Consider the following 54,073-nt stretch of genomic DNA (forward strand, 5'->3'; position numbering starts at 1 on the left):
ACTTCTGGTCAAAGTGCCTCTGGTCAAAGCGTCTCTGGTCAAAGCGCCTCTGGTCAATCTGCTCAATCTGCTCAATCTGGTCAAAGTCCTTCCGGTCAAACGGGCAACAGCGTGTTCGGCGGCTTTGAAGCCAGCTCGATGAGCAACAGCCCGTCACTGAACAACAGCACGTTCAACAACAAGTCGAATGCCGCCATGTACCATGGGAAGTCGAACGACAACGGCGCGTCTGTGACGAACACCATGTCCGGCTCCGGAGGCAGCAACAACACCCCTAAGCACGACCAAAACCAAGGCGGCCGCACGCAAAACGCCATGCCGCCCGAACCCAATGCCGCTCCGGGCGGGCTGTCGATGCACAGCAACCAGCACGGCGCGATGAGCATGGGCGGCGGCCAGAACCACAGCCAGAGCGTCGCCGGGCACAGCCCGATGTACAGCAACCAAGGCACCGAAAGCGAACCATCATAAAATTTTCCAAAAAGACCGGCAACTTCTCCCATGCCGGTCTTTTTTTCTTGTACAATAAGAAGAAAACACATCGGGAGCGTGAACCTCTTGACCACGACCAAAACTCTTCCCTCCGCCAAACACTTCACCTTGCAGCAGCTCGCAGACGGCGTCTACGCAGCATATGTCAAAGAACACATGGGCGCGTTCTCCAACGGCGGCTTCGTCGACCTCGGCGAGTCGGTGCTCGTCATCGACGCCTTCCTCACTCCGCAGGCGGCTCAGGAACTGCGCGACATCGCCGAAGCGATCACCGGCCACCCGGTTCGCCACATGGTCAACACCCACTGGCACGGCGACCACGTGCGCGGCAACCAAGTCTATGCTGACGTAGCGATCATCGCCACCGATACCACCAAAAACCTGATCGCCGAGCACCTGCCGCCCCGCATCGAAGCGATCCGTGCCCAGGCGCCTGCGCAGCTGAAAGCGCTGCAAGAGCAATTCGACAACGCAACGGACGAAGCGCAAAAGGCGGCGTTTGCCGTCGAGCTCGCCCAGTTCCACGAGATCGATTCCACGTTTCATACTTTGCAGATCACCGTCCCGAACGTCACCTTCGAAAACAAGATGACCCTGCACGGCACCCGCCGCAGCGCGGAGCTGATCACCTTGGGCGGCGGCCACTCTCCGAGCGACATCTTTGTCTACCTGCCGCAGGATAAGATCATCTTCATGGGCGACCTGCTGTTCGTGAACAACCAACTCGCCTGCTGGAACGCCAACGAGCGCGAATGGGTGCAGATCCTCGAGCAGATCGAAGCGTTTGACGCCGTTCAGTTCGTCCCCGGCCACGGCCCGCTCGGCACCTTGGAAGACGTGCGCGCCAACAAGCAATACCTGCTCGACCTGCTGCAGCTCGTCGAAGCGCACATCGCAGACGGCGGCACCGAAGCTGGCCTTGCCGATCTGAAAGTGCCCGCCGCGTATGAAGCGTGGGAGTTCGGTTCGATATTCCCGGGCAACGTGCAAAAGCTGTACGCCCAGTTGAAAAACAGCTAAGCGCTCTCCACGCAAAAAGAGGTCAACCGGATTCCCTCCGCTTGACCTCTTTTTTAATGCAGCCGCCGGGTCAGCGCCGCCTGATACTGTTCGTACATCGCACGCTGGCGATCCGCGTCCTTGATCGTCGACAAGTACGCCTCGCGCAGATCCATCCGCTCATCGGGCGTCATAAACGCTTCAAAATCGGCGATGATCAGCGCCACCACCTGCTGGCGTTCCGTGGCGGACCACTTGAGAAATTCCTCATACGGCAAGGTCCGCATGTCATTGCGAAACTGCGCCAGCATCTCCGGCGGCATGTTCTCGTATTTGATTCCCAACGCAATTCCCCCTTTTTCTTTACTTTACCATAAAGGGGGCGGTGTTCAACTCTGCAGATGCCGGACAAACAGCACCATGTTCCCGCCGTCCGGCTTGATCTCTTCAATGACGTACGTATCTTCGGTGAACGAGATCTCGTCGCCGATCCCGATCGCGGTCGGCACCTGATCGTCCGCACCGTTCCAGATCAAGGCGCCCGTCTCTTTGTTGTACACGTTGACCATTTCTTTCACCTCACAGAGATACTGTGCGACAAAGTGGCAGCGCTTATCCAAGCGTCCGGGGCATGAAGGGACAGCCTGCGTCATACCATGAAAGGACGTGAAGAAGGGACAGACGGTCCAAGCGGAGGTGTGCCTGTGGTTCAGCCGTTTCCGGTGCGGGAATCGAGCATTTTAAGCCTGTCAGAGCTGTTGTCGCGGCTGCTGGGCCTCTTGTTTTTGGCGCGTTTTGTGGCGAAGCTGGGGCTGCACGAAAGCGCGGAGTTTCGCATGCTGCTGCCCTTGATCGGCATCGCAGCCACGCTCGGCTCGATCGGGTTGCCGCAAGCGCTGACCCGGCTGTTTGCTTCGGCCGTGCTCGACGCCGGCCGCCCGGTGCCGCACTCGCTCTTGCGAGCGGCGCTCTGGGGCACGCTGTGCGCGGCCGGTTTTGCCTTGCTCACCATGCTGCTCCTGTCCCTGCTGGCCGTGCAGGACGGAATCTTCAAAAGCGAGTTCGCCCGACTCCTCGAAGCGGCGGTGCCACTCCTGCTCTTGATGTGTGCGACCGGCAGCCTGCGCGGGATGCTGCTCGGGCTCGGCAGCACCTATGCGCCCGCTTGCGCCCAAGTCGTTGAAGTCGGTGTCCGGCTGGGGGCGCTGCTCCTGCTGCTGCCCGATGCAGCGGCAGCTCATCTGCCGGCCGCCGAGGTCGGGATCTTGACGCTGACGGCCGGAGAAGGACTGGCCGGGCTGTTTTTAGGCGCGGTGTTGTGGCGGGAAGTCGCCAAGCGGGGCGTGGTGCGGGATCGGGCTTCCGGCGCCCTGTTCAGCGTGCTGCGCATGTCGCTGGCGCCGACCGGGCAGTCGCTGCTCGCAACGCTTGGCTATGCGCTGGAGCTGCCGTTGGCCCACGAGCTGCTGTCGCGGACACACGGCGCAGCGGCGGCGTCACAGCTGATCGCCGAATACGCGAGTATCGCCCTGCCGCTTCTCTGCGCGCCGATGGTGCTGACCGACGGGATCGCCACCGCTCACCTGCCCCTCGCCTCGGCCGAGCGGGCAGCGAGCGGCGGACAGGCGTTTGCTGTGCACCTGCGGCGCGTGCTCGGCGCGGTGATGATGGTCGCGCTGCCGGCGACAGGCATGGCGCTGGTGCTGGCCCCGACGCTGGCCGGCTGGTTCCATGCCCCCGAGGCGGCGCTGATGCTCCTGTTGCTGGCCCCGGCCGCTTTGCCCTTGTACCTGCAAGCCCCGCTGTCGGCGCTGCTGCAGGCGCAGGGCCGGAGCCGGGCGCTGCTCTACGCCGGGCTGCTCGGCGATCTGGTGCGGCTGGGGATGATCCTCGCTGCCTTCGGACTGTGGCAGGCCGGACGCGCCGGCTTTGCGCTGGCGTTTGCAGCGTCTGCGCTCGTCCAGACCGGGTCGCTGCTCTGGATGCTCCGCCGCTATTCGACACTCGTCATGCCGTGGCGCACCTTGTACCGCTCCGTCCAAGCCGCGCTGGCTGCCGTCGCCCTGCTTTTGGTCGCCTTGCATGCCCCGCTGCCCTACTCCTACTCCTTCTCCGCCCAGCCCATCGCTTGGGGTGCCGGCGCGCTGCTGCTCGCCGGGTGGATCTTGCTATACGCCGAAGAGATCACGCCGCAGACTCTGTCCCGTCTTCCGCTGCTCGGAATCCTTTTCGATACCAGACGTAAAACACGCGGGTGAGCAGCAGCAGGGTCAGTGTGATCCCGAAGCGCAGAAAGAAGTTCGTATAGACCAGTTTCACCAGCTCCGTGTACCGGTCGAGCGCATAGATAAACAAGACGATCAGCAGTGTCCACAGCGCATGATAACCGACCCGCACCGGCCAGCCGCGCCGCTCCGGAACAAACAGGGCGTACAGTACGAACACGCCCGGATAAAAGATGTAGTGCAACGTAAAACTCGTTTTTGTCGCATACTGGAACTCCCGATACGGAAACTGCACCAGATCGAACTGCACATTCAACAGGTCGATCGTCCAGGTCAGCAATTGCGCGAACAGAAACACGATGTGCGCATCCGGAACTTTCGTGCGCGGCACCAACAGATACAGCACCAGCGGAATGCTCAGCCAAGCGAAGATCCAGATCCAGATTTCCAGCCGCATACGGCTCACCTGCCTGCCAAAGATGTGCGAAACCAGAGAAAGTACAGCCGGCTGATGTAAAACGTGACCCAGACGGTGAGAAACGTCCAGTACCACTCCCATCCGTGATATTCGATCAGGTCGGTGTACACTTCCAGCACTTTTTCAAACGCGGTGATCCCCACGGTCGCGCCCGCATACCAGAAAAACCGCTTGAGCCGCGAGCCCTGCTCCGGAAAATGCAGATTGAACAGCACGACGAGCGCAGGATACACAAAATACTCAAAGTCTATGCTCGACCGCGTCACCTTCGGCAGCGAACGCACCGGGTACTCGATCAACTTCCATTTCACCACCACCAGACCGAACAGCCACGTGATGGCCTGTGGAAACAAAAAAAGCAGCACCGCCTCGCGAAGTTTGCGCTTGGGGATCCCAACCAGCAAGGCGAAGACGGTGCCGACTAAAGAGCCGTACAAAATGAAGTGTTCCAACAAGGCATCCTCTCTTCTTGTGCGGATGAAATCACCTTGTCTATGTTGCCCTTTTTTTACCGCAAATCATTCAGGCACGCCGCGGCCGTGAGCAACGCTCAATAAAAAAAACACGGGAGGCAGGACCTCCCGTGTCTGATTGGCAGAAATGATGCCCCTACTTGACCAGATCGCTCTGCAGGTAGGCAACGATCAGTTTGACCGAGTTTTCGAAAGAGGATTTGTGCGTGCGCTCCATCGAGTGCGACGCGTCGATGCCCGGGCCGATCAGACCGTGCTTCACGTCGACGCCTGCGCTCATCGCCGCCGAGGCGTCGGAGCCGTAGAACGGATAGATGTCGACCGCATAGTTCAAGCCGTTCGCTTTCGCAAGCTCCACAAGGTGCTTGCGCATGCCGTAGTGGTACGGGCCGGAGGAGTCTTTGGCGCAGATCGAGACGCAGTATTCATCGGTGGTCTGGCCGTCGCCGATCGCGCCCATGTCGATCGCCAGGAATTCAACCGTCTGCGGCGGGATGTTCGAGTTCGCGCCGTAGCCGATCTCCTCGTTGTTGGAGATCAGGAAGTGCGTGGTATACGGCAGTTGCTCGCCGCTTTCCAACACCGATTTCAACGCGCCGAACATGCAGGCGACCGACGCTTTGTCATCGAGGTGGCGGGTTTTGATGAAACCGGTCTCCGTCACTTCGCAGCGCGGGTTGAAGGAGACGAAATCGCCGACTTCGATGCCCAGCTCGCGCACGTCGTCCGCGGTTTTCACGACCGCGTCGAGGCGGACTTCCATCGTGTCGGCGTTGCGCTCATGCGTGCGAGTGTCCTTGTGGACGTGGACGGACGCATGGGTCGATTGGATCGTGCCGGTGATCAGCTTGCCGTCTGCCGTTTCGACGGTGCAGTATTCGCCTTCGATCGCGTTAAACGCAAAACCGCCGATCAGGGTCAGCTTGAGGCGTCCGTTGCCTTTGATCTCTTTGACCATCGCGCCCAGCGTGTCGACGTGAGCCGTCAGAACGCGGTGCACGTCGTTGTTTTTGCCCGGAACAGACAGGATCAGGCCGCCCTTGTTGTTGCGCTTGTTTTCCACACCGAGGCGCGCGCACTCCGCTTCAATGAATTGAATCACTTGCTCCGTATTGCCGGAGGGGCTCGGGATGTTGACCAAGCTGACCAAGAAATCCACTACGTATTGCAAATCAATTTTCATGAACTGTGGAACCCCCTTTACGTATCTGAATCTAGTATACAGAAATTAGCAAGGGCGCGCTATGAGCGCCGGGAAAAATGGGAAGCCTAGCCATGTGAACCTGTTGCGCGCAGGTACCGCTACGCGATGAAGGGTTGTTGGGAACATGTGGTTTCAATATGCCGTCTTGGGCCTGCTCTTGCTGCTCTTTCTTGCGCTGCGAGCTTATCAAGTGCCCAAAGCCATCACGCTCTGGCTGCTGTTTAGCGCGTGCGCGGAGGCGTTCTGTCTGTTTCTCGTGCAAGGCGGCTGGTACAGCTATCCGATTCGCCCGCTGCCGGAGATCTTTCGAGATAACGTTTTGTTCAACTGGGTGCAGTACCCGCTCGTCGTGCTGATCATGCTGCGCTTCGTGCGCCCGACCTGGTTTCAGAATCTGATGCTTGGGATGACGGCGGCGATGTACGCCTTGTTGCTCGAAATGCTTGCCAAAGATCATTTTGGATTGATCAAATACGAGACGTGGTCACCGCTGGCCTCCTATTTTACCTGGTGGGGCTCGCTGCTTTTCTCGCTGCTCGTGTACCGGTCGCTCAACCGCGTTCGATTTGCGCGCGGTGCCGAGCTGGGCGCGTTTGCCTTCCTGCGGCCGGGTTGGTTCCTGTTTCACCTGTCGATGCTCAGCGTCTTTTTTTACTTTTTGGCTCAGTAAAAAGCCTCTTTTCCGCCGAAGGAAAAGAGGCTTTTGCGCGAGCTGTCTCTCAACGAGCGCTGGTGTCGATCCATTCGATCTTCCACGGCGCGTTTTGACTTTCTTTGACCACGCCGACGAACAGCGCATTGATGCCGTCCGGCTGTTCGGTCTGCGTTTTGTATTTCACGTCGAGCGTCACTTGATACTGCTGCTCCCCGACCGGTTTGCGGCCCAGTCGGGAGCCTTTGTACGACTCGGCCGGCACCCAGACGTCGGGCGCTTTCACCGCCTGCACGTCGATCACTTTGGCGAACGTCAGGTTCTGCGGGCTCAGTCCGCCGCGGCTCCACTCCTTAGCGATCAGCGTCTGCCCGGTCTCGTAGGTCCAGAACGTGCTCTGGTACGCTTTCGAATACAGGTTGTACGCGGTCGCATAGTTGCCGTTTTGGATCGCTTCGTAGTATTTCAAGATCACCTGCTGCGGCGTCCAGTCTTTCATCTCGGCATCCGGGCCATCTGTGTAGGAGACCTGTCCCTCCTGCTGCAACCACTCATCCCAGGAAACGCCGGCCAAGTCGGCAAAATCGCGCCGTTGCAGCGATGCGGCCATCTCTCCGCCTTTTTCCAGCCAGGCGCCGACAACTTCGCCGTCTTTCTCCAGCACGATCGCTTCGGTGTTCATCTTCAGCCCGTCATCCCACATCTCTTTGAGCAGGATGGTGTGGGCGACGACCGTCTCGCCGAGGTAACGGGTCAGGTCGAGACCGATGTCTTTGGAGAACAGGTTGTGTTTTGCCCAGTACAGGCCTTGCGGATAGACACCCGGCGCGTCTTGGAACGAGTCTGGCAGCGTCACCGTCTGCTGGTGCACCGCTTCGCCGGACGGGGTCCAGCTGTATTTGCTGAGCAGTTGGGTGATCTTCGGGCTGAGTGCATCGGCCATGTTGGACATCTTCAGCTCATCTTTTTTCAGTCCGCCACTCTCAAAAATGGAGGACTGATTCCCGTCTTCGCGCTCGGTGCTCATCTCCTTGTTGACAGGCGCTCCGCTTCCGCTGCTCTGCATGCTCGCGTCCCGACTCGGCTTGCTGATATAGCCCGGCACCTGCACGGCGACGAACAGCACGCAGGCGGCTGCGACGCCGGCGGTGGCATAGCGGGAGAAGCGGCGCCACCTGTGGGCGTTGACCGCTCGGGCGATCTCCGCTTGCGGCGGGAGCAGCGAGCGGCTCGGCATCGGGATCTCTTCGAGGTCGAGCGTCATGCCGATCCCCTGCACCAGATTCTGTTCCTTCTGGCAGGCCGAACAGGACAACACGTGTTCGATCATCTCCGGCGTGAGGTCTGCGCTCCAGATCGCCTCTTGGACTTCTTGGCATTGGATCATCGTTCTTCACCTCCAGTCGTTTCGATTTACAAATGTCCTCGGAGCCGGTCCCGCAAGCGGAACAGCCTGGTTTTGACAGTTGCTTCTTTCATTTCCAGCAAGGATGCGACTTCTTTTAACGGCAAGTCCTGCACGAAACGCAGGATGAAGATCTGGCGGTCGACGCCGGTCAGCTCGCCGAGCATCTTCTGAATCAGCATTTTCATGTTGACCTGGCTCTCGAATCCCTCGCTGGTCGAAGCGGTTTCGGACAGCTCGACCATCGTGACGTTTTTCTTCTTCCGCACGGCGTCACGCTGCGTATTGAGGATGATCCGGTACACCCAGCTCTGGATCGCACAATCGCCCCGGTAGGTGTGGAGATTACGGCAGACTTTCATCAGCGAGTCCTGCGCCAAATCCTCGGCGTCATGCTGATGTCCGGTCAGGTGATAGCAAACCCGGTAGACAAACGGTTCCAATTCCTTCAAAAATTCGGTCATCGCGCCTGCGTCCTGCAGCGCGCGCTGAATCTGCAATTCCAAAACAAGGCCACCTCCCCAAGCAGGGCATTTCTATTCAATAAGACGCAGGCAGAGCGAAAAAGGATTCATACAAATAAAAACCACCCGCCATCAGGCAGGTGGTGAAGGAACTGCAGGCTGCTGCTCCCGGCTGCGGATGTCCGGCTGGTCATCGGTGCCGGGGAGGTCGAGTGGAGGCGGCGGGACGTCATGGTCTGAGTCGGGGAGGTCCTCTTGATCAACGTCTGCGGGACGCTTGCTTTTGTCGCCGTCGATCTTGAACTGATCGCCCAGCTCTTCGTCCCAGGACAAGGTCAGCGTGTAGTCGTGCGCAAGGCCCTCTTTCTTGTAGTCTTGGCGCACTTGTACTTGGTTGGCGATCATGACCCGCAGACCGTCGAAGCTGAAGCTGTGCTGTTCTTCGATCTGGTCGGCAAGGCGTCTCAGCAGGTCTGCCGCGCCTTGTGCTGTCATGATGTCACGACGCTTGATTTTGATTTCCGTGCCACTCATCGTACATCCCTCCGCAAGTGTGTCATGGTGATCTTTACTTCGCCAGACGCTCCGCCACTTTGATCAGCGAGCGGGTCGAGAAGCCGGTCGCTTCTTCGACGATGTAGCCGTTCGTCTTCTTCGCTTTCGAAACGTTGGCCATGTCGATGTGCACAAACGGCACCCCGTCTGCAAACGCCGCCAGGAACACGCCGCCGGCGATCGATGCCGCATTGCGGTAGGAGTAGTTGATATAGTCGGCGATCGAGCTTTCGATCAGCTTCTGGTACTCCGGATAGTTCGGCAGCGGGAACAGGCGCTCGCCCGCTTCTGCGCCGGCCTGCTTCACTTCTTCTACCCAAGCATCGTCGTTGCCATACAGGGAAGCTGCTTCGTTGCCGAGCACGACGGTCACCGCACCGGTCAGCGTCGCCGTATCGACGATCTTCGTCGCGCCCAGATGCTTGACGTAGGCGATGCCGTCGGCCAGTACCAGGCGGCCTTCGCAGTCGGTGTCGATCATCTCAACCGTCTTGCCGTTAAACGCCACCGCCACATCGCCCGGCTTGAACGCGCTGCCGGACACCATGTTCTCCGCCAGCACGAGGATGCCGATCGCGTTCAGCTTCAGCCCGCGCTGTGCGATCGCGCGCATCGCGCCGAGCACGCACGCCGCGCCGCCCATGTCGGTCTTCATGTCGCCCATGCCGTTCTCCGGCTTGAGGATGTAGCCGCCGGTGTCAAAGGTCACGCCTTTGCCGACCAGACCGAGCACTTCCTGCGACTCCGGTGCGCCGCTATAGCGCAGCACGACGAGGCGCGGCGGGATCTCCGAGCCTTTGCCGACCGACCAGAGCAGGTTCATGCCGAGCTCCTGCAGCTTCACTTCGTCCAGCACTTCGACTTCGAGACCTGCCGCGGTGCCCAGTTCGACCGACTTGTCGGCGAAGATCACCGGGTCGAGCAGGTTGGCCGGCATGTTGGTCAGGTCGCGCGCCAGGTTGACCGCCTCTGCGTCGATCCTTGCTGCTTCCACCTCCGCCTGCACATCGCCCGGCGTGACGATCGCAAGCGTTGTGAAGCGCTTGTCTGCTTCCGGCTCCGATTTGTGGTTGTGATACGCATAGCGGCCCATCAGGAAGCCTTCGGTGACCGCTGCCGCATATTCGGCAGGCGTCGCTGCCGCCACATGGTCGCCGAGCACGCTGCGGGATGCCGTGCCGGCTGCCTTGCGCACAACTTCTGCGTTCAAGTCATCCTTCTTGCCAAGTCCGACCAGATAGAGGTGTTTCGCCGCGATGCGGCCGTTCGAGCGGACGTGCACGACCGAATTGGCTTTGCCTGTCGCTTCCTCTTCTGCAAACAAGGCGGTCAGCTCGCCGCCCAGCGCTTGATCAAGCGCAGTCATGCCTTCCGAGATCTCCTTTCGTTCGTGGTAAAACAGAACCAAAGAATCGGCGCTGACCGTCGACAGCTTGGAATACTGGTCTTCTTTATGTACAAAAACGTTCACTTTTACGTCCCCCTTGCCCATTTTCCTAACCTTGGAGTATGCTCAATCTAAGTATAACAAAAAGAGAGCCAAAAGGCTCCCAGAGAGTGTTTATATTGTAATTCTAGTCATACACTTAGAGTGGAGGTGACAGCAGTGAACAAGCAGGAAGAGCAACAGCAGGAACAGGAACAGAAACGGGAGCAGAACGTAAAACACGGTGAAAAAAATGAAGCATGGCGCGCATTTGGACTGGTCTCAGCCATCGGGCTCGACTTGGCCATCTGCACGATCGGCGGCACGGTGCTCGGCAATTGGCTGGACGGATGGCTCGGCACATCGCCCTGGCTGCTTTTGCTTGGCATTATGCTTGGTCTCACCGCCGGAATCTACGGGATCACGAAGCTGATCGCCGTGTTTCAACCCGAACAGAAAGAGTGAATCACGTCTCGGCGGACGGGTTGCTTTTCAGCACTTCATCGATCTTGGAAAGTTCCTCACTGAAGGATTGCAAGCGGCCGAACGTTTCTGCTTCCAGGTCCGCGTCGCCTCGTTTTTTGGCTTCGGCGTACTGTTCAAGCGTCATGTACAAGTGTCCCATGATGATCTCCCGTGTCAATCGCAGATCAAAATCAGCCGGCAGTTTGCGCTCATGAAACGGTCCTTCATCCATGATGAGGCCGTTTAAGTACAAGGTACGGTATAGATCCCCGCGGTTCGTTTCGTACTTCTCTCCACGCAACTTAAACTCACTGATCAATGCGTCGACCGCTTTGACCATTCGACCATCCCCCTTTTTCACCCGCAGATATTCGATCAGCACGTGCAGCGTCTTCCCGTTTTCATACATGTAGAAGATCACTTCGTCATCTCGAAGATACAGGTGAAAGATCAGGGTCTTGCCTTTCCCTTTCTCCTCCAGTTGGATACCGGTGCGAGTTACGCGTGCTTTCCAAAGATCGACCTGTGCACGGGTCGTTTCGCCCGAAATGTTTCGGTAGATCACAATCTGGTTTTCCATGTTTGCGTCCCCCTCCTCGGTGCTCGGAGGCTTTTTTAGAGAGAAAAAGGTTTGACATATCCTATGTCCAAGAGTCGATTTTAGAACTTCAATCTGAGAAAAATGGGCACAAAAAAAGACCCCTTATCGGGGTCTGTCGAAGTCTTAGGATCCTCGCCTCACAGCAGTTGGACAAGTGACGCCGCCACATAGCCATACATGCCGTCCGGGGTGCGAACGTAGTACCAGTCGCCGGCCGTCTCTTCGATGACCAGCACTTCGCCGGCGTAGACCTGGCCGATCACTTCGTTCTCCGTGCCCGGCTTCTGGCGCAGGTTGACGTATTCGCCGGTGACCTGCCCTTTTTGCTTGCCGCTGTCGGACGGGTTACCCACGTTCGATTGCTGCTGCCCTTGGCCTTGCCCGTTGCCGGACGACGCTGCCGTGCCGGTGCTGCTGTCGGCCGTCTTGGCAGGCGATTCTGCGCTTTTGGTGGCGCCGATCTTTTCGTGGACGAACTGGCGCGTTGCGGCGATGTCCGGCCACAATACCTGTTCGCCGTACATGTTGTATTCCTCCGACAAAAACTCCACCGGCGGCAGCTGCTCGGTCTGCATGCCGGACGTGTCCGCCTGCAGGCCCAAGGCGATCAGCTTGTAAAGGTCGCCCGCTGCGATATTGCTCTGCGTGTACGGCGTGATCTCTTTTAAGATCTTCGGCAGTTTCAGCGCCATGCCTGGCGAGCTCATCTTCTGCCCGACGATCTTCACCATCTCGCGCTGGCGTTCCGTGCGGTCGAAGTCTGCTCTCGCCGTGCCGCGGTACCGCACGTACATCAGCGCCTGCTCGCCGCTTAGGTGCTGCTTGCCCGCTTCGAGCAGGATGTCATGGATGCCGTCATCCGCATGCACCATCCGTTCGGCGACGTTGACATCCACCCCGCCGATGGCGTCGATGATCTTGGCGAACCCTTGGAAGTCGGTGGCAACGTAATAATGAATCGGAATGTCTAAAAATTCCTGCACCGTCGAGATCAACAGCTCCGGTCCGCCGTTGGCGAACGCCGCGTTGATCTTGGCCTGCCCGACCCCTTCGATGTCGAGGTAGGTGTCGCGCATGATCGAGAACAGGGATGCTTTTTTCGTGACCGGGTTGACGCTGAGCAACAGGATGGTATCGGAGCGCGGCCGCTCTCCTTTGACGCGGCTGTCGACCCCGAGGAAGAGGATGTTCACTTGTTCCTTGCCTTCCCAAGTCGCGGTGGTCAGCGGACTGTCTCCGGTGGAGAACTTGGTCGTGCTCACCGCATCTAAAAATGAAAACATCGAGTATACGTAATACCCGGCAAATAACAAGAGTACCGTCAGCACGAATCCGACGAGCCGAAGCCATTTTTTCTTCACGCATTCATCTCCTCCACTCAATTCTATTCCACGTTTCGCGCTCTTTTCCTGTGTTCTTGACGATTTCTTTCCCTTTTTACCTATTCCGTGGTACTCTTTTGGTACAAGTATCCATCTGGAGGAGGTTCTATTCATGTCGGACTGCATCTTCTGCAAGATCATCGCCGGGGAGATCCCGTCGAAGAAAATCTACGAGGACGAACATGTCTACGCATTCCATGACATCAACCCGATCGCGCCGGTACACGCGCTGGTCATCCCGAAGAAACACATCCAGAGCATCCTGCACGTCGGCCAGGACGACGCCGAGTCTGTACATAAGATCCACCTCGCGATCCAAGAGGTCGCGAAGATCCTCGGCGTCGCCGAGTCGGGCTTCCGCGTGATCACCAACACCGGCGAGCACGGCCAGCAGACCGTCTTCCACATTCACTACCATGTGATCGGCGGACGCCAGCTGAAATGGGACATGTAGTCCCTGCTTCACGCATTGCGCAAAGACCTGCATTCGGCATCTTGTCGAACGCAGGTCTTTTCAGTTTTTCATTTTCACCAACTCTAAAATTTAAATTAAAATAATTGTTTCGATTGATAATCTCTTGATTCGATGATAGAATTGAAATTGTAATTAAGACATAAAAAGGGGTGTTGACGTATGAAGAAGTTGATTCTCGCAGTAGCACTGGCTGCCGGTACGCTGTCCGTTGCCATTCCGGCACAAGCCGCAACGGTGATCACGCCGGAGTGGAATGAAGACTGGGTGGTTGCTGAGCTGTGGTTCGATACCTACCCGCCGCAATTCTACTACAATGTGGACACCGGTTATTCCGGTCAGCTGCAACGCGTCTACCCGCAACCGGGCGGCGGCTACGTCGGCGTCTACTACGGTTCTTGGCTGTAAGACCAAAAGTCCCCTTGCGAGCGATTCGCAAAGGGACTTTTTTCATTTCCGGCGCAGTTTGCCTGCGACTTTGCCGATCAGGTTCTTGTACTGCTGAATCTCATCTTGCTGCAGGACAAACATCTTCCAGAACGGATAGCCCGTCGCCCGGCAGAAGTAGATGATCGCGATCAGGAAGATGATCGCAAAACCGCTCGTCTTGGCCAGCGCCATCCCGGCCGCGCCCATGTGGAAGACGCCGAAGAACAAAAGCGAGAGGATGACGTTCGAAAGGATCGAGACTGCCTCCAGCCGGATCAGCACTTTCGGCTGCCCGAGCTGGTTGGTGAAGAAATTGGTCAAGACCTGCGCCAGTCCCAACAAGGCGACGCCCGGCAGCAAGATGTAATACGGCGCGAGCGACGGCTCGAATTTTTCACCAAAGGCGTAGCGTATCACGTACGGCATCACCAAGTAAAACAGAATCAGCGAGAAAAACAGGATCACGGCGGTATGCCGGAACGTGCGTGCGGTCAGCAGTGAGGAGTCTTTTTCCTCCAAAGAGGAGACACGGGTCACCACGACCTGCAACAAGGACATGGACACGAACAAGAGCATGTCGGCCACCGTGACGGCCACGGAATAGATGCCCGCCGACTCGACACCGATCAGATAGAGCACGAAGAAGTAGTCGATCCGGTAGTTGAGCTGCGTCAACAGCCGACTGCCGGCCAATTGGTTGCCATACCTGAAGATTTCCTTGCTCAGTCCTTTTACCGGCTTGGGCACGAGGCTGACTTTTCCTTTTTTGACGGCGACGATCGCCGAGATGGAAGCGGTCACGATATAGGAGGCCAACCAAGCAAAAAAAGACCAGACCACTTTCTCGTTCTGTTCGTCGGGCAACGTCAGCGCCAGAAAAAACAACGGAATCGCCAGCAGCGATTGCAGCGTGTTCAGGCGGTTTAACCACTCCAGCTCGTTGAGCCCGAGGATCAGCCGCGTTACAAAGACGTGGAACAAAGCAAACGGACCGGCAAGACCTGCAATCCACCAGGTCATCTGCTCAGACGGCACGAGATTCATCAGGTCGTCCCAGAATAACGGTGTTACTGCGAGCGCTGCCACAAAGAGCGCCAGAACGAACAGAAAGCAGTAAAATAGCGCCGTCGTAAACACATCGGAAGGCGGTTGTCTACGCTTGTTAATGCCGTACGGGATATACTCCGAATACGACCCGACGACCGGTGAGTAGACGGCGAGGTTGTTCGTCACCGAGGATAAAAATCCCCGCCCTTGCGGCCCGATATAGTTGGCGGTCATCACGGCGGTGACAAAGACCAGCCCCGCCCCTAAAAATTTGTAAAACATGGCCCAGAGGACCCGCATGTATTGTGACATAGAAACCCCTTCTTTTTCCAAATCGTTCCCAGTATGCAGATACCATTTTATCACAGACTGTCCCGCTCTCCTACGCCCGTTTGTTTACAATCGCATGTCTGTCCCCTTTTTCGCATAGGTATCAAGGAAGGACATGGGACGAGGAGTGAGGGGCAGTGGGATTTTTGAGTACGGTCATCCTCGACTTTTTTGTAGCGCTCGGGATCGTGCTCGGCGGCTCGGTGTTCGGGGCGATGGGCGCGTTTCTCACGCATCGGCCGCCGATGACCGAGATGGTGGACATGGCGGAAAAATTGAAAATCTGGGCGCTCGTCGCCGCACTCGGCGGCACGATGGACGCTTTGAAAGTACTGGAGACCGGCGTGCTCGGCGGGCAGTTTGGCGCCCCCGTCAAGCAGCTGTGCTATATCGTCGCGGCGTTTCTCGGCTGCAATGTCGGCTATTTTCTCATCAAGTGGATGGTCGGTGAAATCAAATGAGAACCCGCCAGTTTCTCGCCACCTTCGGGGTTGGCGCCCTGTTCGGCTCGGCGGTGCTGCTCACGCTCAGCGGGCATGACCTCGATCTGCTGTACCTGCGCTTGACCGAGCGCCAGACGCAGATCGCCCAGCTCAAGGAAGACAATGAGAAACTGCAGGCCAAGCTCAGCACGATCGAAAAGTCGAACGTGCGCAAGATCCAGAAGATCAGCGTCATCGTCGTCGCCTCGCCCGACGAGTTCATCAAGCTCGCCGTGCAAAAAGAAGTCAAAAAACGCTTGAAACGGCTGGTCGGCAGCAACATCAAGCTGTTCGAAGAGAACCCCGACATTTTTATCGAATTCCTGAACGAACGCCAATTCCGCATCACCGACCACGTCGTGTCGATCACAGTCAAACATGTCGTGATCGGCGAAACGACGACGATCTTCATCGAAGCGTCCAAAGAGGCCGGGACGTCGCTGACCCATACGCCGTCTTTGACGCCGGAGCCATGAAAAGACCCGCCAGCTAGTGGCGGGTCGTTTTGGCTTGCTCTTGCATGCGGATCATCTGGATCTTCAGGCGGTGCAGTTCGGTCGCGTCAAACTGGCAGACGAACGTCGTGACGCGGGTGAGATGCTCGACCATCTCGTCTTTGCCGGACAGCTTGGGCGGCATCTTGTCGGTCAGCCCGAGAATGCCGAGTTCGGCGATCGACTCGATCAGCGTGCGGTCCTGCGCCCAGTCGAGATGGAAATAGGTCGTGTGCTCTCCCTCGCCATACGCGTAATCGACGCGGCCGACGAGATAGAAGTTCTCTTCAAAGGCGATCAGGCCGGTGACGAGGCCGTAGGTGAGCTGTTTGTCTTTGTTGTCCGGCTCCAAGGTGATCTGGAGACCGCCTTGAGGCACGAGCAGCGGCCAGGTCAGCTGGTTCGGAATATGAAAGAGCCCGGTCGCGACGGGCGCGGGGAACTGTTTGAGCTGTTCGGCCGCTTCGACGCCGGTGACGAGAGCTAAGTGTGGTTTGGGCTGCATGGTGTTCCTCCTTACAGGTCAGGCTATTCCGGTTTGATCTTCAGAGGCAGGATGTTGATGCGCGAGCCGTCTTTGGCGCTCTTCGCGTAGAATTCGACGACGAGGACTTTGCCCCGGTACTCGTCGACCAGCGGGACCTGCGCCTGTACCGGGCTCCAGGCCGGGGCGCCTTGGGTGGCCCGCAGCACGCTTTCCGGTTCGAGCAGGGTGCCGTTTTCATCTTTGACGCGAAAATAGGCCACGCCTTCAAACGCGCGCATGTCGGCCGAGACGTATAAGGTGCGGCTCGTGTCCGACCAGTCGATGTTCTTCAAGCGGAACGCGCCGTTTTCCAAACCGCGGCTGCGGATGTCGAGCGAGCCGCTGCCATCGTAGGCGTTGATCGCGATCACATCGCCTGCCGGTGCCGGCGTTTGCGGCGTGCCCGGATCGGACGGCTGCGGTGTGGGCGTCGGGGTTGGGTCTGGCGTTTGTTCCGGCTGCGGAGTCGGTGTTGGGTCGGGTGTCTGCTTGGCCGGCTCTTCGTTCACCGGCTGCGAGACCGGCTCCGATTGCTTGGAAAAATAATAGCCGCCGGTAAACGCGACCGCACCGACGATCACGACCGCGCTGAGCCAGCCCAGCCACGTCTTCTTGTTGTCACGGTTCCCCATCTGCGTCTCCTCCTCTGACTGTCTTCCCTAAATCATCGCAGAGTTCGGCATGAACTGTCAAATGACTCGATGAAAAAACCTCCGCCCGGTAAGCGGAGGTTTCGGTGAATCGCAGCGGTCAGCGGTCGTCATGCAGGTCTTCGCCGCTTTCCAGATACGTCTTCTTTTGCAGCTTGCTCAATTTTGCGTACGCCCAGTTTGCTTGCACCGTCATTCGGTTCAACTCAGCGGCGAACGCTTGCGGGTCGTCTTCCGTTTCGCCGTAGAGATATGCTTCCATGTAGCTGTAGACGTTTTCAAAACGGGCCATGACTTCCATGTAGCCCAAGTGGAACTCTTCGTATTCGTCCGGATAGCGGATGAATTTCACTTCCCGGGTCAGCGCCAAGGTATCTTCGACACTTTGGAACAGCTCTTCCGAATCAGGCTGGGTCTTCATCAGTTTTTCTGTGTTGTCATAACGCAACTTAAACTTGAGCTGGTGTGCGCTCAAAGCGTCCCAGTACGCTTTTTGTTCTTCAGTTAGGCCGGGCTCTGCGTTTTGGATCCGGGTCTGTTCATGCTGGACAAAAACAAACGCAAGAAACAGCCCCAAGACGAGCACGCCAAGCACGCTGCTAAGCCAAATCATCCATTTTCTCATCTGTCATTCCCCCCATTCGATGCTAACATTGCGAAGATTTGCACGGAAGACGGAAAATGGAGGAAATGTGTATAATGGAAAGATCGACAGGAGTTTGCAAAAGGAGACACAGAAAACGATGGCGAAACTGTACCGGGATATGAGCGCGGAGGAGCTGGCGGCGGAGATGAAGCGCCTGCAGGACGAAGGGCACCGCGCCTTGGCGGAGCACCGCTACGAGGAACTGGACGTGCTGGAGCGTAAATATTATTTGGCGCTTTCGTATACGATGGACAAAGATCTGATCAAGATCGGCAAGACCTACACGATCATCGACTCGAACGACCGCTTCGAAGTGACGCGGACGGACGGCGTGATGGCATGGGGCTATCTGAACGGGGTGCGGCTGGAAGAAGCGTACCCGTTTGCGATGCTGGTCGATCCGGAGCAAGGGGGCGGACAGTGAGCCGCAAGCACCGCCACCGCGAGAACAAAGTCAAGAAGATGCACACGATCATCGGCGGCTATGAGAAGGTGCTGGAGGAGTTGGGCGCGATCCCGCAGGTGCGCTCGGTGATCACCGGCGTCATCTCGCCGCACAAGTCGGAGACCGAAGAGCTGACGTTTCAATATTTCACCGATACGGGGCTCAAGCTGCTGGCGAAAACGACCGAAGCGATCCAAGAGATTTTCATCGTCTGCGAAGACAGTGACAAACAGCGGGTGCTGGAAGAGCTGCGCGCCCGCGGCCATCTGAAGGAGAAGGTGAAAAAGATGAAAAAAGGCAAAAGCAAACCGAAAAACAGCGGTCAATCTGCCGCCCAGCGCGACCCGCTGGACAACTACCGCGTCGGCAAAGGCGACCTGCCGAAAGAAAAAGGCACCACGCTCAAAGACATGCTCAATCCGGAGATGCTGAAGAAGTTGCAAGCCAAGTCCTCCGAGATGAAAGAGCAGGAGCGCGCCCAAGACGAACAGCGCCGCCAAGCGGAGATCTCCCGCCGCGAAAAAGAGCAGAAAGCGCTCGAAAACAACTTCGAATACCTGCTCAAGAACTCCAAGCAGAACTGGAAAGACTTCAAATAGAAACGATAGCGGCGCACCCCTGCACTCCTAACAAAAAGCCCTTGCCTGTATGTATACAGGACAAGGGCTTTTTATCGAGCTTTCGTTTCCCGCGTGTCACAGCGACACCTTCTGAATCGATGGCCGGCACGGTCTGACAGGCGGCCAAGTATTCCTTCCGCCGTCCGGTGCCAACGCGAGGTGCAGGACAGGTCAGTTGGTGCTACTTCTTCCCTCCGGCCTGTTTCACAGCAGCTGGAACGACAGTCGGGCCGTTTGCGGCGCGTTTGACGGGCAGGACGGGGCGCAGATAGCGGTCGTAGAAGCCTTGGCGGGCCAGAAATGTATGCAAGGGGTCCTCGACGAACATGCGCCAGAGGACGCGGCGGCCGCCCGGCTCTGGAAAGATCACGTAGCGGCGCAACGGCTCTCCACTCAGGTCGGCCAGCCACAGGGATGTGACCGCTTCCAAGTCGCGCACCCGCTTGTACAGCAGATCCGCCCCGCACTTCAAGCAGGACGAAGCTTGCCACGGCACGTCTTCAAAACTGCCTTCCGACGTCGCGATCTCCTCAAAAGCTGCTCCGTTCGCTTCACAGTGCGGGCAGGTCACCCGCTCCCCGTAACACTCCTCAAATACCATCTCAACACGCCTCCCTCTCTATCCTGACGATGCTCGGCTCAGAAAAAGACAAAACCGCCCTGAGCCTTGGATATAATCCAAAGGTGCCCAGGCGGTCGGCTATGTTTGTTCCTCTCGCACTCCCTCGTGGTACACTCCACGTTTCCGCCAGTTATGCGAGACGGTTCTCAGTTGTAAGGCTGTCAGCAATCCAATTCGATGCGAGCTTTCTTGTTGAGCTTTCTTGTTGAGCTTTCTTGTTGCTCTCTTTTTCAGCTCTCTGTATCGAGTATTTTCCTCGATCTCTCTCTCTTGATTCTAAATCATTTTCCGATTCCTGACAAGCCACACTGCTGCCGAGAGCGAATGCCCGCATTTCCGGCGCTTCCCCAAGCGCCGTCCCCCCCGGGTACCGGCACCCGCTCTCCCGTGGCAGCTCGTAATTCGCTGCTTCACTGCTTTAAATAAGTGCATCCCCCAAGAACATTATACGACATAATTTTCGGTCTTTCAACATAAATAGACAGAAATTTAATAATAATCGAACAAAAATCGGTTAGCGCACAAACATCGTCGACAGGTAGAACAGCACGCTGTACAAAAACGCGCTGCCAAGCCAAATCCACACGCTGTCCTTGTTCGACCGCGCATACGCCCGGTACGGCAGCAACGCGCCCCACAAGCCGCCGACATAGACGCTGAGCACAAACAGCACTTTCGCGCCGCCGCCGACATCGCCTGCCTGCGCCAGCCCGTACAGGTACAGGCCGAGGTAGGTCGCAAACAGCCAGGTCACGAGGAACCCGACGATCCAATAGATCAGCATCGCGCCGATGCTGTCCACCGCCTGCTGGTATTTCGCCTTGCGCTTGATCACATAAAACAGCCACACCACCGCAAGCAGCGGCAGAAGCAGCGTGATGATCAGTTTCGTCATTTCGCGTCTTCCCCTTCCGATTGTGCCGGTTCCAGCACTTCTCCTGCAAAACGCTCTGCGTATTGCAAAAATACTTCGCGCGTCACCGGTCCGAGATTGGCCTTGTACATCCCAAGCGAAATCTCAAATCCGTCACGCTTGTCCATGTCGGCAAACCGCGCCTGCATCGGCCCGACCGCTTCGACCGCAAAGGTCGCGTAGTACAGATCTGACATCTTATGTAAGCCTCCCTTCGCAAAGGACAAGGCAACCTGAGCAGACAGGTTGCCTTGTTTAGCGTACTATTTTTTCCGCACCATTTCAAACGTATCGGTGACGCGCACATAGTCGGCCCCGGCGAGACGTCCGATCGGCTGGAGTTTTGCGGTGTCGATCTTGCCGTCAAAATGAATCTCATCGTCGACGTGCACCTGCACGACCTGTCCGATCACCAGCGACCCGGCGCCTTTGCCTTCGCCGATGTGTACGATCTCGGTCAGTTTGCATTCGAAATTGACCAGCGACTCCTTGACGCGCGGCGCTTTGACGACCGTGCTCGGCGCAGGCGTCAGGCCCGACTCGGCGAACTCGGAGACGCCGTGCGGGAATTCGGCAGCCGTCGCGTTCATCTGGTTGGCGAACGATTCGGAGACGATGTTGACGACAAATTCCTTGGTGTGCTCAATGTTGACCAAGGTGTCCTTCTTCTCACCGTCGGTGCCGCGGCGCATGACGGAAAAGCAGATCGTCAGCGGATTCGCCGCCACCGCGGTGAAGAAGGAGAACGGCGCGAGGTTGGTGTTCCCTGCTTCATCGACCGTGGAGACAAAAGCGATTGGACGCGGCAGGATCGCCCCGTTCAGGTATTTGTAAGCAGCTTCCCAAGAGAGTGTTGCCGGATCGAGTTGCATAGAAGGTTCCTCTCTTTCTTTACGCTTTCGGTGGCAGCCAGGAGTACATGTAGTTCTCGTCTTCCACCTTATGCGCAGCTTTGGCGATATGGAGCGGCTTGAACGTGTCGACCATCACGGCCAGCTCGTTGGTTTCCTTTTTGCCGATCGACGCTTCGATCGTGCCCGGATGCGGGCCGTGCGGGATGCCCATCGGATGCAGGGTGACCGAGCCTTCTTCGATGCCTTTGCGGCTCATAAAGTTGCCGTCGACGTAGTACAAGACTTCGTCCGACTCGATGTTCGAGTGGTAGTACGGCGCCGGAATCGCCAGCGGATGGTAATCGTACAGGCGCGGCACGAACGAGCAGATGACAAACCCTTCGGCCTGGAAGGTCTGATGCACCGGCGGCGGCTGGTGCAGACGCCCGGTGATCGGCTCGAAGTCCCCGATGTTGAATGCGTACGGGAACAGGTAGCCGTCCCAGCCCGCCACGTCGAGCGGATGGAAGTCGAAAATGTACGAGTGCAGCATGTCACGCGATTTGACGCGGACTTCGAACTCGCCTTTTTCATCGTGGGTGATCAGCTCAGACGGCGGACGGATGTCGCGCTCGTAGAACGGCGCATGCTCTTCGAGCTGCCCGTGCTCATTGCGGTAGCGGCGCGGCACTTTGATCATCGACGCCGACTCGATCACGAAAAAGCGGCTCGGGGTGTTCATCACCACGCGGTAGGTCGTGCCGACCGGGATGACGAGGTAGTCCCCTTTGCCGTAGGTCAGGTTGCCGAAGATCGTCTCCAGCACGCCTTCGCCTTCGTGGACGAACAAGACTTCGTCACAGTCGGAGTTGCGATAGTAGTAATCCATCGCTGCGGTCGGCTTGGAGATCGCCAGCGACACGTCGCTGTTGAACATCAGCACTTGGCGGGAATCGATCGGGTCGCCGGAGAGCTCAGCGCGGTGCGCCAGGAAGTGGCGATGCTTCAGCGCGCCCTGCTCTTCTTTTTCGATCACGATGTCACGAATCTTCTCGACCCGCGTCACTTGCGTCGGCGGATTGATGTGATACGTCAGCGAATAGATGTCGGAAAAGCCTTTCGTCGACATCAGCTGTTCGCGGTACAAGGAGCCGTCAGCCTGGCGGAACTGCGTGTGGCGTTTCGCCGGCACTTGGCCCAGTTTATGATAAAACGGCACAGCTTCTGCCTCCTCTCTGGATTCAAGTTCGTCTATTTTACCCGGTTCTTCAAGACCCCGAGCCGTTCGATTTCCAGTTCCACCACGTCACCGGGCACAAGCCAGCGGTGTACCTCGGTGCCGAGCTCGAGAATGCAGCCGGTGCCGACCGTGCCCGAGCCGATCACATCGCCTGGATAGAGCGTCACACCGTCCGAAGCACGGGCGATCAGCTCCGCGAAGGAGAAGTAGATCGTGCCGAAATTGCCGCGCGACAACTCCTGTCCATTCACTTTCGCCGTCATCGTCAGCTGCCAGCGGTCGCCGTCGCGCACGTCCTCCAGCTCGTCGAGCGTCAGCAGGTACGGGCCCATCGACGTGGCAAAGTCCTTGCCTTTCGCCGGGCCCAGGCCCACCTTCACCTCTTCGCGCTGCACGTCGCGGGCCGACCAGTCGTTGAGCACGGCAAACCCAGCGATGTGCGCCGCCGCCTCTTCCGGCTTGATGTCGCGCCCCGTCTTGCCGATCACGCAGGCGATCTCCAGCTCATAGTCGAGCCATTCGGTATACGCCGGGCACTCGACGTCCGCATCGGGGCCGACAAACGCGTTGTGGTTGGAGAAATAAAACACCGGAAAGTCGTACCACTCCGGCACCATGTCGAGCCCGCGGCGGCCCCGTGCCGTCTTCACATGCTCTTCAAACGCATAGAAGTCGCGGAACGAGCGCGGACGGGGCAGCGGCGCCAGCAGATGCGCTTCCGAGAGCGGCAGGGCAAAAGGAAGTTCGGCTGCCGGCGTTTCTGCGGTCGCTTCGGCGATGGCGCGCGCCCGGTCCAGCCCGCTGCCTTCCGCTTCCAATATCCCGGCCATCGTGACAGGAAGAGGACGTTGCATCGCACAACGTCCTTGCTCCTGCGCCCAAGACTCGGCGAGCGCGAGGTCGAGCACATGATCGTGCTGCAGATACCCCGCCCGTTCGCCCAATTCTTTGTGCAGATACGATACGAGTTTCATTACAGGGTGCCGCGACGCTCTTGTTCGCGCTCGATCGCTTCGAACAGCGCCTTGAAGTTGCCTTTGCCGAAGCTCTTCGCGCCTTTGCGCTGGATGATCTCAAAGAAGAAGGTCGGGCGGTCCATGATCGGCTTGGTGAAGATCTGGAGCAGGTAGCCGTCTTCGTCACGGTCGACGAGCAGGTTCAGCTTCTTGATCTCTTCGATCTCCTCGTCGATCTCGCCGACGCGGCTCTTCAGGTCTTCGTAGTAGGTGTCCGGAACGTTGAGGAACTCGACGCCGTTCTCGCGCAGTTTCGCAACCGTTTCGATGATGTCATGGGTGAGCAGCGCCATGTGCTGTGCGCCCGGACCGTTGTAGAAGTCGAGGTACTCTTCGATCTGCGATTTCTTCTTGCCTTGCGCCGGCTCGTTGATCGGGAACTTGATGCGGCCAGTGCCGTTTTGCATCACTTTCGACATCAGCGCCGTGTATTCGGTGGAGATGTCGTTGTCGTCGAAGGAGATCAGTTGGGTGAAGCCCAACACCTGCGCATAGTAGTCCATCCATTCGTTCATCTTGCCTTCTTCCACGTTGCCGACGATGTGGTCGCAGGCGACGAGGCCGGTGTCGTTGACCGGCATCTTGCCGGTGTAGGCTTGGAAGCCCGGCAGGAAGATGCCTTTGTAGTTGTCGCGCTCGACAAATGTATGCAGGGTCTCGCCATAAGTATAGATCGCCGCCAGTTTGACGGTGCCGTTTTCATCGGAGATTTCTTTCGGTTCGAACGCAGATTTCGCGCCGCGCTTGATCGCCTCTTGGTACGCGGCCGCTGCATCGTCGACGCGCATCGCGATGTCTTTGACGCCGTCGCCGTGCACTTTCACGTGCTCTGCGATCTCGTTGTCCTGCACCAGGGTGCCGGTGAGGACGATGTTGATGTCGCCCGACTGCATCAAATAAGAAACGCGGTCACGGGAGCCCGTCTCAAGACCTTTGTACGCGACCGGCTTGAAGCCATACGCGCCGGCGAGGTAGTAGGCCGCCTGTTTCGCGTTCCCTACATAAAACTCTACAAAATCGACATGACGAAGCGGTAAAAAGTCCATTTGTTCTGCCATTTCCATATTCCCCCTACTATAAAAGGTCTCTCGAAAAGTAGACTTCCCTCATTGACAGGTTCCCATTTGTCGGGAAACCATTTTCAAAACATTTCATTTTCAGATTACCAATCTCTGCCCTCGTCCCGCAAGAGGATGCGTCACCGCCCATGCGCAGTTATGCGTTAAAGTCAAAAAGAAAATGGGCACCAAAACTTGACACGGTTTTGGGAAAAGCGGAAAGCCATACTAAGCCCAGACCCCATTTTGAAAGGAGTGCATGTGGATGCCGGAAGTACGCTGTTCGGTAAGCAACTGTGAATACTGGGCAAAAGGCGGCGCTTGCGTCGCCGATTCCATTCTGGTGGAAATCGACGCCCATGCAAATCGCGACTTCTCCACAGAATTTGGCGAAGTCGGCGAAGGTGTGCACAAGGATTACGCGCAAAACAGTGCCGCTACCATGTGCCACACTTTCAAACAGAAGAAAAAGCAGTAGTCTCACACCGCAAATCGGGCAGCCTTTCGGGGCTGCTCTTTTTGTCTGCACGCTTTGCAGAACGCGTGGACTGTGATACAAAGGGAATACTACGGTGAAACAACGGAACGGAGGCACAATTCATGTCAGAACGGAAATGGACCGCCCACAAGGTGACCGCGGAAGAAGCGGGCCGGACGGTGGAGGAGATCTTGACGGGCACACTCTCCATCTCGCGGCGCATGATCCAGAAGCTGACCCGCACCAAAGGCGTGCAGCTCAATCAAAAGCCGGCGTTTCTCGGCCGCGTCGTCAAAGAGGGCGACGTGATCCGCGCTGCCATGTCGTTTACAGAGGAAGCCGGGCTGCAGCCGGTCGAGATGCCGCTCGCGATCTTATTTGAAGACGAGCATTTGATCGTGCTCAACAAGCCGCCTTTTGTGCTGGTGCATCCGACCGGGCCGGCGCAGACGGAAACGCTGTCGCACGGGCTGACCTGGCATTTTTTGCAGCAGGGTTTGCAGGCGAAAGTGCGCCCCGTGCACCGCATCGACCGCGACACGTCGGGCGTGCTGGTGGTGGCGAAGACGGCGTTTGCCCACCAGCACCTCGACCGCCAGCTGCGCGAACGGGAGCTGAAGCGCGAATATCTGGCCTTTGTCGACGGCACTCTCTCCGAAGAGCGCGGCCAGATCGACGCGCCGATCGGCAAGCATAAGCAGAACCCGAACCTGCGCGCCGTGCGCCCGAACGCCGGCGAATTCGCTTTGACCCGCTATGAAGTGGTCGAGCGCTTTGACACGGCGACACTCCTGCAGTTGGAGCTGGAGACGGGGCGCACGCACCAGATCCGCGTCCACATGACCCACCTCGGCCACCCGGTGCTCGGCGACCGCCAGTACGGGCGGGTCGGGCTGCACCTGATCAAGCGCCAAGCCCTGCACGCCGTGCGAGTCTCGTTTTCGCATCCCGTAAGCGGCGAGAAGATCGAGCTGACCGCGCCGCTGGCTGACGACCTGGCAGCGCTGCAGCAGAAGCTGCAGGGAGCAGCGAACGAGGTTCCGAGATGAACGGAGCGCGTCGGCGCCAACTGGGCCGGCTGATCACGTTCCTGTCGTTCTTGCTGCTGGTCGTGAGCACGTCGTTTGCCATGCGGATCAAACTCCAGGGCGGCGCGCTCCCCTACTGGCTGATGGGGCTGACCGGGTATGCGTGGATCTTCTGCGCCTTTTTGCTGATCAACAACGTGGCGCGCAAGTACTCGCGACGCAAACCGTACCCCAAATCGAATTCCTAAAGCAAAAGCCGCCGAGTCTTGTGCCCGGCGGCTTTTCATGCGTGTGCAGCTGCAAATGCAGGAAGGGTTGAAATTAGTTGTGGTGGTGCTGCGCTCCGGTCGCCGGAGCAGCCGCATGGTCACCATGATCGCTCTCGCCGCAGCCGGTAAACGTCAGCGCGCAGGTGAGGATCAGTCCGGAAAGCACGATTCGTTTGATCATTGTACTCGCCACCTCCACCCATTATTTTAGCACAGATAGCTCGCGAATAGCAGGTTCAGAAAATCCTGCGCGGCGCGGGGCAACTCTTTGTTGCGCGGTGTGATCACATAGGTAAAAGCGGTGGGCAGGCGCAAGTCGGGGGTGGGCAAGGCGACCAGATTCCCGTTGTCGAGATCATCCTGCACAGCGGAGCGGGGCAGGAACGACACGCCGAGGCCTTCTTTGATCAGCTTGCGGGTCACGCCGACCTGCGAGACTGACATCGGGCGGATCGGGGCGCGGTTTTCATGGAGCTGAAAGAGCAGTTCATCCCAATACTCGGGGTGGTTTTTCGTGAGCAGCGGGTGGTCGAGCAAAAGTTCGCGGTAATCGACTCGCTCCGGGTCGACGGTGCCCGGCGCGACCAGCAGCACCGGGTCTTCATGCAGGATGCGCGATTCGGTGTCCGGATGCGAGGACGCCGTTCGCGACAAGCCGACATGGGAGCGCCCGGCCGCGATGCCCGGGCCGACCGACGGCGACAGCGTGGTGTAGATGCGGACTTCTACGTTCGGATACATCATCGTATACTGCTTCCAAAGCGGCGGCAGCACGTGCTCGGCGCAGAGCGGGGACAGCAGCAGATCGAGCCGGTCGTCATAGCCGGCCTTCCAGCGCGCCAAGTCGGACAGCGCCTCGTCATGCGCCTGCAGAATCCGGTCGGCATGCAGGCGGAAGCGCTCCCCCGCTGCGGTCAGGCGCACTTTGCGGCCGCTGCGCTCGAACAGCGGATAGCCGACCAGCTCTTCCAACTGCCGAATATGGACAGAGACGGTAGGCTGCGCGAGGTACAGCCGCTCCGCCGTACGGTGGAAATTCAGCTCCCTGGCCATCATAATAAACGTTCGCAGGAGTTTGATGTCCATCTTGTCGTCTCGTCAACCCCTTAACCGATACTATTTTATAATCGAATACGACAAGTATCTCTATTTCTCCTTTCGAAAATGTGTCGATATACTGAAACTAACTTGATTAACGAAAAGGAGCTGGATGAACATGGAACACAATCTGATCTCGCTCGGACTTGAAAACGTTGTCGTTGCCCAGACCGACCTGAGCCTTGTCGACGGCGAAAACGGTCTGCTCGTCTACCGCAACCACTGGGCCCGCGATCTTGCCCTCCACCATACATTTGAAGAAGTCGCCCACCTCCTCTGGTACGGACATCTGCCAAGTGCAGAAGAAGCAAAAGCGCTGCACGACAAGCTGGCTGCCGAGCGCGAACTTCCGGCGTTTGTGAAAGCGGCGCTCGACGCGATCCCCGCCGACACCGAGATGATGAGCGCGCTGCGGACAGGCATTTCCCTGCTCGGTACGGAAGCGTTTGCAGCCTGGCCGCCGACTTTGGAACAGGTGATCGCGCTGACGGCGAAAGTGCCGACGATCGTCGCCTACCGCTACGCCCGCCTGCAAGGACACGAGCCGGTCGCGCCGCGCACCGACCTCGGGCACACGGCGAACTACCTCTATATGCTGAAAGGTCAAGAGCCGCAGCCGGCGCACGTGCGCGCGCTCGACGCCTATCTGATCCTGACACAGGAGCACGGACTGAACGCTTCGACCTTCGCCGGCCGCGTCGTCGCCTCCACCCGCTCCGATCTGATCTCCTCGGTGACGGCGGCGATCGGCGCACTGAAAGGCCCGCTGCACGGCGGCGCGCCGTCCGAGGTGACCGAGATGATCGAAGCGATCGGCACCAAGGAAAACGCCGAGCCGTGGCTGCGCGCCAAGCTGGAAGCGGGCGAGCGCTTGATGGGCTTCGGCCACCGCGTCTACCGCACCTACGACCCGCGCGCCAAAGCCCTGTCGACGATCGCAACGGAGCTGGCCGGCGACGACCCGTGGTTTGCCCTCGCCGTGCATGTCGAGGAAGTCGGCCTGCGCCTCTTGAAAGAATTCAAGCCGCACCGCCCCTTGAACACCAACGTGGAATTCTACGCGGCTGCCGTGATGCGCGCGATCGGCCTGCCCGACGAGCTGTTCACCCCGTCGTTTGCGGTCTCCCGCACGGTCGGCTGGTGCGCACACATCCTCGAAGCTGCACAAGGCAAGATCATCCGCCCGCAGTCGACCTATACAGGCATCATGCCGGAATAAACAAAAGGAGAGCCTCCTGCGAGGCTCTCCTTGTTCGATGTTGCGAGGAGTTGCTAGGACATCAATGCTTGATCCGCTTCGACGTCGACGATTTTGTACTCCTTCCCCTCCCCGCCGGAGATGATGCGGACGGAGGCAGTGGCGAGAGCAGCGCGTTTTTGGAACAGGGACTGACCGCGGTGGTACGACTGCACCTTGCGCCACGGGATGACGACCGTTGTGCGGGCGATCAGGCGCCTGCGCATCGTCAGGCAGGCCTCTCCGGACGACCAGCCTCCATCGCGGTATTGGAGCAGGCCCCAGGCCAGAAAAACCGGCAGAAGCAGCAGCGCAAACAGGCCGTACGGATAGAACAACACGGAAGGCACGAGCGCTATGGCCAGCGCGAGCAGGAGCGGACGGACGCCATATCTCCGCTTCGCCCGCTTGGGGAGCGGCCTAAGAGCTGTGCCCAGCTCGAAGCCGGGCGCGATCTCCGCCAGAAACTCCGTCACGCGCTCCCGCTTCACCAGCGGGTGCAGCACCGTGGTCTGGCCTTGCTTCTTGCCATAGCCTCCGCCGCTCTCCACGTGCAAAGTGACATAGCCGAACGGCTGGCGCAGCAGGCCTTCGACGATGCGGATGCCCTGCAGGCGGTCGAGCGGCAAGGTCAGTTCACGTTTCTCCAGCAGGCCGCGCGAGATCTTCAGCACGTCGCCTTCGCGGGTCAGTGTAAAGCGCGCGTAGGCGAGCATGGTCAGAATGATCGAGCCGACTGCGGAGAGGATCAGCGTCAGCAGGATGAGGACACCGATCTCAAGCAGATTGGGATTGCCGTTTTGGAACAGGCCCAACCAGGCGACAAACTGCTCGGAGAAGTTGGTGAGCGGCTCGATCACCGCCGATAGAAAAGGCGCGATCAAGCCGATCGAAGCGGAGGTCAGCGACATGAAGATCAGCTCTTTCATCGTCAGGCGGTACTGGATCTGCTCCGGCGCGGGGGCTTCTCCTGCTTCGGCACCAGATGCTGCTTGTGGCTGACGGGCCGCTTTGGCGTCGCTGAGCACTTTTTTCAATGCTTCCGCCTCTTCCCGCGTGATGCCGGCCAGCGAGATCTCCGGCACTTTGCCTTCGGAGGCCGTTTCGATCTGCAACTGCACCAGGCCGACCAGTTGCAGGATCAGGCCCGCTTGGATGTCGATCGACTGGATGCGCTCCAGCGGAATGTAGCGGCGCTGCTTGTTAAAGATGCCTTTCTGCACGCGCAGTTCGCCCGCTTCGATCGTGTACGAGAAGTTGTACCAGAACAAAAAGCCAAACACCCCCGTCAGCACGAGCAGAGCGAATGCTCCGAAAACGGTGATCAGCGGATGTTCGCGCACAAGCGAGATGCTCCCGAACAAAAACGGCAGCAGCGCGTTGCGCAGGAAGCTGATCGCGTTCGGGATGATCGCCAAGGGGTGCACGCGGCGCGGATTAGACATCGTCATCATCCACCACCTTGGCGAATTCGGCGATCCGGTTGCGCAGGTCGTCGGCGACCTGCAGCTGCAAGGCCGGGATCTGATGCTTGCCGGCCGCCGTGTAGACCGTCACGTTGGCGAGGCTGTAAGCGCGCAACAGCATGCCTTGCGCCGTCTCCACATGCTGGACGCGGTTCATCGGGATCAGGCTGCGGCGCACGTTGAAAACGCCCGCTTGCAGGTAGACTTCTTCCGCTGTGATCTCATAGCGCAGCGTGCGGTAACGGATGACCGGCACGAGCAGCACTTCGAACAGGTAGATCAAGACGGCGAGAGTTAGCAGCGACCAGAAGCCCCAGAGGGGCAGCTGCTCCAGTTTTTTGCTCAAGAAAAAATAGGCGAGCGGTACAAGTCCGTAGAACAGTGACGACAAGGCCGCTTTGATGCGCCAGATGCTGACGGCGTTGGGGTCGACTTTTAGTGCTGGCGGGTTGCGCATGGCTGCTGCCTCCTAAATAAAGAGAGTCAACATCTAGTACGGATGTTGACTCTTTTTGTTTCATGTTCGCACTATTTATTTCGACTTTTCTTTGTAGCGCGGCAGGATGCGGTCGACGGTGATCTTGCGCAGACGCTCCCAGGTCGATTCGTCCTGCGGGTCGTACTGTTCGAGGAAATCGATCACTTCTCTGGTGATCTGTGTCGGTGTCGAAGCGCCGGACGTGACGGCGACCTTATTCACGCCTTGCAGCCATTCCAGCTGCAGCTCGGAGACGTCGGCGATGCGGTAGGCCTTCGTGTCGGCGATGTCTTCCGAGACTTGGGCCAGCCGGTTGGAGTTGTTCGAAGCCGGGTCGCCGACGACGATCGTCAGGTCGGCCGCCCCCGCCTGCTCCGCCACCGCCTCTTGGCGAATCTGCGTCGCGAGGCAGATCTCATTGTGAATCTCCACGTGCGGGAATCTCTGCAGCACGACGTTCATCAGGTGCTTGGTGTCCCATTGGCTCATCGTGGTCTGATTGGTGACGAGGATCTTGCCGCTCTTCAGCTGCAGCTTCTCGACGTCCGCAGCTTTTTCCACGAGGTGCACGAGGTCGGGCGCCACGCCCATCGCCCCTTCCGGTTCCGGGTGGCCTTTTTTGCCGATGTAGATGATCTCATAGCCCAGTGCCGTTTTTTCACGGATCAGGTCGTGCGTCTTCGTCACGTCCGGGCAGGTAGCATCGACGGTGGTCAAGCCTTTTTCCTGCGCCTTTTGGCGGACTTCCGGCGATACGCCGTGCGCGGTGAAGATCACCGTGCCCTTGTCGATCTTGTCGAGCAGTTCGAGGCGGTTCTCGCCGTCCAGCGTGATGATACCCTGCTCGGTGAACGCATCGACCACGTGCTGGTTGTGGACGATCTTGCCGAGTATATAGACCGGACGCGGCAGATCGAGGTCTTTGGCCGCCTGCTGGGCCAGCACCATCGCATCGACCACCCCGTAACAATAGCCGCGCGGTGAAATTTTGATTACTTCCATCGTAGGATTCCTCCTGCCGGGTGCAAGATTGGGTGCACGGTCAGGTGCATAGGTTGAAACCATTTTCAGTATAGCATATTGACAAGGGAGCGTCTTGGCAGGATAATGAGAAAAATTTGCTGTCGGATCGTGCCGCATGCCCTGTCGCTTGCGGTCGTTTTGTTTGCAGGGGGTAAAGGGGGTAAGGGCTTGGCACGCAACTTCAAACGGTTTCAGGAGATCCTGAAGAACCGCAATTTTACCGCTTATATCACGAGCTATTATGTCGGCGGATTTGCGAATTTTGTGCAGATGTTTGCGATCTGGGCACAGGCGCTCCGCTTGTCGGGCCAGGACCCGCTGGCGCTTGGCATCGTGACGATGATGGAGATTCTGCCCGGCATCCTCATCTCGCCGTGGGCCGGACTGCTCGCCGACCGCATGTCGAAGCGGACGCTTTTGTTCATCTGCTATACATTGCGCGCCGGCACGCTGCTGCTGATGTTTTTCTCGTCGGAGCTGTGGCATCTCTACCTGCTCGCCGGGCTGCATTCGACGTTTGTCGCCTTTGGCGAACCGCCGCACCGCGCGTTTTTGCCCTTGCTGGTGCGCCCGGAACAGTATGTGTCGATGAACTCGCTGATCGCCACGATGAACAACATCTGGCAGATCTTCCGCCCGGCGATCGGTGGCTGGGTGGTGTTCACGTTCGGCTCGCAGACCGCTTTTTTGGTCGGGATGGGCATGTATCTGCTGGCACCGCTGTTGCTGACCTTGGTCAAGGTGCACGACAGCGCCGCGCACCGCACCAGGGAAGAGCGGGAACGCTCCTCGATGTGGCAGGAGGTGCGGGAAGGCGTCGCCTACATCCGCACGGAGCCGATCCTGGTCTATTTGTTCGTCTTCATGATGCTGTTTACGCTGTGCATGGGCACGCAAGGGACGCTGACGATGCTGTTCGTCGGTCAGCACCTCGTGCCGGAGGAGCAGGCGAGCGGCGCGGTCGGGCTCTTGTTCTCCGCGCTTGGCATCGGCGGGCTGGTCGGCGCTTTCCTGACCACGCTGCTCGTCAAGCGGCTGCCCCTGCTCTTGCTCCTGTTCACTTCGCTCGCCTTTGACGGAGTGATGGTGGTGATCTTTGCGATGTGCGACACGATGACGGTGGCGATCACCTGTTTCGCCTTCTTCGGCATCATCGGCTCGGTCAACCAGATCGTGCAGGATACGCTGATCCAGACCATCGTGCCAGAACATCTGCGCGGGCGCGTCTACGGGGCGTTCGGCCCGATCACCGGTCCGCTGTCCCTGCTGTCGGTCGGCGCGGGCACGTCGCTCGCTTCGGTGATCGGCACGCGGGCGGTGTTCATGATCTGCGGCGTGATGGAGATCGGCGCGGTCGGCATCTGCCGCATGCTGCCGTCTTACAAACAGGTGCGCGAGTCGCTCGCCGAAAAAATTCCACAGTCCACCTTTCAGACGTAACGGCCGGGATCTGCATCCCGGCTTTCTTTTGTGGGGTTGTTTTCAGGGAGATGGCACATATGCTTTCACAACAGAGTCTCTGCTTGAGAAAGGAGGCCCGCCTCTTGTACATCCCCGAAATCTTAGAGGGGGAAGCGCGGGGACGGCTGCGCAAGCTGTACCACAACATCAAATACACGCTGCATGTGCCGCTTATCAGCGACGTGTTTCGCGTGCTCGCACACTATCCGTCCTTCCTGACCTACGCGCTGGAAACGAGCCGCAGCAATCTGCTCTCCCATCATTTCGAGCAACTGTCCGACCAATTGCGCGCCATGCCTCCTCCGGCCCGCCCCCTGCCGGCCCTGCCGTCGTTTGTCACGCGGCGCGACCTGCGCGGCGCCGCGGCTGTGCTGCCCGTCTTCCACTACAGCAACGCCAAACTGCTGCTCTTGACCACCGCTTGGTATGAAGCGCTCTCCGAGCGCCCGATCCCCGGCTGGCAACAGGATGAAACGTTCATCCCGCCCGGCATCCCCGCCTCGTTTCCGAAGACGGTGCCGCTCCTGCGCATCGAATCGGCACCGCCGGAGATCGCGCGCCTGTTGCGCCTGATCACCGACGCCCACTACGGGTTCGCACCGCCCGGCGACATCCGCGCGCTGGCCTTATACCCGACATTCCTCGCCGGGGCTTGGCAAGGCGTGGAATCCTGCCTGCACACCCCCTGGTATCGCGACCAGACCGACCGCCTGCTCCACACCGCGCAATCGTTAGCCCGCAGCCTCCCCTACCCGCTTCCGCTCGCCCCCGGCCGCCTGCAGCAAGTGCTGAGCGAACGGGAGATCGCCTCCTGCCTTTCGATCATCGCCATGTACCGCAGCCTCCTCCCCAAGCTCATCCTCGACACCGAACTGATGATGGGCTTGCTGAACCGATCTGCTCAGACCTTTTGGATCTGAAAGAAAAAGAGGCGGCCTCGCATCTGCCGCCTCCTGTCTATTGCTTGATCCGCTCCAAAAGCCCGCTTGGCATCAGCAGTTTGTCCCCGCTGGCAAAATCGGCCAAGGGAACCCAGACCGCTTCATTTTGCGAGTCGCCATCCGTCAGTACAAACACATCCTGCTCATACTGCGTTTCGTCTGCCAGTCGCACGCGGTACAGGGCGACGATCTCATGGCCCATGCTTCCTTCCACCCGGAAGATGTTCTCAAGAAAGCCGAGAAATTCCGCAGGTGTTACCTCCACTCCCAGCTCCTCGCGCAGTTCGCGCACGACCGCCTGCTCCGAATGCTCGCCAAACTCAATCCCTCCGCCCGGCGGACGGTAATAGACGCCTTCCCCGTACATGTGCTTGCCGACGATCTTTTCCACCAGGATCTTGCCCTGCTGTTCCACAATGCCCAGCGCGACCGGCCGCGGCTGTCGCGGACTTACAGCCTGCTCGACACGCTTGACGGCAAGCGTCACCCATTCCTCGCCCTGTCTGCGCTCGGCCACCGACCAGCCAAGCGCGGCAAAAGCGTCTGTCACCTGCGCCTCGATCCACTCGACGATGCCCGACAGGAGCAGCACGCCCTCCTGTTTCACGATCCGCGTGAGCAGCGGGGCGAGCTCGATCGCTTCTTTGCCGCCGATGTTGACAGCCACCATGTCGAAACGGTGCTCCGCGTCGGCGAATTCTGTAAAAACATCGCCGATGATGATCGCGATGCCTTCGATACCGTTCAGTTCCATGTGGTAGCCGATGCTGCTTTCTGCCGACGGGTTGAGGTCGACCGCCACGACCGGATCGGCACCTTTCATCCGTGCCAGCAGGCTCAAGATCCCCGATCCGGCGCCGAGGTCGGCGACCGCATCGCCGGGCCGCACCATGTCGTCGATCAGCTCCAGGCAATGCCGGGTCGTCGGATGCAGCCCGGTGCCGAATGCGGCCGACGGCTCGATGAGGATCGTCGTCTCCTCCGCCACGCGCTCTTCATCCCACGGCGGCCGAATCATCAGGCCGGGCCGGACTTCCAACGCCGTAAACTCGTAGACCGGATCTTCGGTCACCGCTTGCGGCACGCTCGCCGTCACCTCATGGGCCAGCGGACCGAGCAGCGCCTCGATCTCGCCGCGCAGCTTCGCGAGCAGTTCATCTGTCGGCTCTTCCCCGACTTCCTCATAGGCACGGACGGTCGTCCGCTCAGTCTCGACTTCCTGATAGCCGTAGCCGTCCTCCGTCACAAACGTCTCAAACGGCGCATCGATCCACACGTACTCGATGCCCCGCATCTGCAGTTTCGCGATCGCTTCCTCCGCCCGCTCCGAATCGACGGCAAGCGCGTATTCGACATAGCGCGGTTCCTGTGCTTCACTCATTCTGGCTTTCTCCTTTGCGCTTGAAATAGTAGCGGCGGATGCGAGTCGAGCAATCCGCCCTGATAGCCAACCATCCCGTTCACCGCCTCACCCTCGAGTATACACGAAAAACTTGTCCGCCAGAAAATGGGACTTTTCTCCCAGAAGGAAATGGGGAAGACGCGGCGTAGGGTTATAACACGACAGATCAATCCACCCCTCAAGGAGGCGTTTTAACATGAACCAACATCATGTGACCCGCGGCGAGCTACATACGAAAGTGATGCAGATCAGCGGCTTATCCTCGAACGAAGTGGTTGATCGTCCCGATGAGACCGTCTCCCGCATCGAAGCGGCCGTGCTCTTGTCCAGCACCCTGCCGCCGATGAATACCGGCATCGCAGGCGGCCTGCCCGCTCCGTTCAAAGACATGGCCAGCCTGACCGCCGGCCAGCAGAACGCCGTAGCGCACGTGTACCACCTCGGTATCATGACCGGCAACGACGCCGGCCTGTTCGAGCCGCACCGCAAGCTGCTGCGCGACGAAGCCGACTGGATTCTGCGCCGCGCCCAAGAGCGCATTCAGGCCCGCAAGCGCCCCGTTCCGTATGAGATCATCACCGAGCCGGATGTGCTGCCGCAGCTGGTGCTGGATCGGGCGTCCGAAGCGTTGATCGAGCCCGGCGTCACCCTCGTCAACTCCGAAGAGGCCACCTATGTCGTCATCTCCGGCGGTGAGCGCAACACGGGCGGCTACAGCATCGCGCCGACCAGCGTCGTCCAAGGCAACGGCCAGATCGAGATCCTCGTCGAACTGCAGCGCCCCGATCCGAACGCGATGATCCTGCAGGCGATCACCTATCCGCAGCTGATCCTGCGCCTGCCGCAAGTCGACCAGCCCGTCGTGCTGCTCAATCCGGGCGAATTGGCGTCCTGACGCTTCGCATACAAGCAGCCAGCTTCGTGAAGAAGCTGGCTTTTTTGTTTCATCTTCCCTGCTGTCCCCAGCGCCTTTTTGTAACGCCAGTCTCTTCCAGACGACAAATTAAGTACAGAGTTTTCAGTAAGGAGGAACATTCATGCCAAAACGCCGCTGGTTTGCCTTGCTCCCTCTCCTCTTGACCAGCTCGATGCTCGCAGGCTGTACAGCATCGGACAGCCGGCATGCTGCCGACAAAACAGCGTCCGCACCGGCTCCGCAAACGGCGAACGCCGCACCGGTCGACCCGAACACCCTGCCGCTTTGGGAGCGGCCGATCGCCTACATCCCGGAAGGTGCGCAAGACGTCAAGGTGCGCCAAGACATCCCGTACAAGCTGGTGGAGCAAAAGGAGCTGCAGTTCGATCTCTACACCCCCGCAAAGCAGCCGGTCGGCAAGCTCCCCGTCGTCATCTTCGTCAACGGAGATGCCTTACCCGCCGACCGGAAAGGATCGAAAGAGTGGGGGCAATCGACGTCTTGGGCGCGCTCCGTCGCCGCCTCAGGCATGGCGGCCGTCACGTTCAACCACCGCTCGACCGACAATTTTAGGCAACTGGCCGCAGCGGGGGCTGACGTGGACGATCTGATCTCCTATGTACGCGAGCGGGCAGGTGAATACGACCTCGATCCGGAGCGGATCGTGATCTGGTCCTGTTCGTCCGGAGCGCCGCTCGGCTTGCGCAAGGCCCTGCAAGAGCGTCCAAGTTACATAAAAGGTGTCATTGCCTACTACCCGCTGCTCGATCTGCGCGACCGCCGCTCTGAGCTGGCGGAAGAAGTGACCGCCGACCTCCTCCGCGACTACTCTCCGATCATGCATCTCGCCCGCTCCCCGGAGCATTTCCCGCCGATGCTGCTGGTCAAGGCCGGACAGGACACACCTGCCGTCAACACCCCGCTCGACCAATTCTATGCGCAGGCGTTGCAGCAGCAAGCCCCGATCACCTACCTCGAACACCCGTCCGCCCCCCACAGCTTCGATGTCACCATGCCTGACGACACCACCCGCAGCATCATCCGGCAGACTCTCGACTTCGCGAAAAAAGCGGCCCGGTAACGAACGGGCCGCTTTGTTTTGAAAATATTATGTTAAGCGATACAACAGCTCCTCCAGCTCCATCGCCTGCTGCCCGCCGGCAAGCAAGTCTTTCACCAGCAGCTTGCCGGCCGCCACTTCCTCCTCACCGACGATGACCGCCACCTTGGCTCCCAAGCGGTCGGCCCGCTTCAAGCCGCTCTTCAGCCCTTTGCCGCTGAAGTCCCGCTCCACCGTGAGCCCGGCCCGCCGCAGCGCATCGAGCGCCTTGAGCACGGCAACTTCGGCCGTGTCGCCAAGCGGGATCGCAAACACATCCACGCGTGGCTCCTCGCTGGCCAGCTTCACCCCCTGCTCCTGCAGCAGGAGCAACGCCCGCTCCAGCCCGGCGCCGAAGCCTACCGCCGGCAGCTCCATGCCCCCAAGCTCCGCATACAGTCCGTTATACCGCCCGCCGGCCGAAACGGTCGCTCCGGCTGCGGTCATCACTTCGAACACCGTCCGCGTGTAATAATCGAGTCCCCGCACCAGCCGCGCGTCGACCCGATAGGAGAGCCCCAAGGCATCCAGCCCTTGCACCACCCGGGCAAAATGCGTCTGGCACGCCCCGCACAAGCAGTCCTGAATCGAAGGTGCACCCAGCACCGCCGCCTGGCAGCACGACTGCTTGCAATCGAGGATGCGCAGCGGATTCTTTTCCGAGCGGCGCTGACAGTCCCCGCACATCGCGTCGAGCCGCAGTTCCAGATACTCCAGCAGCTGTTCGCGATACTGCGGACGGCACTCCCGGCAGCCGACCGAGTTCAAGACCACCGTCAGCCCCTTGGCCCCGATCGCTTCGTAAAACCGCATCGCCAGCATCATCACTTCCACATCGGCCGCCGCGCTGTCACTGCCGACCACTTCGACCCCAAACTGGTGATGCTGCCGCAGCCGTCCCGTCCCCGGCCGTTCATAGCGGAACATCGGCGCCAGATAGTACAGCTTGAGCGGCAGCGGCTCCACATACAGCTTGTTTTCCACCACCGCCCTCGCCACTGCCGACGTCCCTTCCGGGCGCAGCGTCAAACTCCGCCCGCCTTTGTCGAGAAACGTGTACATCTCTTTCTCGACGATGTCCGTTCCGTCGCCGACGCCGCGCAGAAACAGCTCCGTGTGCTCAAACAGAGGGGTTCTGATCTCCCGGACATGGAAATGTCCGCACACCTCCCTTGCCGTTGCCTCAAGACGCTGCCAATCCTGCACTTCCTGCGGCAACAGATCTGCCGTGCCGCGCGGACGATTCACACGTTCCATCTTCAAAACCCTCCTCGAAAAATTTGTCTGAGCAAATAAAAAAAACTCCCATCCCATAACGGGACGAGAGCTTGCTCGCGGTACCACCCATCTTGCCATGCACCGCCCAAGACAGCACATGACCACTCATCAGAGGTCAAAACGACTAACCCCTCTTCCGCTGATAACGGTGGAAGTCTCCGGTGACGTCTACCGGGCTGCCTGAGCAGCCTTTCGGGCCACAGCTCAAAGGTGTGTTTCCAAACGTCCTGACCCTCCGGTTCGCACCACCCACCGGCTCTCTGCGCGATCATAAACGCTGTACTCTCCTTCTCACAGCTGTTCAATCATGATGGAAGTAATTTGTCTATTATTGTATGCACCATGTCTTCCTTTGTCAACCGACTTGCCTTCACTTGGATGCCTGTTACAATAGAGTCAGAAGATGCCCTAAAGGAACTGGAGGAGCAAGTGATGAACAAACGGACCTTATTCACCACCGTGCTGGCCACCGCGCTGGTCACAACGCTGTTGTCCGGCTGCGGCACGGATGAAAACACGCAGAAGAACAACAACAACAAGCAGCAGAACAACACCGGTACGGTTGACACCTCGAAGAAGCAGAAGCAATACGCCAGCAAGCCGGAAATGAAGATCGACAAAGCAAAAGAATACACCGCCACGATCAAAACGAACAAAGGCGATATCAAAATCAAGCTGCTCGACGACGCAGCACCGGTCACCGTCAACAACTTCGTTTTCCTCGCCCAGGACAAATACTATGACGGGGTCACCTTCCACCGTGTGATCAAAGACTTCATGATCCAGACCGGCGACCCGACCGGTACCGGAGCCGGCGGTCCGGGCTACCGATTCGAAGACGAACTGCCCCCGGCGAAGCAATACACCAAAGGCATTGTCGCCATGGCCAACGCCGGCCCCGATACCAATGGCAGCCAGTTCTTCATCGGCAGCGGCCCGCAAGTGGACGGACTGAATCGCATGCCGAACTACACCGTTTTTGGCGAAGTGGTCGAAGGTCTCGACATCGTCGACAAGATCGCATCTGTGCCGGTCGGCCAGAGCCCGAGTGGCGAGATGAGCAAACCGCAGGAAGACGTGCACATCGAAACGGTCACCATCGAAGAAAAGTAACTCGGACACCAACCGACAAAACGGCTCTCCCGCCCGGGAGAGCCGTTGCTGTTTCGACAGCGACCTCCTTTGCCGTCGATTTCCCGGGAAATTGTCGAACGAAATCGGCACACCGTCGCTGCGGCCGCACCATATGCTGATCACATGAGGATGAGCAAATGAGGTTGCGCAATTGAAAGGAGCTGGAACATGGGCCGCGCCTATCGCAGATGGAAACGCCGACGCCAAGAGCAACGCAAGTTATTGCCGGAAGTTCCCTCCTATTTCCTGGTGCCTCCGCCCCTGCCGCCAGGATTTGGCATCGTCGGCGAACAGTATTTTGAAGAGACGGTGCTGATCACCGGGCAGATCTTTTTCGATGACCCGTTCTATAACGTCATAAGCCCGCCGCCGTTCGGTCCCTCCGATCCGGCCTTTCCGCAATGGGTCGTCGTCATGCAGCGGGCGGAGGAGCGCTATCTCGCCTGCCCGGAAGGACGCGAGACGCAGGAATGCGCACTGGCCCGCGAAGCGTACTTCGAAGCGGCGCGCCAATACGCCTATGTCCTCGATAGGGAATACGGCTTCAACCGCTTGCAGCCCGGCCAGTCGCCCTATGATCCGAAGCCGGCAACGGCACAAAAAAATCGTACCTGACCTGCACAGGTACGATTTTTCATGCTGCGCTATGCTTCTCCTTGCAGAGGCACCGGCGGTCTTTTCGGTCGCTGCTTCTCAGGTGACACCGGCAGCCCTTCCGCGTTCAGCATCGGCTCAATCTCCTGATGGATCTTATCCTCGACCGTCTGATCGGCCTGCTGCTGTGTGATTTGCTCTGTGATCTGTTCCGAACGGGCCTTGATGGCGCCGCTGGTGCCGATCTGCACGATGGAAGAGTTCGACATGCCGGTGACAGTTAAGGATCCGATCCTGATCGTTTGATTGACGCGCATCGTTTCACCTCCCGTTAGAAAGCGCTGATCACGTTTTCATCCAGCACGTCGTTATCGTTGGTGTTCGTCGAAGAGATTACGTTATACGTTTGCGGGAAGTCCCCCGTATTAAACGATCCGGAACCGGCATACGTTTTGGCTGTCGTTTTCGGAGAGATGAGACCTACATCCCCGATGCTCAATACTCCGCCAGAAGAGATGTTGATCACTTTTAGATTGCCGAGAATCGCAGGCACGACGCCACCACCTTCGCTGCCAGAATCTTTTCTCTAGGCAGTCTATGCATGTCAAATGACATGGGTGAACGCCCGCACCGATTCCTCCCGTTCGACATACGATATTTGCATAGACTTGTAACAAACAAAGGAGCGAGTGCCATGCCATCCGTGGTCGGCGGACCGATCAAAATTATCAGCGTCTCAGGCGGCACCGTCATCTTTGGCGATTCCGGTTTTATCGCTCCGAAAGAAGCGGCGAAAAGCTACAGCGGTGCCGGCGGCGGCTTGACCGGTGACTTCTCCGTCTCGATCAACGGGATCAGCAACACCACGACGATCGATCCTGACGTTGTTGACGGCAGCACCAATTCCGGAGTGTAGCCCAATGTTTACGCGTACACGCGCCAAACAAACGATCGTGCAGGAGATGCTCGTGCTCGCCGTCGCCAACTCCGGCGTCGTGCAGATCGGTGACGTCTGGCAAGGGATCGATCCTTTCTCCTATGGGGAAGCGTATGCCGGTTATCGTGGAGCTCCGGGCTTTCTTGAGCAAGGGCGGTTCGAAGAGCCGATTGATACTCGGCTGCATTTCGCCGACCAAGTGGACGAAGAAGTCCGCGATTCCAACATGTGGGGCGGCATACAAGAGACGTTCCGTCCTAACACAAGAGGTGTGAGTCCAAGATGAAAAAAGTCAAACTTAACGTTGTCAACAACGGCGATCTGCAAGTGGGGATGTTCAAGATCAACTCGATCACCGCCTCGGCAGTCGTGCTGCTTGGCGACACCGAAATCGTCTCGCCGAGATCCGTTCTGATTTCCCGCGGTGTGCGGCCGATCTCGGCGATCGTTCCGGCGACCACAGGCCCTGTCGGAGCGATTCGCTAATAAAAAGAGACCCTCTGCGCAGAGGGTCTCTTTTGGTCTGATCTTACTCAGCCAGCACTTTCTTCAGCTCTTCGGTCAGGATCGGCACGATGTCGAACAGGTCGCCGACGATGCCGTAGTCTGCCACTTTGAAGATCGGTGCTTCCGGGTCTTTGTTGATCGCCACGATCACTTTGGAGTTGGACATGCCCGCCAAGTGCTGGATCGCACCGGAGATGCCGACTGCAAAGTACAGGTCCGGGGTAACCACTTTGCCGGTCTGGCCGATCTGCAGCGCGTAGTCGCAGTAGTCAGCGTCGCAAGCGCCGCGGGATGCGCCGACAGCTGCGCCGAGGACTTCTGCCAGCTCATACAGCGGCTTGAAGCCTTCTTGCGATTTTACGCCGCGACCGCCGGAAACGATGATTTTCGCCTCGGACAGGTCGACGCCGCCGGTCGACTTTTTCACCACTTCTTTGATGAAGGTGCGCAGGGAGCCAGCCGGGAGTTCCGCCCAGGTCTTTTCCACTTTCTCAGCGGAGCGGGAAGCGTCCGCTTCGTCTGCAGTCAGGTTGTTCGGTCGGACCGTTGCAAAGACGATATCGCCTGCGACGGTGTTTTTGGTGAACGCTTTGCCCGCATAGATCGGACGGGTGAAGACGAGGTTGCCGCCGTCTTCGGTCACGTCGATGATGTCGGACACCTGGCCGGCAGCAAAGCGTGCAGCCAGCTTCGGCGCGAGATCGCGGCCGATCGCAGAGTGCGACATGAACACGAGGTTCGGGTTCACTTCTTTGATCATCGCTTCGAGAACTGCCGCGTACGCATCCGGCACGTAGTTCTCGAATTGCGCATCGTCAGCGACCAGCACTTTGTCAGCGCCGTAGTGCGCCAGCGCGTCGGTGTTGACGTTCGCGCCGTTGTTGCTGATGATGGAAGCGACGACGGTGCCGCCGTTCGCCAGCCGCTTGGCAGCGGACAGCATTTCAAAAGTCACGTTGCGGACCGCGCCGTTGCGCAGGTCTGCCAGTACGAGAATGGTTCTGCTCATGTGTAGTGCTCCTCTCTGTCTTTCGAGTTCAAGATCCCTAATTTACAGGACTTTCGCTTCGGTGCGCAGCAAGCCGACCAGTTCTTTGACGCGCGATTCGTTGTCGCCTTCCAGAATGCGGCCGCCAGATTTTGCTGCCGGCAGGAACGTTTCCAGAACGGTGGATTTCTTCGCGATATCGCCTGCCACGTTCAGGTCGCCTGCGCCCGGGTTCGCGAGCGGCTTCTTGTTCGCTTTGCGAATCCCGATCAGAGACGGGTAGCGCGGGTCGTTGAGGCCTTGCTGGGCGGTGACGAGGATCGGCAAGGTGCCGCCGACGATCTCAAGGTCGCCTTCCGCGTCGCGGTGTGCCACGACATCGGTGCCATTGAGCTCGAGCTTGGTGATCGTGCTGACGTGCGGGATGTTGAGCAGCTCGGCCAGACGGATCGCCACTTGGCCGGAACCGTCGTCAACCGCCTGGTTGCCGCAGAGGATGATGTCATAGGACTTGTCTTTCAGGTACGCAGCCAACACGTTGGATGCTGTATATTCGTCGCCAAAGAGGGACTCGTCGGTGATGTGAACCGCTTCATCTGCGCCCATCGCCAGCGCCGTGCGCAGCGCTTCCTGTGCGCGCTCCGGACCGATGGTGATGACGGTCACGGAACCGCCGTTTGCGTCACGCAGCTTGATCGCTTCTTCGACCGCGTACTCATCGTACGGGTTCATGACGAAGCGGACGCCGTCTTCTTTGACTTGGCCGTTTTCGACAACGATCTTTTCCTCAGTATCAAACGTTTGTTTGAGGCACACGAAAATATTCATCGGTGTGAACTCCTTTCAGACTTGAAATCCAAGTGATATGCATTGCTATGCGCGAAGTCCGCCGACCATCACATCGTATACCGGCTGAACCTGTGACTCCAGACTGTACTTCGCCCCGGTGAGAATCCACGCGGTCACAGTCTCGTCCATCGTCCCAAAAATCATGCGGCGGGCAATTCTCTTATCCATACTTTCCCGAAAGACGCCGGATTCGATGCCCTTTAAAATCACTTCATCGATGATCTGGTAATACGGGCGGATGATGTCGCCGATCTGCTTGCGCATTTCCGCGTTGGACTGGCGCAAATGAACTTGTGTAAACATTGCCAAATCAGGATTGACACCAAAGATCCCGAAATAGATCGTGATCAACCCTTTGAGCGATTCGGCCGCATCCCCATCTCCGAGCTGCAGCTCGTCGTGGATCCGGTCGACAATCGTGCCGATCGTCTCGCGGAGAATCGAGATGAGAATGTCTTCTTTGTTCTTGAAATACAGATACACAGTACCATCTGCGACCCCCGCCTCCCTCGCAATCTTAGAGATTGGCGCATTGTGATAGCCGGCTTGGCCGATCACTTTGACGGCGGCATTGAGGATCGCCTCGTACTTTTCATTGTTCTTCTTCTGTGCGATCGTCCTCACCTCAATGAATGAGTGTCCATTCATTTCATACTACTATATTAGAATAGCCAGTCAAATCCGTCAACCAAAAAAGCGGCCTCCCACATCGGGAGGCCGCTCTGTACACAAAGTTGCAAAATGTACCCCGCATGTGCCGTCGAGCCCCATGTTTCAGAACCTGCTCTCGCAGGTGGGTGACCCGTCCAGAGTGATCTGACTTCCCAATCGTCTTTTGCAAGAGGTGGGCCTGCCATACACCAAAGAGTTCTGTCTCCCAAGAAACACTCAAGGTTCAAAACAGTTGGACCCTAACGAACACTGCAGGAATATGTAGTTGCTGTCGTCGTCGCTTTGCGTTACCAGTATGGCACCGAAGCGATGTCTTTATCCTACAGGATTCCCCGCGCGTTCTCAACTTCCGACTTCGAACAAACGCCCGTAAAAGAACGAGAATGGCGTGTTGCGAACGAACTGAGATTGTGAGAGTTGATCATCCTGCCGCTCGCATCACTTGCTAAAATCGGCGGGAAAGCAATGGCATCAGGTCGGGCGGAATGATCTCGATCGAGTTGAGATAGGAGCTGAGGTAGAGAAGCAGAAACGAAAGCGTATCTTCCCCTGCCGCCACAGTGCTCAGCGTGCTGTCTGCGAGCGGAAAATAGCGCACTTCGCCCGTCGCTGGCGTCTGATAGACGACCAGCCCGACATCGAGCACATAGACGGCGCTGACCCGCTCGGGCAGCGGCCAGGCTTCCTGCTCGGCGGCGAGCGTCTGGGCGATCTCCGCCAAGCTCAGTTCACTCGTGCGCGCGACGATCACGCCCAGCGTGTAGGGATGGGTGCTGATCAGCTCCAAGCCGCCGGTGAAGCCTTTTTTCGTCAGCTTCTGCAGCCTGCGCACCGCGCGCAATTGCCGAGCCTCTTCGACGAGCAGCCCGGCGGTCAGCGCGTCGAGCGTCTGGATCGCCGCTCCGGCCGTCTCCGCCGGGATCATCCGCAGTTTCCCCGCCTTCAGCTGCGGCGTGTGCAGGCGGTCGTAGAGCACCACATCGCTCTCCTCCGCCGCCCCGTCCAGCGCAAAGATCTGCCCCTGCTCCGCTCCGAATCGTTCCGGCAGCCTTTCCTGCAAAAAAGCGGCCAACTGCTCCCGAAACGGAGCACTTCCGGCAAAATTCACACTTTGTTCACTTTTTATCCCTTCATAAACTAAGGCCCACAAGTCCTGCATGTCATCCTCGCTCCCTTGTCGCAATGTCTTTTCCCCAGTATCGCAGACATGATATTCTTTTGCCAAATTCGTGGCACCCTATAGTTGCTCTTCCGGTGCTGAAAGGAGATGCCCATGCTCATTTTTGAACTCATGATCATCTTGGTCTCCACCAAGCTCGCCGGTGACCTGGCCGCCCGGCTCGGTCAGCCGTCTGTGCTCGGCAAGCTGCTGATCGGTCTGATCCTCGGCCCTTCCGTGCTGGGCTTGATTGAACATACGGACTTCCTGAGCGAGATCTCGCAGATCGGCGTCATCCTGTTGATGTTCATCGCCGGGCTGGAAACGGACCTCCAAGAATTCAAACGCTCCGGCAAAGCGGGCGCGCTGGTCGGTCTCGGCGGCATCGTCGTGCCGCTTGGACTGGGCTGGCTCTCCGGCCTGCTGATCGGTCTGGATACGCTGGAAGCGATCTTCTTAGGCTTGCTGCTCTCCGCGACTTCCGTCTCGATCACCGTGCAGTCGCTGCGCGAGATGGGACGATTGAACACGCGGGAAGGCAACACGCTGATGAGCGCCGCCGTCATCGATGATGTCGTGGTCGTGATCCTGCTCGCCTTTCTGCTCGGCTTCGCGGGCGGCGATGTCAACCTGCCGCTCTTGATCGGCAAAAAGGCCGCCTTCTTCCTGATCGCCATCCTCGTCGGCTGGAAAGCGGTGCCCTGGCTGCTGCAAAAGTTTGTGCCGCTGCGCGTCACCGAAGCGGTCGTGACGATGGCGCTAGCTTTGTGCTTCCTCTTCGCCTGGTTTGCCGAACTGACCGGCGTCGCCGCGATCATCGGCGCCTACATCGCCGGCGTGGCGATCGCACAGACCCGGCAGAAAGAAGAGGTGATGCACAAGACGGAGACGATCGCCTACTCGATCTTCGTTCCCGTCTTCTTCACCTCGATCGGCGTGATGACCGATCTCCAAGCCATTGGCAGCAGCTGGTGGCTGGTCGCCGTGCTCAGCGTGGTCGCCGTGCTCAGCAAATGGATCGGCTCCGGCTTCGGTGCCAAGCTGGCCGGCTTCTCCACGCAAAGCTCGCTCGCCGTCGGCGCCGGGATGATCTCGCGCGGCGAAGTCGCCTTGATCATCGCCGCGATCGGCATGGAAGCCGGACTGCTCGACCGTTCGCTGTTCGCCGTGCTCGTCGTCGTGGTGCTGGTGACGACGGTGCTCACTCCGCCGCTGTTGAAACTGACCTTTCCGAAACGCGAGGCATAGAAAAAGGCTCCCCGAGGGGAGCCTTTTCTTACTATAGACTACATCAGACTACAGCTTGAACGTGGAAACCGAATCCTGCAGCTCGCTGGCCATCTTGGCGAGCATGTTGGAGGCCGCATTGATCTCTTCCATCGAAGCGGTCTGCTCCTGCACCGTCGCCGCGACCTGCTGCGTGTTGCCGGCCGCCTGGTCGGAGAAGGAGGCGATCGTGTCGATCGCACGGATCAGCTCCTGCGTGCCGGCGCTGACCTGCTCCACCGCTGCGACCGTATCGGCCGCCTGTTTCGCCAGCGCATCGACCGCCGAGTGGATGCCTTTGAACGAATCGCCGGTCAGGTGGATCATGCGAATGCCTTCATCGAACGACTTGGTGCCTTCGTTCATCGAAACGATCGCCACGCCCGCATCGGTCTGCACTTCCCCGATCAGCGCGCGGATGTGGTCGGCTGCCGATGCGGACTGCTCGGCCAGTTTGCGGACCTCGTCGGCGACGACCGCAAAGCCTTTGCCCTGCTCGCCGGCGCGGGATGCTTCGATCGCTGCGTTCAGCGCCAGCAGGTTGGTCTGGCCGGCGATGCTGGTGATCAAAGCGACGATCTGCCCGATCTCGTCCGTCTTTTGGCCCAGCTTGTTCAGAACTTGTGCCGTGCTGTGGATCTTCTCGGTGCTCATCTCCATCTGCTTGATCGTCTTGTCGACCACTTCGTGCCCGTCTTTCGCACGCTCGGTGGCGGTGCGCGTCGAATCGGTCACCGTCGCGATGCCTGTGACGATCTGGTCGATGTTGATCTTCATGTCGGTCACGATCGTCGTCGTGTCGGTCACACCTTGCAACTGCTTGTCCGCACCCGTGGACACTTCCTGCACCGATGCTGCGATCTGCTCCGCTGCGCGGGCCGTCTGATCGGCGCCTGCCATCAGCTGTTCGGAAGTCGCCGCCACCTGCGTCGAATTCATCGAGACCTGCTGCAGGATGTGGCGCAGGTTTTGCACCATCGTATCAAAGTCACGACCGAGATCGCCGATCTCATCGCGGGATTTCAAGTTCAGCGCGTCCAGCGTCAAGTCGCCGGCCGCCATCTTCTTCACCTGTGCTGCCAGACGATAGACCGGCGTGGTGATCATGCCGGAGACGATCAGCACGATGATGATCGTGAGCACGATCGCGCCGAGCGACAGCCCGAGCACAAGGTTTTTCGCTTTGGTGTTCACCGACAACGCATCTTTGGTGGCAGCCGCCCCAAGGTCTTGGTTGATCTGCTTCAGTTGATTCAACTTATCGGTCGATTTGTCATAGGCGATCAGCGCCGCTTCGTCAGCCGATGCAAACGCTTCCGCGTCGCGCTCTTCCGCCGCTTTCAGCAAGAGCGGAATCTGCTTTTCAAATGCTGCATACTCTTTGGCAAAGCTGTCATACAGCGCCTGTTCTTCTTCTGTGTCGGACAGTTCTTTAAACTTCGGCAGCATCTCTGCCACCGCTTTTTGTTCTGCGTTGATCTGCTTGATGACCAGCTGCGCCGCATCCGGCGACTGCGCCATCCGCATGCGCGTCATCAGGCGCTGCAAGTTGGTGACTTTCTCGTTGATCTCACCGGCCAGCACCACGCTCGGCATCACATGCGCGTCCAAGTCCGTGGCTTGCTGCTCCATGTTGTTCATCTGCACCACTGCGACTGCTCCAGTTGCGATCAATAACAACAAGACGAGAAAAAAGCTTACAAATAACTTCATACGTACTGAAAACTTCATGTAATTCGCCCCCCCATTGCCAACATTTTTTAATATCGTCATGAATCGACACGTTTTCGACATATCTGATTCTTATAATAAATGATAACCCGTGATTTTGAAAGCGATTTTTTACTAGATCTTGTTTTCCATAAATATTAAGCCATAAACAAAGGCCTCCGGAGGGAGACCTTTTGTTTATAATTTACAATTTGAACCTGCTGACACCGTCTTGCAATTCGCCGGCCATCTTCGAAAGCAGGCTTGCGGCAGAAGCGATTTCCTCCATCGAAGCGTTTTGTTCTTCCACAGATGCGGCGACTTGCTGGGTGTTGGCGGCCGCCTGTTCGGAGACGGCGGCGATCCCTTCCATCGCACTGACCATCATCTGGGCGCCGGCGCTGACTTGCTGCACCGCTGACGCCACTTCCTGCGCCTGGTCGGACAATGTCGACACGGAAGTGAGGATCTCTTGGAATACAGCGCCGGTCTCGTCGATCAGGCGCACGCCGTCCTCCACCACCCGGGTGCCTTCCTCCATCGAAACGATGGCGCGCCCCGTGTCGTGCTGCACTTCGTTGATCAGACGGCGGATATGATCGGCCGCTTCGCCCGACTGCTCGGCCAGCTTGCGCACCTCATCGGCGACGACCGCAAATCCCTTGCCGTGCTCGCCCGCCCTTGCAGCTTCGATCGCCGCGTTCAAGGCCAGCAGGTTGGTCTGACCGGCGATCGAGGTGATCAGAGCGACGATCACGCCGATCTCCTCCGACTTTTTGCCGAGCTCGTTGATCACCGCCGAAGTCGAGTGGACCCGCTCGCCGATCTGCTGCATCTGGGCGACGGTGCGGTCGACCACGTTCTGTCCGTCGTTCGCTTTGCCGGTCGCATGCAGCGAAGCATCGGTCACCCCTTGGATGGAGCCTGCGATCTGGCCGACGCTGTTCGAAATGTCGGTGATGACCTGCGTGGAATCGTGAACGCCCTGCAACTGCTTTTCCGCCCCGAGCGAGACGTCTTGCACCGAGGCGGAGATCTGCTCCGCCACCTGCGTGGTCAGGTCCGCACTGGCCGTCAACTGTTCGGACGTCGCGGCGACCTGCTCCGCGTTCGTCGCCACTTGGCTTAAGATCGTGCGCAGGTTGGCAGACATCTGGTTGATGTTGCTGGCGAGGTCGCCCACCTCATCCTTGTTCTTGATCTGCAGCGCTTCTCCGGTCAGATCGCCCGCCGCCACGCACTGCACTTTGGCCGCCAGCTTCTGCACCGGCTTGGAGATGCCGTTCGACACCCACCGCGCCACCAGCGTGCTGATCACCACGGCGATCACCGTCATGATGATCATGAGCGGGATCGAAGCTGCGGTGATCCGTTCGGCCTCCGATGCCGCTTGGCCGGCACCGGTCGAGTTATATTCCACCAGCTGATCCATCAATTCGGCCGCTTTGACAAAATCCTTTTGCGCGACCGAATTGTTCGCGGTCCACTCCGGAAGCGGCATCTTCAGGTCGAGCAGTCCCAGGATGTGTCGGTCATAGCTGGCCCACGCCGTCCCAAACTCGTTGTACAGCCGCTGTTCCTGCTCACTGGTGATCAGAGGTTCATATGTTTTTCGCGTCTCCATGAAACCGGTGATCGTTTCGTTGAGCTTGGTCTTCAGACGATTCTGCTCGGCCGGCTCCGGCTCCAGTCGAAGTCGCAGCACGAGACGGTTGATCTCAGTCACTTGTGCCCTCAGGTCGGACATCACGACGATGCTCGGCACCCAGTCTTTATGCATGGTGACGACTTTGCTGTCCACCTCGCTCATCCGTTGCACAGAAATGAAACCCGTCGCCATCATCAATAACATGACAATCGTAAAAGACAAAGATAATTTCATGCGAATCGTGAACCGCATCCTGGCACCCCTTTTGACAATCTTCGCCATTAATTGACAAGATTGAAAGTTAATTCGGGTTCACGATCGAAATATCCTGCCTGTTAAGAGTAGAAAATTTTCACACTCAGAACATTGACAATCTGCCGTTCTTCATGAGGCGTTACCCGTGACCAGCCTGGCACTAGCCGATCGACCCCTTCATTTCGAAGTTGATCAGGCGGTTCATCTCCACGGCATACTCCATCGGCAGTTCACGGGTGAACGGCTCGATAAACCCCATCACGATCATCGTTGTCGCCTGCTCCTCGGTCAGTCCCCGGCTCATCAGGTAAAACAGCTGATCCGCGGAGACTTTGGACACGCTCGCTTCATGTTCCAGCGTCACATCGTCGGTGCGCAGCTTGTTGTGCGGGATCGTGTCGGAGCTCGACTCCTTGTCGAAGATCAGCGTGTCGCATTTGATGTTCGCTTTCGACCCGCTCGCTTTCGGTCCAAATTCGCATCTGCCGCGGTAAGTGGTCTTGCCGCCCTGCTTGGAGATCGATTTGGAGACCACCGTCGACGTGCAGTCCGGGGCGAGATGGACGACTTTCGCCCCCGCGTCCTGATGCTGCCCTTGTCCGGCGACGGCGATGGAGAGGATCGTGCCTTTGGCGCGCGGGCCGAGCATGTAGACGGCCGGGTATTTCATCGTCAGCTTCGACCCGATGTTGCCGTCCACCCATTCCATCGTCGCGTCAGCATGGGCGACGGCGCGCTTGGTGACGAGGTTATAGATGTTCGGCGCCCAGTTCTGGATCGTCGTGTAGCGGCAGCGGGCGCGGTCTTGAACGATGATCTCGACAACGGCCGCATGCAGCGAGTCGGTCGAATAGATCGGCGCGGTGCAGCCCTCTACATAATGCACGAAACTGTCATCTTCTGCGATGATCAGCGTGCGTTCGAACTGGCCCATGTGTTCCGAGTTGATCCGAAAATACGCCTGCAGCGGCACGTCGCAGCGCACTCCCTGCGGCACGTAGACGAACGATCCGCCCGACCAGACCGCCGAGTTCAAAGCGGCGAATTTGTTGTCGGACGGCGGGATGACCGAGCCGAAAAACTTCTTGAAAAGCTCCGGATGTTCGCGCAGTGCCGTGTCGGTGTCGGTGAACAGCACGCCCTGGCTGACCAGCTCCTGCTGGATCGAGTGGTAGACGACCTCCGACTCGTACTGGGCGGAGACCCCGGCGAGAAACTCCCGTTCCGCCTTGGGGATGCCGAGCTTTTCAAACGTGTCTTTGATCTCTTCCGGCACCTCTTCCCACGTCTTGCCTTTGCGCTCAGATGGCTTTACATAATAAGTGATCTCGTCAAATTTCAGCCCGGACAGATCGCCGCCCCAGTCCGGCATGGGCATCTGTTCAAACAGCTCCAACGAGCGCAGGCGAAAGTCGGTCATCCAGCCCGGCTCATTTTTCATGCTGGAGATCTCCTCCACAGTCTTGCGGGAGAGCCCTTTGCCGAAGCGGACGAGCGAGACATGCTGATCGGCAAAACCGTACTGGTAACCGGGTAGATCGGGCAGCCGTTTTTCCTGTTTCTCCTCACTCATGCGGATGTCCCTCCCCTTCCTCAATCGCTTGCAGCAAGGCGTTCCAAGCCAAGGTCGCGCATTTCACCCGGGCGGGAAAGCGGGCGACTCCGGCCAACGCTTCGAGGTCGCCAAGGCGCGCAGTATCGGCAGGAATGCCTTGCACAAGCTTGCGAAATTCTTCGTCGAGCAGCAGCACGGCGACGAGTGGCTGCCCTTGCACCGCTTCGGTCAGCAACGAGGCGGACGCGATGGAGATTGAGCAGCCGGTGCCTTGAAACGATGCGGACTGCACGTTGCCGTCCCGGACGGCGAGAAACAAGGTCACGTCATCGCCGCAGGTCGGGTTTTTCAATTTGACGCGGATCGCGCCATCCTGAGCGCGAAAGTTGCGCGGGTGCTGAGCATGGTCGAGGATCACTTGGCGGTACAGCTCGGCGAGGTTCATTTGCCCAACCACCCTTTCGCTTCGCGCAGCGCGGCGGTCAGCGCATCGACATCTGCGCGGGTGTTGTAAATGCCAAAGCTCGCCCGGACGGTCGCAGCCGCGCCGAGCCATCTCATCAGCGGCTGCGCGCAGTGATGCCCGGCGCGGACGGCGATGCCTGCCGCATCGAGCACGGTGGCCACGTCGTGCGGATGCGCTCCGTCGAGGTTGAACGCCGCCACCCCGCCCCGTTTTTGCGGGCCGTAGAGCGTGATGCCGTCGAGTGCGGACAGCTGATCGCAAGCGTAGGCGGCGAGAGATTCGATCTGGCGCTTGATGTTGTCGCGCCCGATCACTTCCAGATAGTCGATGGCGGCAGCCAGCCCGGCCGCTTCGGCGATCGGCGGCGTGCCCGCTTCCAGTTTCCACGGCGCGTCTTTCCAAGAGGCGTCGAACAGTTCCACTTCGTCGATCATCTCCCCGCCGTACTGCACCGGTTCGGTGTCGGCGAGCAGCCCGCTTTTTCCATAGAGCACGCCGATGCCCGTCGGGCCGTACAGCTTGTGTCCGGAGAAAGCGAGAAAGTCGCAGTCGAGCTGCTGCACGTCGAGCGGATGATGCGCGGCCGACTGGGCGGCGTCGACGATGAGCACCGCGCCTTGGCGGTGCGCGAGGGCGGCGAGTTCTTGGAGCGGGTGGATCGTGCCGAGGACGTTGGAGATGTGGGCGATGGCGATGGCGCGGGTGCGCGGGGTGATGCAGCCCGCCGCTTTGGCCAAGTCGAGCGTGCCGTCCGCTTCCAGCGGGAAAAAGCGGAGCCGGGCGCCGGCCGCTTTCGCTGCCATCTGCCAGGGGATCAGGTTGCTGTGGTGCTCGGCGACGGTGGTGAGAATCTCGTCGCCCGGCTGCAAGCGGGGCCGCAGCCAGCCTGCCGCGACGAGGTTGAGCGCCTCGGTCGTGCCGCGCGTAAAGACGATCTCCCGCGGGGAAGAGGCGTTCAGGAACCGGGCCGCTTTTTCCCGCGCCCCTTCGTAGAGATCGGTGGCCGTGGCGGCGAGCGCGTAGACGCCGCGGTGGACGTTGGCGTTTTGCGAGGTGTAGTAGCGGTGCATGGCGTCGAGCACCTGCTGCGGCTTTTGCGTGGTGGCCGCGCTGTCGAGGTAGATCAGCGGCTTGCCATTCATCAGTTGCTGCAGGAGCGGAAAGTCGCGCTTCATGGGGCCACCTTCCTCTCCACCCAGAGCTCGAGCAGCTCGCTCATGTCCGGGGCGAGCGGCGACAAAAAGCCGGTCAGGAGCAGCCGCTTCGCCTCGCGTTCCGACAAGCCCCGCGACATCAGGTAAAACAGCGGCTCAGCGGGCAGTTTGCCGACCGAGACGGCGTGATCGCAGCGGACATCCTCTTCGTCGATCAGCAGCATCGGCAACGCCTCGGCGCGGGCGGACGGTTCGAGCAGGATCATCCGCGCTTCCTGGATCGCGTTGGTGCCGACCGCGCCTTGTTCGATCTGGGAGATCACGCGGGTGCCGCTGTGCGCTTGACCGGTGACGACGGCGC

66 protein-coding genes, 1 other RNA gene, 1 riboswitch and 1 other annotated feature (2 of these 69 cut by a window edge) are annotated in these 54,073 nt (G+C 58.8%); of the genes, 25 read left to right on the plus strand and 42 right to left on the minus strand.

Annotation, left to right across the window (positions count from 1 at the left end):
* Positions 1-471, plus strand: partial view of a hypothetical protein gene (locus EV586_RS09490; protein ID WP_132944857.1) — the end only. Its footprint begins 690 nt before the window's first position; only the last 471 of its 1,161 coding nucleotides appear in the window; the start codon falls outside the window, past its left edge; its stop codon occupies positions 469-471.
* Positions 472-558: 87 nt separating this feature from the next.
* Positions 559-1,512, plus strand: a complete 954-nt coding sequence (locus EV586_RS09495) for an MBL fold metallo-hydrolase (RefSeq protein WP_165898478.1) — start codon at positions 559-561, stop codon at positions 1,510-1,512.
* A 53-nt stretch (positions 1,513-1,565) separates the two neighbouring features.
* Here EV586_RS09495 and EV586_RS09500 read toward each other — a convergent pair whose 3' ends face one another.
* Entirely contained in the window at positions 1,566-1,835 is a 270-nt protein-coding gene (locus tag EV586_RS09500) for a hypothetical protein (protein ID WP_132944859.1), read from the minus strand.
* Between the two features lie 45 nt (positions 1,836-1,880).
* On the minus strand, positions 1,881-2,060 hold the full coding sequence (locus EV586_RS09505; protein WP_132944860.1) for a hypothetical protein: 180 nt from the start codon (positions 2,058-2,060) through the stop codon (positions 1,881-1,883).
* A 135-nt stretch (positions 2,061-2,195) separates the two neighbouring features.
* Between EV586_RS09505 and EV586_RS09510 the strand changes: the two genes are divergently transcribed.
* Positions 2,196-3,749 carry an oligosaccharide flippase family protein gene (locus EV586_RS09510; protein ID WP_165898480.1) on the plus strand — a complete coding sequence of 518 codons (1,554 nt, stop codon included), beginning with the start codon at positions 2,196-2,198 and terminating at the stop codon, positions 3,747-3,749.
* Here the strand turns inward: EV586_RS09510 and EV586_RS09515 are convergent.
* The 3 genes from EV586_RS09515 to EV586_RS09525 all read right to left on the minus strand — a co-directional run bounded on the left by EV586_RS09515 (position 3,676) and on the right by EV586_RS09525 (position 5,850).
* Positions 3,676-4,173, minus strand: a complete 498-nt coding sequence (locus EV586_RS09515; RefSeq protein ID WP_132944862.1) for a CBO0543 family protein — start codon at positions 4,171-4,173, stop codon at positions 3,676-3,678. The two genes, EV586_RS09510 and EV586_RS09515, sit on opposite strands and share 74 nt — an antisense overlap.
* Positions 4,174-4,178: 5 nt before the next feature.
* The gene (locus EV586_RS09520; protein WP_243652997.1) at positions 4,179-4,646 is read right to left on the minus strand and encodes a CBO0543 family protein; all 468 of its coding nucleotides are present in this window, start codon (positions 4,644-4,646) and stop codon (positions 4,179-4,181) included.
* Between the two features lie 157 nt (positions 4,647-4,803).
* The gene (locus EV586_RS09525) at positions 4,804-5,850 is read right to left on the minus strand and encodes a M42 family metallopeptidase (RefSeq protein ID WP_132944864.1); all 1,047 of its coding nucleotides are present in this window, start codon (positions 5,848-5,850) and stop codon (positions 4,804-4,806) included.
* Between the two features lie 145 nt (positions 5,851-5,995).
* On the opposite strand from EV586_RS09525, the gene EV586_RS09530 reads away from it, so the two are divergent.
* Positions 5,996-6,541, plus strand: coding sequence for a CBO0543 family protein (locus EV586_RS09530; protein WP_132944865.1), 546 nt, complete (start codon positions 5,996-5,998; stop codon positions 6,539-6,541).
* 49 nt (positions 6,542-6,590) lie between these two features.
* On the opposite strand, the gene EV586_RS09535 is transcribed toward EV586_RS09530, so the two are convergent.
* The 4 genes from EV586_RS09535 to EV586_RS09550 all read right to left on the minus strand — a co-directional run bounded on the left by EV586_RS09535 (position 6,591) and on the right by EV586_RS09550 (position 10,418).
* Positions 6,591-7,910: a DUF4830 domain-containing protein gene (locus EV586_RS09535; RefSeq protein ID WP_132944866.1), complete on the minus strand. Its 1,320-nt coding sequence runs from the start codon at positions 7,908-7,910 to the stop codon at positions 6,591-6,593.
* A 26-nt stretch (positions 7,911-7,936) separates the two neighbouring features.
* Positions 7,937-8,434: an RNA polymerase sigma factor gene (locus EV586_RS09540; RefSeq protein WP_132944867.1), complete on the minus strand. Its 498-nt coding sequence runs from the start codon at positions 8,432-8,434 to the stop codon at positions 7,937-7,939.
* Positions 8,435-8,524: 90 nt separating this feature from the next.
* Positions 8,525-8,926, minus strand: coding sequence for a hypothetical protein (locus EV586_RS09545; protein WP_132944868.1), 402 nt, complete (start codon positions 8,924-8,926; stop codon positions 8,525-8,527).
* Between the two features lie 34 nt (positions 8,927-8,960).
* The gene (locus EV586_RS09550) at positions 8,961-10,418 is read right to left on the minus strand and encodes a leucyl aminopeptidase (RefSeq protein WP_165898482.1); all 1,458 of its coding nucleotides are present in this window, start codon (positions 10,416-10,418) and stop codon (positions 8,961-8,963) included.
* Positions 10,419-10,553: 135 nt separating this feature from the next.
* On the opposite strand from EV586_RS09550, the gene EV586_RS09555 reads away from it, so the two are divergent.
* Positions 10,554-10,838, plus strand: coding sequence for an AtpZ/AtpI family protein (locus EV586_RS09555; RefSeq protein WP_132944870.1), 285 nt, complete (start codon positions 10,554-10,556; stop codon positions 10,836-10,838).
* 1 nt (position 10,839) lies between these two features.
* On the opposite strand, the gene EV586_RS09560 is transcribed toward EV586_RS09555, so the two are convergent.
* Positions 10,840-11,418 (minus strand): hypothetical protein, encoded by a 579-nt coding sequence (locus EV586_RS09560; RefSeq protein ID WP_132944871.1) that lies wholly within the window; start codon positions 11,416-11,418, stop codon positions 10,840-10,842.
* Between the two features lie 158 nt (positions 11,419-11,576).
* Positions 11,577-12,800, minus strand: a complete 1,224-nt coding sequence (locus EV586_RS09565; protein WP_165898485.1) for an LCP family protein — start codon at positions 12,798-12,800, stop codon at positions 11,577-11,579.
* 133 nt (positions 12,801-12,933) lie between these two features.
* Between EV586_RS09565 and EV586_RS09570 the strand changes: the two genes are divergently transcribed.
* Together EV586_RS09570 and EV586_RS09575 are read left to right on the plus strand one after the other, a co-directional pair.
* Positions 12,934-13,275 (plus strand): histidine triad nucleotide-binding protein, encoded by a 342-nt coding sequence (locus EV586_RS09570; protein WP_132944873.1) that lies wholly within the window; start codon positions 12,934-12,936, stop codon positions 13,273-13,275.
* Between the two features lie 180 nt (positions 13,276-13,455).
* Positions 13,456-13,701, plus strand: a complete 246-nt coding sequence (locus EV586_RS09575) for a hypothetical protein (RefSeq protein ID WP_132944874.1) — start codon at positions 13,456-13,458, stop codon at positions 13,699-13,701.
* 42 nt (positions 13,702-13,743) lie between these two features.
* Here the strand turns inward: EV586_RS09575 and EV586_RS09580 are convergent, their stop codons facing one another.
* The gene (locus EV586_RS09580) at positions 13,744-15,081 is read right to left on the minus strand and encodes an oligosaccharide flippase family protein (protein WP_132944875.1); all 1,338 of its coding nucleotides are present in this window, start codon (positions 15,079-15,081) and stop codon (positions 13,744-13,746) included.
* A 155-nt stretch (positions 15,082-15,236) separates the two neighbouring features.
* On the opposite strand from EV586_RS09580, the gene EV586_RS09585 reads away from it, so the two are divergent.
* Entirely contained in the window at positions 15,237-15,560 is a 324-nt protein-coding gene (locus EV586_RS09585; protein WP_132944876.1) for a YtrH family sporulation protein, read from the plus strand.
* Positions 15,557-16,057 (plus strand): sporulation membrane protein YtrI, encoded by a 501-nt coding sequence (locus EV586_RS09590; protein ID WP_132944877.1) that lies wholly within the window; start codon positions 15,557-15,559, stop codon positions 16,055-16,057. The genes EV586_RS09585 and EV586_RS09590 overlap by 4 nt, the downstream gene beginning before the upstream one ends.
* A gap of 13 nt (positions 16,058-16,070) precedes the next feature.
* Here EV586_RS09590 and EV586_RS09595 read toward each other — a convergent pair whose 3' ends face one another.
* The 3 genes from EV586_RS09595 to EV586_RS09605 all read right to left on the minus strand — a co-directional run bounded on the left by EV586_RS09595 (position 16,071) and on the right by EV586_RS09605 (position 17,876).
* Positions 16,071-16,580, minus strand: a complete 510-nt coding sequence (locus EV586_RS09595; RefSeq protein ID WP_132944878.1) for a hypothetical protein — start codon at positions 16,578-16,580, stop codon at positions 16,071-16,073.
* Positions 16,581-16,603: 23 nt separating this feature from the next.
* Positions 16,604-17,233 (minus strand): Gmad2 immunoglobulin-like domain-containing protein, encoded by a 630-nt coding sequence (locus EV586_RS09600; protein ID WP_132944879.1) that lies wholly within the window; start codon positions 17,231-17,233, stop codon positions 16,604-16,606.
* 118 nt (positions 17,234-17,351) lie between these two features.
* Complete coding sequence (locus EV586_RS09605; protein WP_132944880.1) at positions 17,352-17,876, minus strand: hypothetical protein; 525 nt, start codon at positions 17,874-17,876, stop codon at positions 17,352-17,354.
* Positions 17,877-17,994: 118 nt separating this feature from the next.
* Between EV586_RS09605 and EV586_RS09610 the strand changes: the two genes are divergently transcribed.
* Both EV586_RS09610 and EV586_RS09615 read left to right on the plus strand, forming a co-directional pair.
* Positions 17,995-18,321 (plus strand): DUF1811 family protein, encoded by a 327-nt coding sequence (locus EV586_RS09610; protein WP_165898487.1) that lies wholly within the window; start codon positions 17,995-17,997, stop codon positions 18,319-18,321.
* Positions 18,318-18,941, plus strand: a complete 624-nt coding sequence (locus tag EV586_RS09615) for a DUF3886 domain-containing protein (protein ID WP_165898489.1) — start codon at positions 18,318-18,320, stop codon at positions 18,939-18,941. The genes EV586_RS09610 and EV586_RS09615 overlap by 4 nt, the downstream gene beginning before the upstream one ends.
* A gap of 202 nt (positions 18,942-19,143) precedes the next feature.
* Here EV586_RS09615 and EV586_RS09620 read toward each other — a convergent pair whose 3' ends face one another.
* From EV586_RS09620 to hppD, 7 genes are all read right to left on the minus strand, one after another.
* Positions 19,144-19,563 carry a hypothetical protein gene (locus EV586_RS09620; RefSeq protein WP_132944883.1) on the minus strand — a complete coding sequence of 140 codons (420 nt, stop codon included), beginning with the start codon at positions 19,561-19,563 and terminating at the stop codon, positions 19,144-19,146.
* Positions 19,564-19,641: 78 nt separating this feature from the next.
* Positions 19,642-19,728: riboswitch (ZMP/ZTP riboswitch) on the minus strand.
* A gap of 370 nt (positions 19,729-20,098) precedes the next feature.
* Complete coding sequence (locus EV586_RS09625) at positions 20,099-20,479, minus strand: hypothetical protein (RefSeq protein ID WP_132944884.1); 381 nt, start codon at positions 20,477-20,479, stop codon at positions 20,099-20,101.
* On the minus strand, positions 20,476-20,694 hold the full coding sequence (locus EV586_RS09630; protein WP_132944885.1) for a hypothetical protein: 219 nt from the start codon (positions 20,692-20,694) through the stop codon (positions 20,476-20,478). The genes EV586_RS09625 and EV586_RS09630 overlap by 4 nt, the downstream gene beginning before the upstream one ends.
* A gap of 66 nt (positions 20,695-20,760) precedes the next feature.
* Positions 20,761-21,369: a flavin reductase family protein gene (locus EV586_RS09635; protein WP_132944886.1), complete on the minus strand. Its 609-nt coding sequence runs from the start codon at positions 21,367-21,369 to the stop codon at positions 20,761-20,763.
* A 19-nt stretch (positions 21,370-21,388) separates the two neighbouring features.
* Positions 21,389-22,549 (minus strand): homogentisate 1,2-dioxygenase, encoded by a 1,161-nt coding sequence (locus EV586_RS09640; RefSeq protein ID WP_132944887.1) that lies wholly within the window; start codon positions 22,547-22,549, stop codon positions 21,389-21,391.
* A gap of 32 nt (positions 22,550-22,581) precedes the next feature.
* Positions 22,582-23,544 carry a fumarylacetoacetate hydrolase family protein gene (locus tag EV586_RS09645; protein WP_132944888.1) on the minus strand — a complete coding sequence of 321 codons (963 nt, stop codon included), beginning with the start codon at positions 23,542-23,544 and terminating at the stop codon, positions 22,582-22,584.
* Positions 23,544-24,650, minus strand: a complete 1,107-nt coding sequence (hppD, locus tag EV586_RS09650; protein ID WP_132944889.1) for a 4-hydroxyphenylpyruvate dioxygenase — start codon at positions 24,648-24,650, stop codon at positions 23,544-23,546. The genes EV586_RS09645 and hppD overlap by 1 nt, the downstream gene beginning before the upstream one ends.
* Before the next feature lie 259 nt (positions 24,651-24,909).
* On the opposite strand from hppD, the gene EV586_RS09655 reads away from it, so the two are divergent.
* From EV586_RS09655 to EV586_RS09665, 3 genes are all read left to right on the plus strand, one after another.
* A complete protein-coding gene (locus tag EV586_RS09655) occupies positions 24,910-25,122 on the plus strand; it encodes a DUF1540 domain-containing protein (protein ID WP_132944890.1) in 213 nt (70 codons plus the stop codon).
* 122 nt (positions 25,123-25,244) lie between these two features.
* On the plus strand, positions 25,245-26,171 hold the full coding sequence (locus EV586_RS09660; RefSeq protein ID WP_132944891.1) for an RluA family pseudouridine synthase: 927 nt from the start codon (positions 25,245-25,247) through the stop codon (positions 26,169-26,171).
* A complete protein-coding gene (locus tag EV586_RS09665) occupies positions 26,168-26,398 on the plus strand; it encodes a hypothetical protein (RefSeq protein WP_132944892.1) in 231 nt (76 codons plus the stop codon). The genes EV586_RS09660 and EV586_RS09665 overlap by 4 nt, the downstream gene beginning before the upstream one ends.
* 73 nt (positions 26,399-26,471) lie before the next feature.
* Here the strand turns inward: EV586_RS09665 and EV586_RS21600 are convergent, their stop codons facing one another.
* The gene (locus tag EV586_RS21600; protein WP_279388286.1) at positions 26,472-26,600 is read right to left on the minus strand and encodes a hypothetical protein; all 129 of its coding nucleotides are present in this window, start codon (positions 26,598-26,600) and stop codon (positions 26,472-26,474) included.
* Positions 26,601-26,626: 26 nt separating this feature from the next.
* The gene (locus EV586_RS09670; RefSeq protein ID WP_132944893.1) at positions 26,627-27,505 is read right to left on the minus strand and encodes a LysR family transcriptional regulator; all 879 of its coding nucleotides are present in this window, start codon (positions 27,503-27,505) and stop codon (positions 26,627-26,629) included.
* A 124-nt stretch (positions 27,506-27,629) separates the two neighbouring features.
* On the opposite strand from EV586_RS09670, the gene EV586_RS09675 reads away from it, so the two are divergent.
* Complete coding sequence (locus EV586_RS09675; RefSeq protein WP_132944894.1) at positions 27,630-28,736, plus strand: citrate synthase/methylcitrate synthase; 1,107 nt, start codon at positions 27,630-27,632, stop codon at positions 28,734-28,736.
* Positions 28,737-28,789: 53 nt separating this feature from the next.
* On the opposite strand, the gene EV586_RS09680 is transcribed toward EV586_RS09675, so the two are convergent.
* The 3 genes from EV586_RS09680 to EV586_RS09690 all read right to left on the minus strand — a co-directional run bounded on the left by EV586_RS09680 (position 28,790) and on the right by EV586_RS09690 (position 31,700).
* On the minus strand, positions 28,790-30,205 hold the full coding sequence (locus EV586_RS09680; protein ID WP_165898491.1) for a PH domain-containing protein: 1,416 nt from the start codon (positions 30,203-30,205) through the stop codon (positions 28,790-28,792).
* Entirely contained in the window at positions 30,192-30,677 is a 486-nt protein-coding gene (locus EV586_RS09685) for a PH domain-containing protein (protein WP_132944896.1), read from the minus strand. Before EV586_RS09685 ends, EV586_RS09680 begins: the two co-directional genes overlap by 14 nt.
* 75 nt (positions 30,678-30,752) lie before the next feature.
* Positions 30,753-31,700, minus strand: coding sequence for a 4-hydroxy-3-methylbut-2-enyl diphosphate reductase (locus EV586_RS09690; protein ID WP_132944897.1), 948 nt, complete (start codon positions 31,698-31,700; stop codon positions 30,753-30,755).
* 189 nt (positions 31,701-31,889) lie between these two features.
* Here EV586_RS09690 and EV586_RS09695 point away from each other — a divergent pair, with 189 nt between their 5' ends.
* Positions 31,890-33,161, plus strand: coding sequence for an MFS transporter (locus tag EV586_RS09695; protein ID WP_165898494.1), 1,272 nt, complete (start codon positions 31,890-31,892; stop codon positions 33,159-33,161).
* 104 nt (positions 33,162-33,265) lie between these two features.
* On the plus strand, positions 33,266-34,102 hold the full coding sequence (locus EV586_RS09700) for a halocarboxylic acid dehydrogenase DehI family protein (protein ID WP_165898496.1): 837 nt from the start codon (positions 33,266-33,268) through the stop codon (positions 34,100-34,102).
* 37 nt (positions 34,103-34,139) lie between these two features.
* On the opposite strand, the gene EV586_RS09705 is transcribed toward EV586_RS09700, so the two are convergent.
* A complete protein-coding gene (locus tag EV586_RS09705; protein WP_132944900.1) occupies positions 34,140-35,504 on the minus strand; it encodes a 50S ribosomal protein L11 methyltransferase in 1,365 nt (454 codons plus the stop codon).
* Positions 35,505-35,721: 217 nt separating this feature from the next.
* Between EV586_RS09705 and EV586_RS09710 the strand changes: the two genes are divergently transcribed.
* The gene (locus EV586_RS09710) at positions 35,722-36,420 is read left to right on the plus strand and encodes a protease complex subunit PrcB family protein (RefSeq protein ID WP_132944901.1); all 699 of its coding nucleotides are present in this window, start codon (positions 35,722-35,724) and stop codon (positions 36,418-36,420) included.
* A 142-nt stretch (positions 36,421-36,562) separates the two neighbouring features.
* Positions 36,563-37,522: an alpha/beta hydrolase gene (locus EV586_RS09715; RefSeq protein WP_132944902.1), complete on the plus strand. Its 960-nt coding sequence runs from the start codon at positions 36,563-36,565 to the stop codon at positions 37,520-37,522.
* A gap of 27 nt (positions 37,523-37,549) precedes the next feature.
* On the opposite strand, the gene hisS is transcribed toward EV586_RS09715, so the two are convergent.
* On the minus strand, positions 37,550-38,797 hold the full coding sequence (hisS, locus tag EV586_RS09720; RefSeq protein WP_132944903.1) for a histidine--tRNA ligase: 1,248 nt from the start codon (positions 38,795-38,797) through the stop codon (positions 37,550-37,552).
* 56 nt (positions 38,798-38,853) lie between these two features.
* Positions 38,854-39,122, minus strand: a binding site (T-box leader).
* A gap of 128 nt (positions 39,123-39,250) precedes the next feature.
* On the opposite strand from hisS, the gene EV586_RS09725 reads away from it, so the two are divergent.
* Together EV586_RS09725 and EV586_RS09730 are read left to right on the plus strand one after the other, a co-directional pair.
* Positions 39,251-39,931, plus strand: coding sequence for a peptidylprolyl isomerase (locus EV586_RS09725; RefSeq protein WP_132944904.1), 681 nt, complete (start codon positions 39,251-39,253; stop codon positions 39,929-39,931).
* A gap of 189 nt (positions 39,932-40,120) precedes the next feature.
* Entirely contained in the window at positions 40,121-40,567 is a 447-nt protein-coding gene (locus tag EV586_RS09730) for a hypothetical protein (protein ID WP_132944905.1), read from the plus strand.
* A gap of 29 nt (positions 40,568-40,596) precedes the next feature.
* On the opposite strand, the gene EV586_RS09735 is transcribed toward EV586_RS09730, so the two are convergent.
* A complete protein-coding gene (locus EV586_RS09735; RefSeq protein WP_132944906.1) occupies positions 40,597-40,863 on the minus strand; it encodes a spore germination protein GerPB in 267 nt (88 codons plus the stop codon).
* A gap of 14 nt (positions 40,864-40,877) precedes the next feature.
* Positions 40,878-41,099, minus strand: a complete 222-nt coding sequence (locus tag EV586_RS09740) for a spore germination protein (protein WP_087457006.1) — start codon at positions 41,097-41,099, stop codon at positions 40,878-40,880.
* Between the two features lie 141 nt (positions 41,100-41,240).
* Here EV586_RS09740 and EV586_RS09745 point away from each other — a divergent pair, with 141 nt between their 5' ends.
* Genes EV586_RS09745 through EV586_RS09755 form a run of 3 tightly spaced genes read left to right on the plus strand, consistent with a single transcriptional unit; the run spans position 41,241 to position 41,969 of the window.
* Entirely contained in the window at positions 41,241-41,462 is a 222-nt protein-coding gene (locus EV586_RS09745) for a spore germination protein (protein ID WP_132944907.1), read from the plus strand.
* A 4-nt stretch (positions 41,463-41,466) separates the two neighbouring features.
* Positions 41,467-41,769, plus strand: coding sequence for a hypothetical protein (locus EV586_RS09750; protein ID WP_132944908.1), 303 nt, complete (start codon positions 41,467-41,469; stop codon positions 41,767-41,769).
* Complete coding sequence (locus EV586_RS09755) at positions 41,766-41,969, plus strand: hypothetical protein (protein WP_132944909.1); 204 nt, start codon at positions 41,766-41,768, stop codon at positions 41,967-41,969. The genes EV586_RS09750 and EV586_RS09755 overlap by 4 nt, the downstream gene beginning before the upstream one ends.
* Before the next feature lie 43 nt (positions 41,970-42,012).
* Here EV586_RS09755 and EV586_RS09760 read toward each other — a convergent pair whose 3' ends face one another.
* From EV586_RS09760 to EV586_RS09780, 5 genes are all read right to left on the minus strand, one after another.
* Positions 42,013-42,999: an electron transfer flavoprotein subunit alpha/FixB family protein gene (locus EV586_RS09760; protein WP_132944910.1), complete on the minus strand. Its 987-nt coding sequence runs from the start codon at positions 42,997-42,999 to the stop codon at positions 42,013-42,015.
* A gap of 42 nt (positions 43,000-43,041) precedes the next feature.
* Positions 43,042-43,806, minus strand: a complete 765-nt coding sequence (locus EV586_RS09765) for an electron transfer flavoprotein subunit beta/FixA family protein (protein WP_132944911.1) — start codon at positions 43,804-43,806, stop codon at positions 43,042-43,044.
* A gap of 45 nt (positions 43,807-43,851) precedes the next feature.
* Entirely contained in the window at positions 43,852-44,451 is a 600-nt protein-coding gene (locus tag EV586_RS09770) for a TetR/AcrR family transcriptional regulator (RefSeq protein ID WP_243652998.1), read from the minus strand.
* Between the two features lie 117 nt (positions 44,452-44,568).
* Positions 44,569-44,760, minus strand: a non-coding RNA gene (ssrS, locus tag EV586_RS09775) — 6S RNA.
* A gap of 184 nt (positions 44,761-44,944) precedes the next feature.
* Entirely contained in the window at positions 44,945-45,607 is a 663-nt protein-coding gene (locus EV586_RS09780) for a DUF6602 domain-containing protein (protein ID WP_132944913.1), read from the minus strand.
* A 165-nt stretch (positions 45,608-45,772) separates the two neighbouring features.
* Between EV586_RS09780 and EV586_RS09785 the strand changes: the two genes are divergently transcribed.
* Entirely contained in the window at positions 45,773-46,906 is a 1,134-nt protein-coding gene (locus EV586_RS09785; protein WP_132944914.1) for a cation:proton antiporter, read from the plus strand.
* Between the two features lie 48 nt (positions 46,907-46,954).
* Here the strand turns inward: EV586_RS09785 and EV586_RS09790 are convergent, their stop codons facing one another.
* The 6 genes from EV586_RS09790 to EV586_RS09815 all read right to left on the minus strand — a co-directional run.
* On the minus strand, positions 46,955-48,655 hold the full coding sequence (locus tag EV586_RS09790; RefSeq protein WP_165898498.1) for a methyl-accepting chemotaxis protein: 1,701 nt from the start codon (positions 48,653-48,655) through the stop codon (positions 46,955-46,957).
* A gap of 184 nt (positions 48,656-48,839) precedes the next feature.
* Complete coding sequence (locus EV586_RS09795; protein WP_165898500.1) at positions 48,840-50,534, minus strand: methyl-accepting chemotaxis protein; 1,695 nt, start codon at positions 50,532-50,534, stop codon at positions 48,840-48,842.
* Positions 50,535-50,697: 163 nt separating this feature from the next.
* The gene (gene sufB / locus EV586_RS09800; RefSeq protein ID WP_132944917.1) at positions 50,698-52,110 is read right to left on the minus strand and encodes a Fe-S cluster assembly protein SufB; all 1,413 of its coding nucleotides are present in this window, start codon (positions 52,108-52,110) and stop codon (positions 50,698-50,700) included.
* Positions 52,103-52,537 (minus strand): Fe-S cluster assembly sulfur transfer protein SufU, encoded by a 435-nt coding sequence (sufU, locus tag EV586_RS09805; RefSeq protein ID WP_132944918.1) that lies wholly within the window; start codon positions 52,535-52,537, stop codon positions 52,103-52,105. The genes sufB and sufU overlap by 8 nt, the downstream gene beginning before the upstream one ends.
* Positions 52,534-53,733: a cysteine desulfurase gene (locus tag EV586_RS09810; RefSeq protein WP_132944919.1), complete on the minus strand. Its 1,200-nt coding sequence runs from the start codon at positions 53,731-53,733 to the stop codon at positions 52,534-52,536. Before EV586_RS09810 ends, sufU begins: the two co-directional genes overlap by 4 nt.
* Positions 53,730-54,073, minus strand: the 3' portion of a protein-coding gene (locus tag EV586_RS09815; protein ID WP_132944920.1) for a SufB/SufD family protein. 919 nt of this gene lie beyond the right edge of the window; only the last 344 of its 1,263 coding nucleotides appear in the window; the start codon falls outside the window, past its right edge; its stop codon occupies positions 53,730-53,732. The genes EV586_RS09810 and EV586_RS09815 overlap by 4 nt, the downstream gene beginning before the upstream one ends.

The organism is Tumebacillus sp. BK434, assembly GCF_004340785.1.
In the GTDB taxonomy this organism is placed as follows: Bacteria; Bacillota; Bacilli; order Tumebacillales; family Tumebacillaceae; genus Tumebacillus_A.

Bases quoted from the DNA above. Each gene is read 5' to 3' on its own strand.
- EV586_RS09685 (WP_132944896.1), bottom strand. From the start codon at position 30,677: ATGCGCAACCCGCCAGCACTAAAAGTCGACCCCAACGCCGTCAGCATC.
- EV586_RS09710 (WP_132944901.1), top strand. From the start codon at position 35,722: ATGAACCAACATCATGTGACCCGCGGCGAGCTACATACGAAAGTGATG.
- EV586_RS09515 (WP_132944862.1), bottom strand. From the start codon at position 4,173: ATGCGGCTGGAAATCTGGATCTGGATCTTCGCTTGGCTGAGCATTCCG.
- EV586_RS09605 (WP_132944880.1), bottom strand. From the start codon at position 17,876: ATGAGAAAATGGATGATTTGGCTTAGCAGCGTGCTTGGCGTGCTCGTC.
- EV586_RS09620 (WP_132944883.1), bottom strand. From the start codon at position 19,563: ATGGTATTTGAGGAGTGTTACGGGGAGCGGGTGACCTGCCCGCACTGT.
- sufU (WP_132944918.1), bottom strand. From the start codon at position 52,537: ATGAACCTCGCCGAGCTGTACCGCCAAGTGATCCTCGACCATGCTCAG.
- EV586_RS09705 (WP_132944900.1), bottom strand. From the start codon at position 35,504: ATGAGTGAAGCACAGGAACCGCGCTATGTCGAATACGCGCTTGCCGTC.
- EV586_RS09745 (WP_132944907.1), top strand. From the start codon at position 41,241: ATGCCATCCGTGGTCGGCGGACCGATCAAAATTATCAGCGTCTCAGGC.
- EV586_RS09660 (WP_132944891.1), top strand. From the start codon at position 25,245: ATGTCAGAACGGAAATGGACCGCCCACAAGGTGACCGCGGAAGAAGCG.
- EV586_RS09610 (WP_165898487.1), top strand. From the start codon at position 17,995: ATGGCGAAACTGTACCGGGATATGAGCGCGGAGGAGCTGGCGGCGGAG.
- EV586_RS09525 (WP_132944864.1), bottom strand. From the start codon at position 5,850: ATGAAAATTGATTTGCAATACGTAGTGGATTTCTTGGTCAGCTTGGTC.
- EV586_RS09730 (WP_132944905.1), top strand. From the start codon at position 40,121: ATGGGCCGCGCCTATCGCAGATGGAAACGCCGACGCCAAGAGCAACGC.
- EV586_RS09810 (WP_132944919.1), bottom strand. From the start codon at position 53,733: ATGAAGCGCGACTTTCCGCTCCTGCAGCAACTGATGAATGGCAAGCCG.
- EV586_RS09665 (WP_132944892.1), top strand. From the start codon at position 26,168: ATGAACGGAGCGCGTCGGCGCCAACTGGGCCGGCTGATCACGTTCCTG.
- EV586_RS09630 (WP_132944885.1), bottom strand. From the start codon at position 20,694: ATGTCAGATCTGTACTACGCGACCTTTGCGGTCGAAGCGGTCGGGCCG.
- EV586_RS09645 (WP_132944888.1), bottom strand. From the start codon at position 23,544: ATGAAACTCGTATCGTATCTGCACAAAGAATTGGGCGAACGGGCGGGG.
- EV586_RS09765 (WP_132944911.1), bottom strand. From the start codon at position 43,806: ATGAATATTTTCGTGTGCCTCAAACAAACGTTTGATACTGAGGAAAAG.
- EV586_RS09760 (WP_132944910.1), bottom strand. From the start codon at position 42,999: ATGAGCAGAACCATTCTCGTACTGGCAGACCTGCGCAACGGCGCGGTC.
- EV586_RS09785 (WP_132944914.1), top strand. From the start codon at position 45,773: ATGCTCATTTTTGAACTCATGATCATCTTGGTCTCCACCAAGCTCGCC.
- EV586_RS09530 (WP_132944865.1), top strand. From the start codon at position 5,996: ATGTGGTTTCAATATGCCGTCTTGGGCCTGCTCTTGCTGCTCTTTCTT.
- EV586_RS09545 (WP_132944868.1), bottom strand. From the start codon at position 8,926: ATGAGTGGCACGGAAATCAAAATCAAGCGTCGTGACATCATGACAGCA.
- EV586_RS09680 (WP_165898491.1), bottom strand. From the start codon at position 30,205: ATGACGATGTCTAATCCGCGCCGCGTGCACCCCTTGGCGATCATCCCG.
- EV586_RS09655 (WP_132944890.1), top strand. From the start codon at position 24,910: ATGCCGGAAGTACGCTGTTCGGTAAGCAACTGTGAATACTGGGCAAAA.
- EV586_RS09560 (WP_132944871.1), bottom strand. From the start codon at position 11,418: ATGGAAAACCAGATTGTGATCTACCGAAACATTTCGGGCGAAACGACC.
- EV586_RS09735 (WP_132944906.1), bottom strand. From the start codon at position 40,863: ATGCGCGTCAATCAAACGATCAGGATCGGATCCTTAACTGTCACCGGC.
- EV586_RS09505 (WP_132944860.1), bottom strand. From the start codon at position 2,060: ATGGTCAACGTGTACAACAAAGAGACGGGCGCCTTGATCTGGAACGGT.
- EV586_RS09600 (WP_132944879.1), bottom strand. From the start codon at position 17,233: ATGGGGAACCGTGACAACAAGAAGACGTGGCTGGGCTGGCTCAGCGCG.
- EV586_RS09795 (WP_165898500.1), bottom strand. From the start codon at position 50,534: ATGCGGTTCACGATTCGCATGAAATTATCTTTGTCTTTTACGATTGTC.
- EV586_RS09595 (WP_132944878.1), bottom strand. From the start codon at position 16,580: ATGCAGCCCAAACCACACTTAGCTCTCGTCACCGGCGTCGAAGCGGCC.
- EV586_RS09725 (WP_132944904.1), top strand. From the start codon at position 39,251: ATGAACAAACGGACCTTATTCACCACCGTGCTGGCCACCGCGCTGGTC.
- sufB (WP_132944917.1), bottom strand. From the start codon at position 52,110: ATGAGTGAGGAGAAACAGGAAAAACGGCTGCCCGATCTACCCGGTTAC.
- EV586_RS21600 (WP_279388286.1), bottom strand. From the start codon at position 26,600: ATGATCAAACGAATCGTGCTTTCCGGACTGATCCTCACCTGCGCGCTG.
- EV586_RS09575 (WP_132944874.1), top strand. From the start codon at position 13,456: ATGAAGAAGTTGATTCTCGCAGTAGCACTGGCTGCCGGTACGCTGTCC.
- EV586_RS09750 (WP_132944908.1), top strand. From the start codon at position 41,467: ATGTTTACGCGTACACGCGCCAAACAAACGATCGTGCAGGAGATGCTC.
- EV586_RS09570 (WP_132944873.1), top strand. From the start codon at position 12,934: ATGTCGGACTGCATCTTCTGCAAGATCATCGCCGGGGAGATCCCGTCG.
- EV586_RS09675 (WP_132944894.1), top strand. From the start codon at position 27,630: ATGAACATGGAACACAATCTGATCTCGCTCGGACTTGAAAACGTTGTC.
- EV586_RS09635 (WP_132944886.1), bottom strand. From the start codon at position 21,369: ATGCAACTCGATCCGGCAACACTCTCTTGGGAAGCTGCTTACAAATAC.
- EV586_RS09670 (WP_132944893.1), bottom strand. From the start codon at position 27,505: ATGGACATCAAACTCCTGCGAACGTTTATTATGATGGCCAGGGAGCTG.
- EV586_RS09625 (WP_132944884.1), bottom strand. From the start codon at position 20,479: ATGACGAAACTGATCATCACGCTGCTTCTGCCGCTGCTTGCGGTGGTG.
- EV586_RS09590 (WP_132944877.1), top strand. From the start codon at position 15,557: ATGAGAACCCGCCAGTTTCTCGCCACCTTCGGGGTTGGCGCCCTGTTC.
- EV586_RS09690 (WP_132944897.1), bottom strand. From the start codon at position 31,700: ATGGAAGTAATCAAAATTTCACCGCGCGGCTATTGTTACGGGGTGGTC.
- hppD (WP_132944889.1), bottom strand. From the start codon at position 24,650: ATGGAAATGGCAGAACAAATGGACTTTTTACCGCTTCGTCATGTCGAT.
- EV586_RS09580 (WP_132944875.1), bottom strand. From the start codon at position 15,081: ATGTCACAATACATGCGGGTCCTCTGGGCCATGTTTTACAAATTTTTA.
- EV586_RS09535 (WP_132944866.1), bottom strand. From the start codon at position 7,910: ATGATCCAATGCCAAGAAGTCCAAGAGGCGATCTGGAGCGCAGACCTC.
- EV586_RS09755 (WP_132944909.1), top strand. From the start codon at position 41,766: ATGAAAAAAGTCAAACTTAACGTTGTCAACAACGGCGATCTGCAAGTG.
- EV586_RS09715 (WP_132944902.1), top strand. From the start codon at position 36,563: ATGCCAAAACGCCGCTGGTTTGCCTTGCTCCCTCTCCTCTTGACCAGC.
- EV586_RS09790 (WP_165898498.1), bottom strand. From the start codon at position 48,655: ATGAAGTTTTCAGTACGTATGAAGTTATTTGTAAGCTTTTTTCTCGTC.
- hisS (WP_132944903.1), bottom strand. From the start codon at position 38,797: ATGGAACGTGTGAATCGTCCGCGCGGCACGGCAGATCTGTTGCCGCAG.